52 protein-coding genes and 1 pseudogene (1 of these 53 cut by a window edge) are annotated in these 55966 nt (G+C 71.9%); 29 read left to right on the top strand and 24 right to left on the bottom strand.

The genetic code is table 11. The annotated features are described in order from the left end of the window. The 4 genes from ACIRRS_RS26690 to ACIRRS_RS26675 all read left to right on the top strand — a co-directional run. Window positions 1-1159, top strand: the 3' portion of a protein-coding gene (locus tag ACIRRS_RS26690; RefSeq protein WP_402975656.1) for a phosphoglycerate kinase. The gene continues 44 nt to the left of window position 1, outside the view; only the last 1159 of its 1203 coding nucleotides appear in the window; its start codon lies off the left edge, out of view; the stop codon is at window positions 1157-1159. A gap of 4 nt (window positions 1160-1163) precedes the next feature. Further along, window positions 1164-1949 carry a triose-phosphate isomerase gene (gene tpiA, locus ACIRRS_RS26685; RefSeq protein WP_402975654.1) on the top strand — a complete coding sequence of 262 codons (786 nt, stop codon included), beginning with the start codon at window positions 1164-1166 and terminating at the stop codon, window positions 1947-1949. A gap of 88 nt (window positions 1950-2037) precedes the next feature. Then, window positions 2038-2274, top strand: a complete 237-nt coding sequence (gene secG / locus ACIRRS_RS26680; protein WP_402975652.1) for a preprotein translocase subunit SecG — start codon at window positions 2038-2040, stop codon at window positions 2272-2274. A gap of 215 nt (window positions 2275-2489) precedes the next feature. Then, window positions 2490-2777 (top strand): RNA polymerase-binding protein RbpA, encoded by a 288-nt coding sequence (locus ACIRRS_RS26675; protein ID WP_031065345.1) that lies wholly within the window; start codon window positions 2490-2492, stop codon window positions 2775-2777. A 60-nt stretch (window positions 2778-2837) separates the two neighbouring features. On the opposite strand, the gene pgl is transcribed toward ACIRRS_RS26675, so the two are convergent. From pgl to tkt, 5 genes are all read right to left on the bottom strand, one after another. Then, window positions 2838-3626, bottom strand: a complete 789-nt coding sequence (gene pgl, locus ACIRRS_RS26670) for a 6-phosphogluconolactonase (protein ID WP_402975650.1) — start codon at window positions 3624-3626, stop codon at window positions 2838-2840. After that, window positions 3623-4711 carry a glucose-6-phosphate dehydrogenase assembly protein OpcA gene (gene opcA, locus ACIRRS_RS26665; protein WP_402975648.1) on the bottom strand — a complete coding sequence of 363 codons (1089 nt, stop codon included), beginning with the start codon at window positions 4709-4711 and terminating at the stop codon, window positions 3623-3625. Before opcA ends, pgl begins: the two co-directional genes overlap by 4 nt. Next, window positions 4708-6264 carry a glucose-6-phosphate dehydrogenase gene (gene zwf / locus ACIRRS_RS26660; protein ID WP_402975794.1) on the bottom strand — a complete coding sequence of 519 codons (1557 nt, stop codon included), beginning with the start codon at window positions 6262-6264 and terminating at the stop codon, window positions 4708-4710. Before zwf ends, opcA begins: the two co-directional genes overlap by 4 nt. Before the next feature lie 63 nt (window positions 6265-6327). Then, window positions 6328-7470 carry a transaldolase gene (gene tal / locus ACIRRS_RS26655; protein WP_402975646.1) on the bottom strand — a complete coding sequence of 381 codons (1143 nt, stop codon included), beginning with the start codon at window positions 7468-7470 and terminating at the stop codon, window positions 6328-6330. A gap of 93 nt (window positions 7471-7563) precedes the next feature. After that, window positions 7564-9663: a transketolase gene (gene tkt / locus ACIRRS_RS26650; RefSeq protein WP_402975644.1), complete on the bottom strand. Its 2100-nt coding sequence runs from the start codon at window positions 9661-9663 to the stop codon at window positions 7564-7566. Window positions 9664-10178: 515 nt separating this feature from the next. On the opposite strand from tkt, the gene ACIRRS_RS26645 reads away from it, so the two are divergent. After that, complete coding sequence (locus ACIRRS_RS26645) at window positions 10179-11120, top strand: heme o synthase (RefSeq protein ID WP_402975643.1); 942 nt, start codon at window positions 10179-10181, stop codon at window positions 11118-11120. Between the two features lie 68 nt (window positions 11121-11188). On the opposite strand, the gene ACIRRS_RS26640 is transcribed toward ACIRRS_RS26645, so the two are convergent. Both ACIRRS_RS26640 and ACIRRS_RS26635 read right to left on the bottom strand, forming a co-directional pair. Then, entirely contained in the window at window positions 11189-11446 is a 258-nt protein-coding gene (locus ACIRRS_RS26640; RefSeq protein WP_402975641.1) for a hypothetical protein, read from the bottom strand. Window positions 11447-11543: 97 nt separating this feature from the next. Then, on the bottom strand, window positions 11544-12185 hold the full coding sequence (locus ACIRRS_RS26635; protein ID WP_402975640.1) for a DUF2461 domain-containing protein: 642 nt from the start codon (window positions 12183-12185) through the stop codon (window positions 11544-11546). Window positions 12186-12257: 72 nt separating this feature from the next. On the opposite strand from ACIRRS_RS26635, the gene ACIRRS_RS26630 reads away from it, so the two are divergent. Further along, window positions 12258-12587, top strand: coding sequence for a hypothetical protein (locus tag ACIRRS_RS26630; RefSeq protein WP_402975638.1), 330 nt, complete (start codon window positions 12258-12260; stop codon window positions 12585-12587). Window positions 12588-12677: 90 nt separating this feature from the next. On the opposite strand, the gene aspS is transcribed toward ACIRRS_RS26630, so the two are convergent. Next, complete coding sequence (gene aspS, locus ACIRRS_RS26625) at window positions 12678-13985, bottom strand: aspartate--tRNA(Asn) ligase (protein WP_402975637.1); 1308 nt, start codon at window positions 13983-13985, stop codon at window positions 12678-12680. 494 nt (window positions 13986-14479) lie between these two features. Then, entirely contained in the window at window positions 14480-15061 is a 582-nt protein-coding gene (locus ACIRRS_RS26620; protein WP_402975635.1) for a hypothetical protein, read from the bottom strand. 269 nt (window positions 15062-15330) lie between these two features. Between ACIRRS_RS26620 and ACIRRS_RS26615 the strand changes: the two genes are divergently transcribed. After that, window positions 15331-15609, top strand: coding sequence for a DUF6879 family protein (locus ACIRRS_RS26615; protein ID WP_402975633.1), 279 nt, complete (start codon window positions 15331-15333; stop codon window positions 15607-15609). 225 nt (window positions 15610-15834) lie between these two features. On the opposite strand, the gene ACIRRS_RS26610 is transcribed toward ACIRRS_RS26615, so the two are convergent. After that, a complete protein-coding gene (locus ACIRRS_RS26610; protein WP_402975792.1) occupies window positions 15835-16794 on the bottom strand; it encodes a heme A synthase in 960 nt (319 codons plus the stop codon). Between the two features lie 234 nt (window positions 16795-17028). Here ACIRRS_RS26610 and ACIRRS_RS26605 point away from each other — a divergent pair, with 234 nt between their 5' ends. Both ACIRRS_RS26605 and ACIRRS_RS26600 read left to right on the top strand, forming a co-directional pair. Continuing rightward, window positions 17029-18318, top strand: coding sequence for a choice-of-anchor A family protein (locus ACIRRS_RS26605; RefSeq protein WP_402975631.1), 1290 nt, complete (start codon window positions 17029-17031; stop codon window positions 18316-18318). Between the two features lie 311 nt (window positions 18319-18629). After that, on the top strand, window positions 18630-19271 hold the full coding sequence (locus tag ACIRRS_RS26600) for an LAETG motif-containing sortase-dependent surface protein (RefSeq protein WP_402975629.1): 642 nt from the start codon (window positions 18630-18632) through the stop codon (window positions 19269-19271). A gap of 88 nt (window positions 19272-19359) precedes the next feature. Here ACIRRS_RS26600 and ACIRRS_RS26595 read toward each other — a convergent pair whose 3' ends face one another. Further along, window positions 19360-20079, bottom strand: a complete 720-nt coding sequence (locus tag ACIRRS_RS26595) for an ABC transporter permease (protein WP_402975790.1) — start codon at window positions 20077-20079, stop codon at window positions 19360-19362. 44 nt (window positions 20080-20123) lie between these two features. Continuing rightward, window positions 20124-21050: an ABC transporter ATP-binding protein gene (locus ACIRRS_RS26590; protein WP_402975627.1), complete on the bottom strand. Its 927-nt coding sequence runs from the start codon at window positions 21048-21050 to the stop codon at window positions 20124-20126. Window positions 21051-21213: 163 nt separating this feature from the next. Between ACIRRS_RS26590 and ACIRRS_RS26585 the strand changes: the two genes are divergently transcribed. The 10 genes from ACIRRS_RS26585 (at window position 21214) to ACIRRS_RS26540 (ending at window position 29485) form a co-directional block, all read left to right on the top strand. Next, a complete protein-coding gene (locus ACIRRS_RS26585; protein ID WP_402975625.1) occupies window positions 21214-22068 on the top strand; it encodes a helix-turn-helix transcriptional regulator in 855 nt (284 codons plus the stop codon). 9 nt (window positions 22069-22077) lie between these two features. Continuing rightward, window positions 22078-23493 (top strand): Fe-S cluster assembly protein SufB, encoded by a 1416-nt coding sequence (sufB, locus tag ACIRRS_RS26580; protein ID WP_402975623.1) that lies wholly within the window; start codon window positions 22078-22080, stop codon window positions 23491-23493. Between the two features lie 57 nt (window positions 23494-23550). Beyond that, window positions 23551-24780 carry a Fe-S cluster assembly protein SufD gene (sufD, locus tag ACIRRS_RS26575; protein ID WP_402975621.1) on the top strand — a complete coding sequence of 410 codons (1230 nt, stop codon included), beginning with the start codon at window positions 23551-23553 and terminating at the stop codon, window positions 24778-24780. 4 nt (window positions 24781-24784) lie between these two features. Further along, entirely contained in the window at window positions 24785-25102 is a 318-nt protein-coding gene (locus tag ACIRRS_RS26570; protein ID WP_402975788.1) for a non-heme iron oxygenase ferredoxin subunit, read from the top strand. 6 nt (window positions 25103-25108) lie between these two features. Beyond that, window positions 25109-25873, top strand: coding sequence for a Fe-S cluster assembly ATPase SufC (gene sufC, locus ACIRRS_RS26565; RefSeq protein ID WP_402975619.1), 765 nt, complete (start codon window positions 25109-25111; stop codon window positions 25871-25873). Beyond that, window positions 25870-27129 carry a cysteine desulfurase gene (locus tag ACIRRS_RS26560; protein ID WP_402975617.1) on the top strand — a complete coding sequence of 420 codons (1260 nt, stop codon included), beginning with the start codon at window positions 25870-25872 and terminating at the stop codon, window positions 27127-27129. Before sufC ends, ACIRRS_RS26560 begins: the two co-directional genes overlap by 4 nt. A 19-nt stretch (window positions 27130-27148) precedes the next feature. Beyond that, window positions 27149-27607 (top strand): Fe-S cluster assembly sulfur transfer protein SufU, encoded by a 459-nt coding sequence (sufU, locus tag ACIRRS_RS26555; protein ID WP_402975610.1) that lies wholly within the window; start codon window positions 27149-27151, stop codon window positions 27605-27607. 77 nt (window positions 27608-27684) lie between these two features. Continuing rightward, a complete protein-coding gene (locus tag ACIRRS_RS26550) occupies window positions 27685-28014 on the top strand; it encodes a metal-sulfur cluster assembly factor (protein ID WP_402975786.1) in 330 nt (109 codons plus the stop codon). Window positions 28015-28411: 397 nt separating this feature from the next. After that, a complete protein-coding gene (locus tag ACIRRS_RS26545) occupies window positions 28412-29071 on the top strand; it encodes a Uma2 family endonuclease (RefSeq protein ID WP_402975608.1) in 660 nt (219 codons plus the stop codon). A 36-nt stretch (window positions 29072-29107) separates the two neighbouring features. Further along, entirely contained in the window at window positions 29108-29485 is a 378-nt protein-coding gene (locus tag ACIRRS_RS26540) for a nuclear transport factor 2 family protein (RefSeq protein WP_402975606.1), read from the top strand. Window positions 29486-29638: 153 nt separating this feature from the next. Here ACIRRS_RS26540 and ACIRRS_RS26535 read toward each other — a convergent pair whose 3' ends face one another. Together ACIRRS_RS26535 and ACIRRS_RS26530 are read right to left on the bottom strand one after the other, a co-directional pair. Next, window positions 29639-30481 (bottom strand): hypothetical protein, encoded by an 843-nt coding sequence (locus ACIRRS_RS26535; protein ID WP_402975604.1) that lies wholly within the window; start codon window positions 30479-30481, stop codon window positions 29639-29641. Between the two features lie 122 nt (window positions 30482-30603). Beyond that, complete coding sequence (locus ACIRRS_RS26530; RefSeq protein ID WP_402975602.1) at window positions 30604-31770, bottom strand: damage-control phosphatase ARMT1 family protein; 1167 nt, start codon at window positions 31768-31770, stop codon at window positions 30604-30606. Window positions 31771-31915: 145 nt separating this feature from the next. On the opposite strand from ACIRRS_RS26530, the pseudogene ACIRRS_RS26525 reads away from it, so the two are divergent. The 3 genes and pseudogenes from ACIRRS_RS26525 to ACIRRS_RS26515 all read left to right on the top strand — a co-directional run bounded on the left by ACIRRS_RS26525 (window position 31916) and on the right by ACIRRS_RS26515 (window position 36283). Next, window positions 31916-32484 (top strand): annotated as a pseudogene (locus tag ACIRRS_RS26525) (DinB family protein). A 384-nt stretch (window positions 32485-32868) separates the two neighbouring features. Beyond that, the gene (alaS, locus tag ACIRRS_RS26520; protein WP_402975600.1) at window positions 32869-35514 is read left to right on the top strand and encodes an alanine--tRNA ligase; all 2646 of its coding nucleotides are present in this window, start codon (window positions 32869-32871) and stop codon (window positions 35512-35514) included. Window positions 35515-35668: 154 nt separating this feature from the next. Continuing rightward, window positions 35669-36283, top strand: a complete 615-nt coding sequence (locus ACIRRS_RS26515; RefSeq protein ID WP_402975598.1) for a YdeI family protein — start codon at window positions 35669-35671, stop codon at window positions 36281-36283. Window positions 36284-36430: 147 nt separating this feature from the next. On the opposite strand, the gene ACIRRS_RS26510 is transcribed toward ACIRRS_RS26515, so the two are convergent. Continuing rightward, a complete protein-coding gene (locus tag ACIRRS_RS26510; protein ID WP_402975597.1) occupies window positions 36431-37762 on the bottom strand; it encodes an MFS transporter in 1332 nt (443 codons plus the stop codon). A gap of 317 nt (window positions 37763-38079) precedes the next feature. Between ACIRRS_RS26510 and ACIRRS_RS26505 the strand changes: the two genes are divergently transcribed. Beyond that, a complete protein-coding gene (locus tag ACIRRS_RS26505; protein WP_402975595.1) occupies window positions 38080-39675 on the top strand; it encodes a hypothetical protein in 1596 nt (531 codons plus the stop codon). A gap of 21 nt (window positions 39676-39696) precedes the next feature. On the opposite strand, the gene ACIRRS_RS26500 is transcribed toward ACIRRS_RS26505, so the two are convergent. Continuing rightward, window positions 39697-40146, bottom strand: coding sequence for a VOC family protein (locus ACIRRS_RS26500; protein WP_402975593.1), 450 nt, complete (start codon window positions 40144-40146; stop codon window positions 39697-39699). 168 nt (window positions 40147-40314) lie between these two features. Here ACIRRS_RS26500 and ACIRRS_RS26495 point away from each other — a divergent pair, with 168 nt between their 5' ends. Then, entirely contained in the window at window positions 40315-41493 is a 1179-nt protein-coding gene (locus ACIRRS_RS26495) for a hypothetical protein (protein ID WP_402975591.1), read from the top strand. 5 nt (window positions 41494-41498) lie between these two features. Here the strand turns inward: ACIRRS_RS26495 and ACIRRS_RS26490 are convergent, their stop codons facing one another. Further along, on the bottom strand, window positions 41499-43100 hold the full coding sequence (locus ACIRRS_RS26490; RefSeq protein WP_402975588.1) for a PucR family transcriptional regulator: 1602 nt from the start codon (window positions 43098-43100) through the stop codon (window positions 41499-41501). A gap of 152 nt (window positions 43101-43252) precedes the next feature. Here ACIRRS_RS26490 and ACIRRS_RS26485 point away from each other — a divergent pair, with 152 nt between their 5' ends. The 4 genes from ACIRRS_RS26485 to ACIRRS_RS26470 all read left to right on the top strand — a co-directional run bounded on the left by ACIRRS_RS26485 (window position 43253) and on the right by ACIRRS_RS26470 (window position 48005). Next, window positions 43253-43849: a PadR family transcriptional regulator gene (locus tag ACIRRS_RS26485; RefSeq protein WP_402975585.1), complete on the top strand. Its 597-nt coding sequence runs from the start codon at window positions 43253-43255 to the stop codon at window positions 43847-43849. Then, window positions 43846-45129 (top strand): FAD-dependent oxidoreductase, encoded by a 1284-nt coding sequence (locus ACIRRS_RS26480; RefSeq protein ID WP_402975582.1) that lies wholly within the window; start codon window positions 43846-43848, stop codon window positions 45127-45129. The genes ACIRRS_RS26485 and ACIRRS_RS26480 overlap by 4 nt, the downstream gene beginning before the upstream one ends. Window positions 45130-45305: 176 nt before the next feature. Then, window positions 45306-46934: an L-glutamate gamma-semialdehyde dehydrogenase gene (gene pruA / locus ACIRRS_RS26475; RefSeq protein ID WP_402975579.1), complete on the top strand. Its 1629-nt coding sequence runs from the start codon at window positions 45306-45308 to the stop codon at window positions 46932-46934. A 141-nt stretch (window positions 46935-47075) separates the two neighbouring features. Then, window positions 47076-48005, top strand: a complete 930-nt coding sequence (locus ACIRRS_RS26470) for a proline dehydrogenase family protein (protein ID WP_402975576.1) — start codon at window positions 47076-47078, stop codon at window positions 48003-48005. 62 nt (window positions 48006-48067) lie between these two features. Here the strand turns inward: ACIRRS_RS26470 and ACIRRS_RS26465 are convergent, their stop codons facing one another. From ACIRRS_RS26465 to ACIRRS_RS26440, 6 genes are all read right to left on the bottom strand, one after another. Continuing rightward, complete coding sequence (locus tag ACIRRS_RS26465; RefSeq protein WP_402975573.1) at window positions 48068-48661, bottom strand: Uma2 family endonuclease; 594 nt, start codon at window positions 48659-48661, stop codon at window positions 48068-48070. 70 nt (window positions 48662-48731) lie between these two features. Beyond that, window positions 48732-49235, bottom strand: coding sequence for a GNAT family N-acetyltransferase (locus tag ACIRRS_RS26460; RefSeq protein ID WP_402975570.1), 504 nt, complete (start codon window positions 49233-49235; stop codon window positions 48732-48734). Between the two features lie 4 nt (window positions 49236-49239). Continuing rightward, a complete protein-coding gene (locus tag ACIRRS_RS26455; protein ID WP_402975567.1) occupies window positions 49240-49833 on the bottom strand; it encodes a GNAT family N-acetyltransferase in 594 nt (197 codons plus the stop codon). Window positions 49834-49899: 66 nt separating this feature from the next. Then, window positions 49900-50862, bottom strand: a complete 963-nt coding sequence (locus ACIRRS_RS26450; protein WP_402975564.1) for an SGNH/GDSL hydrolase family protein — start codon at window positions 50860-50862, stop codon at window positions 49900-49902. 127 nt (window positions 50863-50989) lie between these two features. Further along, window positions 50990-52243: a TerD family protein gene (locus ACIRRS_RS26445; protein WP_402975784.1), complete on the bottom strand. Its 1254-nt coding sequence runs from the start codon at window positions 52241-52243 to the stop codon at window positions 50990-50992. A gap of 161 nt (window positions 52244-52404) precedes the next feature. Further along, window positions 52405-53526: a hypothetical protein gene (locus ACIRRS_RS26440; RefSeq protein ID WP_402975561.1), complete on the bottom strand. Its 1122-nt coding sequence runs from the start codon at window positions 53524-53526 to the stop codon at window positions 52405-52407. Between the two features lie 301 nt (window positions 53527-53827). Here ACIRRS_RS26440 and ACIRRS_RS26435 point away from each other — a divergent pair, with 301 nt between their 5' ends. Next, window positions 53828-54328 (top strand): SsgA family sporulation/cell division regulator, encoded by a 501-nt coding sequence (locus tag ACIRRS_RS26435; protein WP_402975559.1) that lies wholly within the window; start codon window positions 53828-53830, stop codon window positions 54326-54328. On the opposite strand, the gene ACIRRS_RS26430 is transcribed toward ACIRRS_RS26435, so the two are convergent. Then, window positions 54244-55743: a GAF domain-containing protein gene (locus tag ACIRRS_RS26430; protein WP_402975556.1), complete on the bottom strand. Its 1500-nt coding sequence runs from the start codon at window positions 55741-55743 to the stop codon at window positions 54244-54246. The genes ACIRRS_RS26435 and ACIRRS_RS26430 overlap by 85 nt on opposite strands. Window positions 55744-55966: the final 223 nt, after the last annotated feature.

Raw genomic sequence — 55966 nt, 5'->3', positions numbered from 1 at the left:
CGTCCGCGCCGACCTGAACGTCCCGCTGGACGGCAGCACGATCACCGACGACGGCCGCATCCGCGCCGTCGCGCCGACCATCGCCAAGCTCGTCGAGCGCGGCGCCAGGGTCGTCGTCGCCTCGCACCTCGGCCGCCCCAAGGGCGCGCCGGACCCGCAGTTCTCGCTCGCCCCGGTCGCGGCGCGGCTCGGCGAGATCCTCGGCCGTCCGGTCGCCTTCGCCACCGACACCGTCGGTGAGAGCGCCGCGGCCACCGTCGCCGCGCTGGGCGACGGCGAGGTCGCGCTGCTGGAGAACCTCCGCTTCAACGCCGGCGAGACCAGCAAGGACGACGCCGAGCGCAAGGCCTTCGCCGAGCAGCTGGCCGCCCTCGCGGACCTGTACGTCGGCGACGGCTTCGGCGCCGTGCACCGCAAGCACGCCTCGGTGTTCGACCTGCCCGCCCTGCTGCCGCACGCCGCCGGCGACCTCATCGCCACCGAGGTCGGCGTCCTCAAGAAGCTCACCGAGGACGTCGCCCGCCCGTACGTCGTCGTGCTCGGCGGGGCCAAGGTCTCCGACAAGCTCGGCGTGATCGACAACCTGCTGAAGAAGGCCGACCGCATCCTGATCGGCGGCGGCATGGCGTACACCTTCCTCAAGGCCCAGGGCCACGAGGTCGGCATCTCGCTGCTGCAGGCGGACCAGATCCCGACCGTGCTGGACTACCTCAAGCGCGCCGAGGAGACCGGCGTCGAGTTCGTCCTGCCGGTGGACGTCCTGGTCTCCTCCGAGTTCCCGGACCTCAAGACCAAGGCCCCGGCGACCTTCTCCACCGTCGACGCGGACAAGATCCCCGCCGACGAGGAGGGCCTGGACATCGGCCCGAGGACCCGCGAGCTGTACGCGTCCAAGCTGGCCGACGCCGGCACGGTGTTCTGGAACGGCCCGATGGGCGTCTTCGAGCACCCGGACTACGCCGGTGGCACCGCCGCCGTCGCGCGGGCCCTGGTCGACAGCGACGCGTTCTCCGTGGTCGGCGGCGGTGACTCCGCCGCGGCCGTCCGCATCCTGGGCTTCGACGAGACGAAGTTCGGGCACATCTCGACCGGCGGTGGCGCGAGCCTGGAGTACCTGGAGGGCAAGCAGCTCCCCGGTCTCACCGCCCTGGAAGGCTGAAAGCATGACTGAGCGTCTCCCGCTGATGGCGGGCAACTGGAAGATGAACCTCAACCACCTCGAGGCCATCCAGCACACCCAGAAGCTGGCGTTCGCGCTGGCCGACAAGGACTACCAGGCCGTCGAGGTCGCCGTCCTGGTGCCCTTCACCGACCTGCGCTCGGTGCAGACCCTGGTCGACGGCGACAAGCTGAAGATCAAGTACGGCTCGCAGGACATCTCCCAGCACGACTCGGGCGCCTACACCGGCGAGGTCTCGGGCCCGATGCTGGCGCGCCTGAAGTGCACCTACGCGGTGATCGGCCACTCCGAGCGCCGCCAGTACCACGGCGAGAACGAGGAGATCGTCAACGCCAAGGTCAAGGCCGCCTACCGCGCCGGGGTCACCCCGATCCTGTGCATCGGCGAGCCGCTGGAGATCCGCAAGGCCGGCACGCACGTCGAGCACACGCTGGCCCAGCTGGACGGCGCCCTGGAGGGCGTCCCGGCGGACCAGGCCGAGTCGATCGTCGTCGCGTACGAGCCGGTCTGGGCGATCGGCACCGGCGAGGTGGCCACCCCGGAGGACGCGCAGGAGGTCTGCGCCGCCATCCGCGCGCGCCTGGCCGAGCTGTACGACGCCGAGCTGGCCGGCAAGGTCCGTGTCCTGTACGGCGGTTCGGTCAAGTCGTCGAGCGCGGCCGGCCTGATGGCCAAGCCCGACATCGACGGCGGCCTGATCGGCGGCGCTTCCCTGGACGCCGACGAGTTCGTCAAGATCGTGCGCTACCGCGACCAGGCAGTAGGCTAACGCCGCCGCAGCAACGTAGGCTTTGGGGCCGGACCGCCGTACGCGGGCCCGGCCCCTTCGCCGAAGATACGAGAGAGTTGGTCCCGTCGTGGTTCTCGGGTTCTCGATTGCCCTGATCGTCCTGAGCATGCTGATGATCCTGCTGGTGCTGCTGCACAAGGGGAAGGGCGGCGGCCTGTCGGACATGTTCGGCGGCGGCGCGATGTCCACCGGCGGCGGCTCGGCCGTCGCGGAGCGCAACCTGGACCGCATCACCATCGTGATCGGGCTCGGCTGGTTCGCGTGCATCCTCGTTCTCGGCCTGGTGCTCAAGTACAAGAGCTGACGCCGTACTGACGCCGGTCTGACGCCCCGTATCCCGAGCGCTTATCCTTGTGACGGTCGGGGCGTAGGCGATGGTGGCTGATGCTTAACTCCTGCTTACACTAGGACGACTTTCGCCACCGACGCGCACGCGGCGGGTCGGCGCACCAGCACGCAGGGAGTCAGACCGTGGCAAGTGGCAACGCCATCCGTGGCAGCAGGGTCGGAGCCGGCCCGATGGGCGAGGCGGAGCGCGGCGAGTCCGCCCCCCGCAACCGGATCAGCTTCTGGTGTGCCAACAAGCACGAGACCAAGCCCAGCTTCGCCGCCGAAGCGGTCATCCCGGAGACCTGGGACTGCCCGCGCTGCGGATTCCCGGCCGGGCAGGACGAGGACAACCCGCCCGCGCCGTCGCGCAACGAGCCGTACAAGACCCACCTCGCCTACGTCCGTGAGCGTCGCACCGACGCCGACGGCGAGGCGATCCTCGCCGAGGCGCTGGCCAAGCTGCGCGGCGAGATCTGAGCGTTCGCACCGAAGGGCGCCACCGTCAACGACGGTGGCGCCCTTCGGCGTTGGCGACCGCTACGCGGAGGCCGGGGGGTACAGCTGCGGCGGGATCCGCTCCGCGGCGGCGCGGTCCAGCAGCCACAGGGTGCGGCTGCGCCCGTACGCGCCGGAGGCCGGGGCCTGGAGCTCGCCGGGGCCGGACAGGGCCAGCGCCACGGCGCCCGCCTTGTCCTCGCCGGCGGCCAGCAGCCAGACCTCGCGGGCCGCGCGGATCGCCGGGAGGGTGAGCGAGACCCGGGTCGGCGGGGGCTTGGGGGCCCCGCGCACGCCGACCACCGTCAGCTCCGTCTCCCGCACGCCCGGGTGCTCGGGGAAGAGCGAGGCGACGTGGGTGTCCGGGCCGACGCCGAGCAGCAGCACGTCGAAGGACGGGACGCCGATCCGGTCGCCCGGGCCGGCCGCCTTGGCCAGCTCCTCGGCGTAGCGGGCGGCCGCGGACTCCACGTCCGAGCCGTCCACCCCGTCCGAGGCGGGCATCTCGTGCACCCGCGCCGGGTCCAGCGGGACGGAGTCCAGCAGCTCGGCGCGGGCCTGGACGGCGTTGCGGTCCGGGTCGGCGGCGGGCACGAAGCGCTCGTCGCCCCACCAGAGGTCCAGGTGCGCCCAGTCGACCGCGTCGCGCGCCGGGGAGGCGGCGATCGCGGCCAGCAGGGCGTTGCCGTTGCGGCCGCCGGTGAGCACCACCGAGGCGGTGCCGCGGGCGGCCTGGGCGTCCACGATCCGGGTGATCAGCCGGGCCGCGGCCGCCTGGGCCATCAGCTCCTTGTCCCGGTGGACGACCAGCTGCGGGGTCGCGTTGGTCATGCGCTCCCCTTGGCGGCGCGCTTGCCGGCGGCCTTCTTGGCCGTCGCCTTCGCGGGTGCCTCCGGTGCCTCGGGGGCGACGGCGGCCGACTCGGCGGCCTCGACGGCCTCCGCGACGGCGTGGGCGACCTCCTGGGCGGCGACGGTCTCGGCGTTGGCCGGTTCGCGCAGCCGCTCGACGGGCGTGCGCACGGCCGTCGCGTAGATGTCGTCCGGGTCCAGGCGGCGCAGCTCCTCGGCGATCAGCTCCGAGGTCTCGCGGCGCTTGAGCGCCACCTGGCGGTCCGGCGAGCCGGGCATGGAGAGCGTGCCCAGCAGGCCGTCCGGGCGGTCCAGGGTGATGTCCCCGTCCTTGGTGCGCAGGTGCACCGCGGTGATGCCGGGGCCGCCGGTGACGACCCGCTCGACCGGCACGTGCAGCCGGTTGGTGAGCCAGAGGCCGAGCAGCTCGACGCTGGGGTTGTACGACTCGCCCTCGACCGCGGCGGAGACGATCTCGGCCGGGCGCTGGTCCAGCGCGGCGGCCAGCATCGAGCGCCAGCCGGTGACGCGGGTCCAGGCCAGGTCGGTGTCGCCCGGGGTGTAGCTCTGGGCCCGCTGCGCGAGCTGGCCCACCGGGGACTCCGCGGTGACGGCGTCGGTGATGCGGCGCTGCGCGAGCGAGCCCAGGGGGTCCTGGGCCGGGTGCAGCGGCGCGTTCTCCGGCCACCAGACGACGGTCGGGGCGTCCGGCAGCAGCAGCGGCAGGACCACCGACTGGGCATGCGCGACGAGTTCGCCGTGCATGCGCAGGATGACCGTTTCGCCGGAGCCGGCGTCGGAGCCGACGAGGATCTCCGCGTCCAGGCGGGTCTCGGCGCGGGCCCGGGGCGAGCGGCCGGCGCGCTTGATCACCGCGAGGGTGCGCATCGGGTGCTCGCGGGAGGCGTCGTTGGCGGCCTTGAGGGCGTCGTAGGCGCTGCCCTCGTCCGTCACGATCACCAGGGTGAGCACCATGCCGGCGGCGGTGGAGCCGCTGGTCCGGCGCGCCTCCATGAGCGCGGCGTTGATCTTGCTGGACGTGGTGTCGGTGAGGTCGATCTTCATGGCCGGCGCCAGCTCCTGCCGTCTCGTGCGAGCATCTCGTCCGCCTCGGAGGGGCCCCAGGTCCCCGCCGCGTACTGGGCGGGCTTGCCGTGGGTGTCCCAGTACCGCTCGATCGGGTCGAGGATCTGCCAGGACAGCTCGACCTCCTGGTGGCGGGGGAAGAGGTTGGCGTCGCCGAGCAGCACGTCGAGGATGAGCCGCTCGTACGCCTCCGGGCTGGACTCGGTGAAGGACTCGCCGTAGGCGAAGTCCATCGTGACGTCGCGGACCTCGAAGGAGGTGCCCGGCACCTTGGAACCGAAGCGCACCGTCACGCCCTCGTCCGGCTGGACCCGGATGACCAGGGCGTTCTGCCCGAGCTCCTCGGTCGCGTAGGAGTCGAAGGGCAGGTACGGGGCGCGCTGGAAGACGACCGCGATCTCGGTGACGCGGCGGCCGAGGCGCTTGCCGGTGCGCAGGTAGAACGGGACGCCCGCCCAGCGGCGGTTGTTGATCTCCAGCTTGATGGCCGCGAAGGTGTCGGTCTTGGACCCGGGGTCGATGCCGTCCTCGTCCAGGTAGCCCGGCACCTCCTCGCCGCCCTGCCAGCCGGCCGCGTACTGGCCGCGCACGGTGTGCCGGCCGAGGTCCGCCGGGAGCTTGACGGCGCTGAGCACCTTGAGCTTCTCGGCGACCAGCGCCTTCGGGTGGAAGGAGGCCGGCTCCTCGATGGCGGTGAGGGCCATCAGCTGGAGCAGGTGGTTCTGGATGACGTCGCGGGCCGAGCCGATGCCGTCGTAGTAGCCGGCGCGGCCGCCGATGCCGATGTCCTCGGCCATCGTGATCTGCACGTGGTCGACGTAGCTGCGGTTCCAGATCGGCTCGAACATCTGGTTGGCGAAGCGCAGCGCCAGGATGTTCTGGACCGTCTCCTTGCCCAGGTAGTGGTCGATCCGGAAGACCTCGTCACGCGGGAAGACCTCGTGGACGACCTTGTTGAGCTCCTGCGCGCTCTCCAGGTCGTGGCCGAAGGGCTTCTCGATGACCGCGCGGCGCCAGGAGCCCTGCGGAGGGTCGGCCAGGCCGTGCTTCTTGAGCTGCTGGACGACGGTGGGGAAGAACTTCGGCGGGACGGACAGGTAGAAGGCGAAGTTGCCGCCCGTGCCCTGGGCCTTGTCCAGCTCCTCGATGGTCTCGCGGAGCTTGTCGAAGGCCTCGTCGTCGTCGAAGGTTCCGTGGACGAACCGCATGCCCTTGGCGAGCTGCTGCCAGACCTCCTCCCGGAACGGCGTCCGGGCGTGGTCGCGGACGGCGTCGTGGACCTCCTTGGCGAAGTCCTCGTCGTCCCACTCGCGGCGGGCGAAGCCGACGAGGGAGAAGCCCGGCGGCAGCAGGCCGCGGTTGGCCAGGTCGTAGACGGCCGGCATGAGCTTCTTGCGGGAGAGGTCGCCGGTGACGCCGAAGATCACCAGACCGGACGGCCCCGCGATGCGCGGGAGCCGGCGGTCGGTGGGGTCGCGCAGGGGGTTGGCGGGCGCCGGCGGGGAGTCGCCCGCATCCGACTCGGCCGTCAACTCGGGGAAGTCAGTGCTCACTTGGTGTGCTCCACTTTCGTGCGGCGGATGTGTGAGCGGGAGTCACTTCGCGTCGGCGAAGGCGGCGAGCGAGGCGGTGACGGTGTCCAGCAGCTCCTGCCAGGACTGCTCGAACTTCTGGACGCCCTCGTCCTCCAGGACCTGGACGACGTCGTCGTAGTCCACGCCCGCGGCGGCCACGGCCTCCAACACGGCCTTGGCGTCGGCGTAGTTGGGGACGATGGTGTTGCCGGTGATCACGCCGTGGTCGCCGGTGGCCTCCAGGGTGGCCTCGGGCATGGTGTTCACGGTGCCGGGGGCGACCAGCTCGGTGACGTACAGGGTGTCCGGCAGGGCCGGGTCCTTGACGCCGGTCGAGGCCCACAGCGGGCGCTGCGGCTTGGCGCCGGCGGCCTCCAGGGCAGTCCAGCGGGCGCTGCCGGCCTTCTGGCCGTCCACGCTGCCGAAGACCGCCTCGTACGCCTCGTACGCCAGGCGGGCGTTGGCGAGGGCGGCCTTGCCGCGCAGCTCCTTGGCCTCGCCGCCGACGGCGTCCAGGCGCTTGTCGATCTCGGAGTCGACGCGGGAGACGAAGAAGGAGGCGACCGACTCGATCTGGGAGAGGTCGAGGCCCTTGGCCTTGGCGGCCTCCAGGCCGGTCAGGTAGGCGTCGATGACGGCCTTGTAGCGCTCCAGCGAGAAGATCAGCGTGACGTTGACGCTGATGCCCTTGCCGATGACCTCGCTGATGGCGGGCAGGCCGGCCTTGGTGGCGGGGATCTTGATGAAGACGTTGGGGCGGTCGACGAGCCACCACAGCTGCTTGGCCTCGGCCACGGTCGGGGCGGTCTCGTGGGCCAGGCGCGGGTCGACCTCGATGGAGACGCGGCCGTCGCGGCCGTTGGAGGCGTCGTAGACCGGGCGCAGCACGTCGGCGGCGTCGCGCACGTCCGAGGTGGTGATCATGCGGATCGCCTCGTCGGTGGTGACCTTGCGGACGGCGAGGTCGCGCAGCTGGCCGTCGTAGGAGTTGTCGCCGCTGCCGGCGATGGCCTTCTGGAAGATGGTCGGGTTGGTGGTGACGCCCACCACGTGCTTGTTCTGCACCAGCTCGGCCAGGTTGCCGGAGTTGAGCCGGGTGCGGCTCAGGTCGTCCAGCCAGATCGCAACGCCTTCGTCGCTGAGGCGCTTCAGTGCGTCAGTCATGGTGCTCAGTCCTTCTTCTTCTGCTGCAGTGTGGGGTGGTCCAGAGGGGGCCGGGCCCTCGACGTGCGGGTCGCGGGCCCGGCCGGGGGCACGTCAGCGGTTGACGGCTTCCAGGGAGCGCAGGGCGTTGTGGGCCTCGGCCACGACGCGCTCGGCGGTGATGCCGAACTCCTCGAACAGCACCTTGTAGTCGGCGGAGGCGCCGAAGTGCTCCAGGGAGACGATGCGGCCGTGGTCGCCGACCAGCTCGCGCCAGCCCTGGGCGATGCCGGCCTCGACGGAGACGCGGGCCTTCACCGACGGTGGCAGGACGCTGTCGCGGTAGGCCTGGTCCTGCTCCTGGAACCACTCGAAGGACGGGACGGAGACGACGCGGGTCGCGATGCCCTCGGCCTCCAGCACCTCGCGGGCCTGGACGGCCAGCTGCACCTCGGAGCCGGTGCCCAGCAGGATGACCTGCGGGTCCCCGGTGGAGGCCTCGGCCAGGACGTACGCGCCCTTGGCGGTGCCCTCGGCGGAGCCGAAGACCTCGCGGTCGAAGGTCGGGACGTTCTGGCGGGTCAGCGCCAGGCCGACCGGGCCCGGGTGGGTGGTCTGGCGCTCGACGACGGTGCGCCAGGCGACGGCCGTCTCGTTGGCGTCGGCCGGGCGGACCATGGACAGGCCCGGGATGGCGCGCAGCGAGGCCATGTGCTCGACCGGCTGGTGCGTCGGGCCGTCCTCGCCGAGGCCGATGGAGTCGTGCGTCCACACGTAGGTGACCGGCAGCTTCATCAGCGCGGCCAGGCGCACGGCCGGGCGCATGTAGTCGGCGAAGACCAGGAAGGTGCCGCCGTACACGCGGGTCTTCCCGTGCAGGGCGATGCCGTTCATCGTCGAGCCCATGGCGTGCTCGCGGATGCCGAAGTGGATCGTCCGGCCGTACGGGCTCGCCGACTTGAGCGGGTTGCCCTCGGGGAGGAAGGAGCTGCCCTCGTCGATCGTGGTGAGGTTGGACTCCGCGAGGTCGGCCGAGCCGCCCCACAGCTCCGGGATCACCGCGCCGAGCGCCTTGAGGGTCTCGCCGGAGGCCTTGCGGGTGGCGACGTCCTTGCCGGCGGGGAACGCCGGGACGGCCTTCTTCCAGCCCTCGGGCAGCTCGCCGGCCGAGATGCGGACGAACTCGGCGGCGCGCTGCGGGTTCGCGGCGCGCCAGGCGTCGAAGCCCTGCTGCCACTGGTCGCGGACGGCCTTGCCGCGGGTGATGACCTGGCGGGCGTGCTCGATGACCTGGTCGGAGACCTCGAAGGTCTTCTCCGGGTCGAAGCCGAGGACCTTCTTGGTGGCGGCGATCTCGGCGGCGCCGAGCGCGGAGCCGTGGGCCTTGGCGGTGTTCTGCGCGTCCGGGGCCGGCCAGGCGATGATCGTCCGCATCGCGATGATCGACGGGCGGGAGGTCTCGGCCTTGGCGGCGTCGAGCGCGGCGGCCAGGGCGGCCACGTCGATGTCGCCGTTGTCCTTCGGGGTGACGCGCTGGACGTGCCAGCCGTACGCCTCGTAGCGCTTGAGGACGTCCTCGGAGAAGGCGGTCTCGGTGTCGCCCTCGATGGAGATGTGGTTGTCGTCGTAGACGGCGACCAGGTTGCCCAGCTTCTGGTGACCGGCCAGCGAGGAGGCCTCGGCGGAGATGCCCTCCTCCAGGTCGCCGTCGGAGACGATCGCCCAGATGGTGTGGTCGAACGGGGACTCGCCGGCCGGGGCCTGCGGGTCGAAGAGACCGCGCTCGTAGCGGGCGGCCATCGCCATGCCGACCGCGTTGGCGATGCCCTGGCCGAGCGGGCCGGTGGTGGTCTCCACACCGGCGGTGTGGCCGTGCTCGGGGTGGCCCGGGGTGCGGCTGCCCGCGACGCGGAAGGCCTTCAGGTCGTCCAGCTCCAGGCCGTAGCCCGAGAGGTACAGCTGGGTGTACAGCGTCAGGCTGGTGTGCCCGGGGGAGAGGACGAAACGGTCGCGGCCGGCCCAGGAGGGGTCGGTCGGGTCGTGGCGCAGGAACCGCTGGAAGATCAGGTACGCGGCCGGGGCCAGCGACATGGCCGTCCCGGGGTGTCCGTTGCCGACCTTCTGAACCGCGTCCATGGCCAGGACACGGGCCGTGTCAACCGTGCGGTCATCCAGATCGGTCCACTCGAATGCGTTCGTCGGCGCAGTGCTCACCCTGTCTCAGGGCTCCTTCCATTGTGAAGAGTGACCCCGTGAATGGGGACCGGGTCGGCCACGGCGCTGTGGTCCCGACGCTGGGTGGTGCCGGTCACGGAGGGTAGATCCCGCTTCTGCCTGGGAGCCTACCGTCCGGGCCGCACTCACCCTCCGTGCTGAGACAACCGGGCTTTTCGCACCGCCATTCCCACTGGGGCGGTCTGTCCGATTCTGTCCCAGGCGCTCCCGGTTCGCCGGTCATCGGCGTCCCGCTGGGCGGGACGCGTCCGCGGGGCCCGGGTGGGGCCCGGGTGGTGCCCCGGAAGGGGCCCTGGGCGGGGCCCCGGCGGTGGGGTGGCAGGGCCTTCACCCGGACGGTTCACGGGCGGGTGATCGTCGCGCCTCGCCGGGGACCCCGGGGCCGGAAGGGATATATGGAGCGTCTAAGGTGGCGTGGTACGCGCAGAGCGGACGATTCGGGACCCATCGTTCCTGTGGACGCCTGCGAAGATTCATCTTCAGTTGGGGTGTTAGTGACCGCCGTCGAAACCCGTCCCGCCGGGGTCACCGGGGCGACTCCTGGACACCGGCCGATCGGGGCCCGTGTCGGCGCCTTCGTCGCACTGACCAAGCCGCGGATCATCGAGCTGCTCCTGATGAGCACCGTGCCGGTCATGTTCCTCGCCCAGCAGGGCGTCCCGGACATGTGGCTGGTCGCCAAGGTCGTGATCGGCGGCTACCTCTCGGCGGGCGGCGCCAACGCCCTCAACATGTACATCGACCGGGACATCGACGCGCTGATGACCCGCACCGAGCGGCGGCCGATCGTCACCGGGATGGTCTCGCCGCGCGAGGCCCTGGTGTTCGGCGTGACGCTCGCCGTCGTCTCGACCCTGATCCTGGGCTACGGCGTCAACTGGCTCTCGTCCGGGCTGGCGCTGGGCGCGCTGCTGTTCTACGTGTTCGTCTACACGCTGGGCCTCAAGCGGCGCACCTCGCAGAACATCGTCTGGGGCGGCATCGCGGGCTGCATGCCGGTGCTGATCGGCTGGTCCTCCGTCACCAACTCGATGTCCTGGGCGGCGGTGGCGCTGTTCCTCGTCGTCTTCTTCTGGACGCCGCCGCACACCTGGGTGCTCTCGATGAAGGTCCGCGAGGACTACGAGCGCGCCGGCGTGCCGATGCTGCCGGTCGTCAAGGGCAACGTCGCGGTCGGCAAGCAGGTCGTCGCGTACTCCTGGGTGATGGTCGCGACCTCGCTGGCGGTCTGGCCGCTGGGCCACATGAGCTGGCTCTACCCGGTCGTCGCGGTCGTCCTCGGCGCGGCCTGGCTGCGCGAGGCGCACGCCCTGTACGGGCGGGCGAAGGCCGGGGTCGTGGGCGCCAAGCTCAAGGAGATGCGGCTGTTCCACTGGTCGATCACGTACCTGTCGCTGCTGTTCGTGGCGTGCGCGGTCGACCCGTTCCTGAAGTAGAGCCTGCCGTTCGTAGCTTGTGGAAGGAGCCCCGGTCCTGGCGGACCGGGGCTCCTTCGTTGTTGCGTTCAGCGACTGGGCAGGTCTCCGCCCCGCTCCCGGCGCAGGCGGAAGACGTCGGCCATGGTGCCGGTGGGCATGGTGCCGGCGCGGGCCGAGGCGATGACGCGGTCCTGCTCGGGGTCGGCGTCCATCTCCGCCTCGCACCACCAGCGGTTCAGGACCTGCTCGACCCGGTCGATCGGGGCCTGGCCGAGCTCGCGGTAGAAGGCCATGCGGTGAGCGCCGGTGAGCGCCTCGGCGATGCCGTCCGGCGTTCGGGGCACGCGCGGTTGCTGTTCCGGATGGTGTGCGGGTTGGACGCTCATCAGATCCTCCTGCTGCTCGGCACCACCGTAGCGGCTGGGGACGCCCCTTCCGCCCTCACCAGCCGGGCAGTTCGGACGGGCCGACGTGGCCGTCGAGCCAGTCCCGGAGCGGTTGGGAGGCGTGCAGGAAGGTGGTGATCCGGGTGGACGCGGCGGGGGTGCCCAGCCACTTGGCGGGCTCCCACTCCTGCCAGGCGACCAGGCCCTTGTGGCGGAGCAGCGCGATGCGGGGGTGGTCCTTGGAGTAGCCGCGCGGGGCGGACTTGAGGGAGTCGCGGCCGTGGACGGTCGGGCCCTGCTCCTCCAGTGCCGCGATCACCCGCTCCAGCTCGGCCCCGCTCACGTCCTCGGCGACGGCGGCGCGGTAGCGGTCCAGCTGGTCGGCGGCGAGGTGGTAGAAGCCGTTGGCGCAGGCGAGGCCGTCGGCGGAGAACTGGATGTAGCCGCCGGACTCCAGGGTCGCGCCGATCTGCGTCTTGTACGGGGCCTTGTCGGCGCTGAAGCGGACGTCGCGGTTGGGGCGGAAGACCTTCCCCGGCCCGAACTCCGGCTCCAGCTCGGCGAGCAGCGCCTCCATCGGGGCCCGTACGAGGTCGTCGTACTGCCCCTTGTGGGCGTGCCAGAACGTCTTTGAGTTGTCGGCCTCCAGACGCTCGTAGAAGTCGAGCGCCTCGGTCGGCCAGCCTTTGAAGGTCACCCCTCCAGTATGTGTCCCGGTGCACAGGGCGCTCCCGTCGCCAGCTCGACTACCGCTCGGTAGCATGCGGGCATGAGCAGCGCAGAGACCGCCACCGCCGCCGCGTCGGACGCCCGCACCGAGCGCCGTGCCAAGCGCATCGCCAAGCACCTGACCGCCTTCGCTCGCGAGCACGGCGGCGGCGACGCCGTCGTCGAGTACGTCGGGAGCGTGGCCACCCGCATCGTCGTCGTCGGCGCCGACGGCGCCTGGGGCGACCAGGTCGCCCCCAGCTACGCCGTCGGCAAGCGCGCCGCCGAACTCGCCGGGCTGACCCTGCACGACAACTTCGAGGGCGAGCTGGGGCTCAAGGTCAAGACCGGGCCGTACGAGTGGAAGCGCATGGCGGGCATCCAGATCTGAGCCCGTTACGCGCTGTCCGGCCCGGTTCCCTCAAGCGGGGGAACCGGGCCGTTCACGTTCTCCGGGCCGCCGGGCCGGCGGAACCCGTGCCTAGGGTTCGAGGCGGTGCGGGCCCCGGAAGAGGAAGGTGGCCTCGCGGATCGAGGGCAGGCCGAGGGCGAGCATGAGGAGTCGGCCCAGCCCGAGGCCGAAGCCGCCGTGCGGCGGGGTGCCGTAGCGGAAGCAGTCGAGGTAGCCGGCCAGGGGCCCGGTGTCCATGCCCTTCTCCCGGGCCTGCCCGACCAGGTGGTCGTAGCGGTGCTCGCGCTGGGCGCCCGTGGTGATCTCCACGCCCTTCCACAGCAGGTCGAAGGACTCGGTGACGGTCGGGTCGCCCTCCGGCCGCAGGTGGTAGAACGGCCGGACGGAGGCCGGGAACCGGGTGACGAAGACGAACTCGTGCCCGGTCCGTTCGGCGACCAGCGTGCACAGAGCTCGCTCGCCCTCGGGGTCGAGGTCGTCCTTGACGCCCTCCGGGTCCCACCCGGTGGCTCGGAGCGCGGTCAGGGCGTCGGCCATTGTGATCCGGGGGAACGGCAGCTCAGGGACGACGACCCGGGTGCCGAAGTGCTCGGTGATCGCGCCGCCGTGGCGCTCTGCCACGGCGGAGAGGACGCGGTGGAGCATCCGTTCCTCGAAAGCCATCACGTCTTCGACGCCGTCGATCCACGCGATCTCGACATCGACGCCGGTGAACTCGGTGGCGTGCCGGGAGGTGAAGGACGGCTCGGCGCGGAACACCGGCCCGATCTCGAAGACCTTGTCGATGCCGCCGGCGATGGCCATCTGCTTGTAGAACTGGGGGGATTGGGCGAGGTAGGCGGTCCGGTCGAAGTAGCCGACCTCGAAGACCTCGGAGCCCGACTCGGAGGCGGTGCCCATGAGCTTGGGGGTGTGCAGTTCGGTGAACCCCTCCTCGGCCGCGACCTCGCGCATCGCCTGCTCGACGGTCGTCTGGACGTCGAAGACGAGGTGCTGGGAGGGGCGTCGGATGTCGAGGAAGCGCCAGTCCAGGCGCTGGTCGAGCCCGGTGTTCTCGTCGATCGGCAGCTTGGGCTCGGCGGGTGAGACGATCTCGACGTGCTCCGGGAGGATCTCCAGACCACCGAGCTTCACCTGCGCGTTCTCGACCACCTTGCCGGTGATCTTCACGGCGGACTCGACCGTCACCCGCTCGAAGGCGGCCTCGATGACGTCGTCCTCGCCGCCGCGCAGGTGGGTCACCTGGGCGAGGCCGGTGTGGTCCCGGACCAGAACGAACTGGATGCGCCGCTGCAGTCGGAGCGTGTTCACCCAGCCGTAGACGGTGACCGTCTCGTCGAGGTGGGATCGGAGGTCTCCGACGAGGGTGCGCGTCATGGCTGGCAACTCCCTGGTTGCGGGCGCGTTGGTCGCGCCAAGTACGACGAGCGGTAGACGGCCGCCCGGGGGACGCGCTCACCCTAGCGGGTCGGGTCGCTCCGGGTCGCCGCGATTTCTCCCCACGTGACCAGGCCAGGCTGAAGGCGCCGGGGGAGACCGGGAGTTGGTTCCTACGTTGACACTGCTCGGGTGGCGTTGAGGCGGCATTGGGTGAGGGCGTGGGTGAGGCGGGGGTCGGGGTTGGGTGTGGTGAGGAGGAGTTCGCCGGCGTGGGTGAGGGCGGTCCAGTAGTGGTGGGGGTTGGTGGTGGTGAGGTGTGAGCCCAGCCGCTCCCGCCATTCGATGGCTCCACCCAGGGGGCGGAGCCATCGAATGGCCTGCGCAGGAAGTCGGTTGGGCCGATTTCCTGCGCCTATGGGGCGGCCGCTCGTGCTGCTTTGAGGCGGATTCCTCGCAGCGGACCTGCACCCCCTGGGCCGCTCGCCGATGGGTCAGAAAGGGGGTACGAGATTGCCGCGGCCGTCGCTGCGCGGCCCGTAGTCCTGGGGCTCTTCCTGGAAGGGTTCGACGCCGGTGACGTCGTACCCCCATGCTTCGAGGGCTCTCCGGGCAACGCGCCGGTTGAAGGTGTCGCCGTCGGCGTCCAGGATGCGGCGCGCGTGCACGGCGAGGTGGTCGCGATGCCGGGCGAGTGCGGAGTGTTCGGCGAGGACGAGCGCGGCGACGCCGGCGGCTTCGCGGACGTCCTCGTGGCCGTTGTGGAGGAAGGGCGCGACGGACCGGTAGAGCATCGGACGCAGGCCCCGGAAGGCTGCCACCGTGGTGCCGTGGGCGAAGCCCGGGGCGTACGGCTCGATACGGTCGACGACCTCGGCGGAGGCGTTGTACGCCGTGGACGCCAGCCAGGCCAACAGCGTCGCGCGGACGGGGACGTTGCGGTACGGCCGGAGGGTCATGGCCGCCGGGTGGGCGAGGATCCCGGCGACGTACAGGGCGACGGGGGCGGTGGCCTCGTAGACGGTGCCCTGGTGGCGGACCAGCTCCGTCAGTTGCGACAGAGCGGCGACCTGCACCGTGGGATCAGGCTCCAGCAACCGCGCCAGGACATCGGGAAGGCGTTCACCAGTCCCGAACGCCGTCTGGAGCGAACCCCAGTCGGTCTCCGCCAGGACCACTTGGTAGGGCGGCAAGTCAGGCTCGTGGTTCACAGGCCGAACCTAGACGAGACTTCTGACACGGTTCCTGCCAGGTCGGTTCGAAGCCGTTGTCATTCCGAGGGTGATGGCTGCGTTTGCGTTGGTCAGGCAGAGGGCTGGTGTTTCGGTGGCGGGGACGAGGTGTTGTGTCGTCTCTGTGGTGGAGGTGCCGGTTCACCAAAGTGGCCGGCGGCGAGGAGGTGCGGGGGCTGCCTCGCGGGGGAGCCTCTGACCTTCTACTGCCCGGAAACGACTTCTGGCTGTTCGACGGCAGGATCGTCCAGTTCAACGTCTTCGACGGCGACGGCCGGTGGGTGCACACGGACGAGAGTGACGATCCCGATGTGGCAAGGAGTTGCGCGGCAGCCTTCGACGCCGTGTGGGAGCGGGCTGTGCCTCACGAGGCGTACAGCATCGCCGAGTAGTCACCGCTGTCGGCCAGTAGGGAGTTCTGCCGATCAGTGCCGCATGCCGCTCGGTCGGCCGCGCGGTGCGCGGCCGACCCCGGGGCGGGCACCCGCCGATAGGCGGGTGGGGGGCGGATGGTGGGGAACGGTGGGGGAACTGTTCCACGGAGCGGTTGATGCGCGGGTGTTCACAACATGGCGAAGGCCCCCGCACCGGGTGGGATGCGGGGGCCTTCGGGGTGGTCAGGCTGCGGCGGGTTCGAGGGTGCGTGCGGCCGGGACGTCGACGATGGCGCGGGTGCGGAGCGCCAGGGGGATGCGGAGGGCGGCGATCCAGGTGAGGGAGGCCAGGAGCATGTGGAGGCCGACCATCAGCTCGGGGGCGTCGGTGAAGTACTGGATGAAGCCGAGGACGCCCTGGAGGAGGAGGACGACGAGGAGTTCCTTGGCGCGGGCCTTGGCCGGTTCGGGGGCCTTGACGGCGGCGAGGACGAAGAGGACGGCGATCGACAGGCCGACGGCGATGAAGGCGAAGTCGGCGTGGAACTGCGCGAGGCGGTCGTAGTCGATCGGGATGCGCGGGACGATCTTGTTGTCCTTGGGGGTGCCCGGGTGGTGGCCGGCGCCGGTGACGAGGGTGCCGGCGGCGACGAGGAGGCCGATCACGGTGACCAGGACGTAGGAGAGCTGGTGGATCGGGCGGGCCACGGCGAGCTTCGCGGGGCCGTCACCTTCCTTCGAGCGCTCCCACATGAGGAGGGCGACCCAGACCAGGCCCATCGCGGCGATCATGTGCAGCGCGACGGTGTACGGGTTGAGGCCGGTCAGGACGGTGATGCCGCCGAGGACGGCGTTGCTCATCACCAGCCAGAACTGGGCCCAGCCGAGCTTCGTCAGGCTGCGGCGCCAGGGGCGGTGGGAGCGGGCGGCGAGGATGGCCCAGCCGACGGCCGCGCTCAGCACGTAGGTGAGCATCCGGTTGGTGAACTCGACGATGCCGTGGAAGCCCATTTCGGCGGTCGGGGTCAGGCTGTCGTCGGTGCAGCGCGGCCAGGTGGTGCAGCCGAGGCCGGAGGCGGTGAGGCGGACGGCGCCGCCGGTGACGACGATGACCACGCTCATCACCAGTGCGGCGAACGCGGCGCGCCGGACCATCTCGGCGGAGGGCTGCCAGCGCTCGGCGAGCAGGGAGAAGGGGTTCATCACGGGGTCAATCGTAGGTGGCCTTACAGCCGATCTCGGCGCGGGGCACGGCCGCGAGAGAGCGGGAGGAGGGTCGAAGACGTTACCCAGGGGTACGGGAAACTAAACAGGACTCTTCGGACAAGCCGGTCATTGGTCTTGACCAATCACTCGTTTGGCCGAAAGAGTGCGGCTTGGTCCATACCTTTTTCGGACCGCTCCCACTCCTCCCGCACAAAAGCGGAGATCCTGCACATGCGCATACCCACTTCCGCCGCCGCGCTCGCGGTCGGCGGCTCTCTCGCACTGGCCGGGCTCGTCGCCCCGGCCGCCTACGCTGCCGACCCCGGTCAGGAGTGCCGCAGCCTCGGGGTCGCCAACCTCTACGGCGAGTTCATCGAGGGTGACGACACGCACACCCCCGACGCCGAGGGTGCCGTCGCCGTCGGCGGCAACGCCAACTTCACCGGCGGGTTCTCGGTCGGCCAGGAGTTGACCGCGGACCAGGTCAACGCCCTGCCGGGCAAGAACGCGCTCGTCGTGGCCGGGAAGATCACCGGGAACAACACCCAGGTGATGAAGGGCAGCGGCGTCTACGGCTCCAAGGCCGAGGGCGCCGTCATCCAGGCTCACGCCGGCACCGTCGGCCAGGGCTCCTCGCCGATCGACTTCAAGGCCGAGTTCGCCAAGCTGCGCGCCGCCTCGACCTCGCTGGCCGCCGTCCCGCAGACCGCCGGCGCCACCGTCCAGGCCGACGGCGCCAAGCTGACCTTCACCGGCGGCGACGCGAAGTACAACAGCTTCACCGTCGACGCGGCGAAGCTGCAGGGCGCCAAGGACGTCTTCCTCAAGGTGCCGGCCGGCTCCGTCACGGTGATCAACGTGACCGGCGGCTCGTACGACATGGCCGCGGCCGGGACCACCGGCTTCAACATCTGGGACGCGGGCAAGAACACCTTCCTCCTGGACGACAAGCTGCAGAGCGCCTCGGCCGGTGCGATCCGCGCCAAGCTGCTCTGGAACTTCCCGACCGCCACCAAGGTCGTGAAGAACAGCGCCGCCGCCTGGGCCGGGACGGTGCTCGCCCCGAACGCCGCCTTCGACCTCGGCAGCGGCGGTCCGGTCAACGGCTCGGTGATCGCCGCCTCGCTGACCGGCAAGGGCGGTGCGGAGACGCACCACTACCCGTTCACCGGCTGCCTGCCCGGCACCAGCGTCCCGACGCCGACCGGCGGGCCGAGCACCCCGGCCACGTCGTCGCCGTCCGCGCCGACCCCGGGCACCTCCGTCACGCCGGGCCCGTCCGGTAGCGCGAGCCCGTCGGCGAGCGGTTCGCCGAGTGCGAGCGGTTCGGCGAGCCCGTCCTCCTCCACCGCTCCGGCGGTCCCGGGCTCGCCGAGCCCGACGGCCAAGGACAACGGCGGGGACCTGGCGCACACGGGCTCCGGCCCGGTCGTGCCGCTGGCGATCGGCGGTGCCGTCGTGATCGCGGCCGGTGGCGCGATGGTGGTCGTGGCCCGTCGTCGGGCGGCCAAGAAGGCCTGAAGGAAGGCCTGAGCAACTCGTACCTGAACAGCGCGGCGTCCCTGGTGATTGAACCTGATCACCTGGGGCGCCGTTCTGTCTGGAGGTGACGAAGTTCATTCAGGTTTGCCGAAAACGCGTTCTGCGAGGTGGCGGCTGTGATGGGCTGGTCATGCACATCCAAGAGCGGACCGACAGACGAAATCCGGTCGCACGGCGGGGTGTGGCGAGGTGCGGGAGTGCCGGTAGAGTCCCCCGGACAGTCGTAGCGGGCCCACCGCGAACCTACTCAACACGCCTGCTGCGCAAGACCGTTCGGAGGGGAACAAGGTATGGCGCGACAGCAGCGGACATTCAGGATGGGCGCGGCGGCCCTCGCCGGTACGGCGGCGGCCGTGTTCGCACTGCCCCTGGCGCTGGCCACCAACGCCTCGGCACACACGCCGAGTTGGTCGGTGACCTGCGACAAGGTCCAGATCGATCTGATCAACTACAGCGGCAACGAGACCGTGAAGAACACCGTTTCGCTCACCATCGACGGTGAGAAGGTGCTCGACGGCAAGATCTTCCCCAAGGAGTTCCACGGCTCCTTCCCGGTGAAGGACCACAACGCCCCCATCACGGCGCACCTGGTGGTCAAGACCACGGAGACGCCGAACGAGCAGGGCTGGAACATCGACGAGTCGAAGACGATAGCCCCCTGCCACACGCAGACTCCGACTCCGACCCCGACCACCCCGAGCCAGACCCCCAGCCAGACGCCGACTCCGACGCCGACCACGGCTTCGCCGTCCGCGTCGAAGACGCCGACCCACACGCCGTCGCCGTCTCCGAGCACTGCCGGGCCGGTGCTCGCGCAGACCGGTGGCAGCAGCAACACCCCGATCATCGCGGCGGCCGGTGCCGGCGTCCTGGTGGTCGGCGGCGCGCTGGTGATGGTCGCCCGCAAGCGCCGTGGCGGTGCCGAGAGCTGATGCTCGGCCCGTAGCGCCCGTAGCAACGGCGAACGCCCCCGACCCGGTGAGGTCGGGGGCGTTCGTGCGTCCTGAACGCGCGAGCGGGCTACTCCCAGCGGAAGAACCGGGCCGCCGCCCCCAGGCCGAGGACGGACCAGACGGCCAGGACGCCGAGGTCCGACCAGGGCACGCCGGCGCCGTGCTGGAGCACCGACCGCAGGCCGTCCGAGAGCGCGGAGATCGGCAGCAGCTCCAGCACCGACCGTACGGCGTCGGGGAACTTGCTCAGCGGCACGATCACCCCGCCGGCCAGCAGCAGCAGGATGAACACCAGGTTGGCGGCGGCCAGCGTGGCCTCGGCCTTGAGGGTGCCGGCCATCAGCAGGCCGAGGCCGGAGAAGGCGGCGGTGCCGAGGACGAGCAGGGCGGCGACGGCCAGGGGGTTGCCGTGCGGGGACCAGCCGAGGGCGAGCGCGATCACGGAGAGCAGGGCGACCTGGAGGACCTCCGTCACGAGGACGCAGCCGGTCTTGGCCGTCAGCAGCGTCCAGCGCGGCAACGGGCTGGCGCCGAGGCGCTTGAGCACGCCGTAGCGGCGCTCGAAGCCGGTGGCGATGGCCTGGCCGGTGAAGGCGGTGGACATCACGGCGAGCGCGAGCAGGCCGGGGGCGAGGAAGTCGACGCGCTTGCCGGGGCCGTCCACGGCGACGATGTCGACGGCGGAGAACAGCACCAGCAGCACGGTCGGGATGACCACGGTGAGCAGCAGCTGCTCGCCGTTGCGCAGCAGCATCTTCGTCTCGAAGGCCGTCTGGGCGAGGAGCATCCGGCCGACGGGGGCCGCACCCGGCTTGGGGGAGTAGTCGGTGGTCACGAGCGGAGTTCCCGTCCGGTCAGGTCGAGGAAGACGTCTTCGAGGCTGCGGCGCTGGACGGACAGCCGCTCGGGCAGGACGCCGGAGGCCGCGCACCAGGCGGTGACGGCGGCGACCAGGGCGGGGTCGACGGGCGCCTGGACGCGGTAGCTGCCGGGGGCGGTCTCGGCGGCCGCGGCGCCGGCGGGCAGCTCCTTGAGCAGCGGGCCGAGGTCGAGGCCGGGCGGGCCGTCGAAGCGCAGGGCGTCCTCGGAGCCGTCGCGGCAGAGTTCCTCGGTGGTGCCGTGGGCGATGACCCGCCCGCCGTCGACGATGGCGACGTGGTCGGCGAGCTGTTCGGCCTCGTCCATGTGGTGGGTGGTGACGACGACGGTGACGCCGTCGCGGTGCAGGTCGCGGACGAGGTCCCAGGTGGCGCGACGGGCCTGTGGGTCGAGGCCGGCGGTGGGCTCGTCCAGGAAGACCAGCTCGGGGCGGCCGACCACGGCCATGGCGAGGGCGAGGCGCTGCTGCTGGCCGCCGGAGAGGCGGCGGTAGGTCGTACGGCCGCAGGAGCCGAGGCCGAGGCGCTCGACGAGGGCGTCCACGTCCAGGGGGTGGGCGTGCAGCTCGGCGGTGTGGCGGAGCATCTCGACGGCGCGCGCGCCCGCGTACACGCCCCCCGATTGGAGCATCACGCCGATCCGGGGCCGCAGGGCCGCGCTCTGGCCGACCGGGTCGAGGCCGAGGACGCGGACGGTGCCGGCGTCGGGGCGGCGGTAGCCCTCGCAGGTCTCGATGGTGGTGGTCTTGCCGGCGCCGTTGGGGCCGAGGACTGCGGTGATCGTGCCGGAGGCGATGGTCAGGTCCAGGCCGTCGACCGCGACCTTCTCGCCGTAGCGCTTGACCAGCCCGGCGATCTGGACCGCGGGTACGGGGTTCATACCGGCGAGTCTAAGAGGGCCTCACGCAGGGGCCCGAAGGCGCCCGCATGATCGAACTCGCAGGTCAGGTAAGGCTTACCTGCGTGACAGATGCCACGGGTGCGGCGTGCGTCACGGCTTGTCCGGGCGGAAGCATTTACGCAACACTGGTGTTGTGAAAAACATGCGCGAGCACCCCACGCAGCAGGAGGCCGAGTCGGCCCCCGGGTGGGACGTGCCCGCGACGGCGGCCGAGGTGCTGCTGGAGGGCCACCGCGCCACCCGCGACAGGGTCGCCCACTCGATCCTGGACCACGGCCCGTCCTCCGCCGCCGACCTGGCCAGCCGGCTCGGCCTCACGGCCGCCGCCGTGCGCCGCCACCTGGACTCGCTGGCCGCCTCCGGCCTGGTCGAGGCCCGCGAACAGCGGGTCTACGGCAGCCGCGGCCGCGGCCGCCCGGCCAAGGTCTTCGGCCTCACCGACGCCGGCCGGGACGCCTTCTACCAGGCCTACGACCAGCTCGCCGCCGACGCGCTGCGCTGGATCGCGGACTCGGTGGGCGGCGGCAAGGCCGGTGAGGAGGCCGTCGCCGCCTTCGCCCGCGCCCGCTTCGGCAAGCAGGCCGAGAAGTACCTGGAAGCCCTGGGGCGGGCCGACGTCCAGGAGCGTCCGGAGGCCCTCGCCCAAGCCTTGAGCGCGGACGGGTACGCTGCCACGGTGCGGCGTGTCCCGCCGGCCGCGGCCAAGGCCCCGGCGGGAGCCCAGCTCTGCCAGCACCACTGCCCGGTCGCGCACATCGCCGAGCAGTTCCCGCAGCTCTGCGAGGCGGAGACCGAGGTCTTCTCCCAGCTCCTGGGCACCCATGTGCAACGGCTGGCCACCATCGCCCACGGCGACGGGGTCTGCACCACCTATGTGCCGGCAACCGGTGCCGCATCGTCGCCCTCCGCGCGCAGCGCGCGCACGGGCTCCGGTGCAGTGCCGACTGCCGGTACGTCCACCGAGGATTCGTCCGAAGATTCTGCGTCCGCGCGTTAGGAAGCTCGCATGACTGACACCGTTTCGCACCCGGAGCTCGAGGGCCTGGGCAACTACGAGTACGGCTGGGCCGACCCGGACGCCGCGGGCGCCGTCGCCAAGCGCGGGCTCAGCGAGGAGGTCGTCCGCGACATCTCCGCGAAGAAGAGCGAGTCCGAGTGGATGCTCAACCTGCGTCTCAAGGGCCTCAAGCTGTTCGGCAAGAAGCCCATGCCGACCTGGGGCTCCGACCTCACCGGCATCGACTTCGACAACATCAAGTACTTCGTCCGCTCCACCGAGAAGCAGGCCGAGTCCTGGGAGGACCTGCCCGCCGACATCAAGGCGACGTACGACAAGCTGGGTATCCCGGAGGCGGAGAAGCAGCGCCTGGTCGCCGGTGTCGCCGCGCAGTACGAGTCCGAGGTCGTCTACCACCAGATCCGTGAGGACCTGGAGGAGCAGGGCGTCATCTTCCTGGACACCGACACCGCGCTGCGCGAGCACCCGGAGATGTTCAAGGAGTACTTCGGCACCGTCATCCCGGCCGGCGACAACAAGTTCGCCGCGCTGAACACGGCCGTGTGGTCCGGCGGCTCCTTCATCTACGTGCCGAAGGGCGTGCACGTGGACATCCCGCTCCAGGCCTACTTCCGGATCAACACCGAGAACATGGGCCAGTTCGAGCGGACGCTGATCATCGTCGACGAGGACGCGTACGTCCACTACGTCGAGGGCTGCACCGCGCCGATCTACTCCTCCGACTCGCTGCACTCGGCGGTCGTGGAGATCATCGTCAAGAAGGGCGGCCGCTGCCGCTACACGACCATCCAGAACTGGTCGAACAACGTCTACAACCTGGTCACCAAGCGCGCCGTGGCGTACGAGGGCGCGACCATGGAGTGGGTCGACGGCAACATCGGCTCCAAGGTCACCATGAAGTACCCGGCCGTCTACCTGATGGGCGAGCACGCCAAGGGCGAGACGCTGTCGATCGCGTTCGCCGGCGAGGGCCAGCACCAGGACGCCGGCGCCAAGATGGTGCACATGGCGCCGAACACCTCGTCCAACATCGTCTCCAAGTCGGTGGCGCGAGGCGGCGGCCGCACCTCCTACCGCGGTCTGATCGAGATCGGCGAGGGCTCCAAGGGCGCCAAGTCCAACGTGCTCTGCGACGCGCTGCTGGTCGACACCATCTCCCGCTCCGACACGTACCCGTACGTGGACGTCCGCGAGGACGACGTGTCCATGGGCCACGAGGCGACCGTCTCCAAGGTCAGCGAGGACCAGCTGTTCTACCTGATGAGCCGCGGTCTGACCGAGTTCGAGGCCATGGCGATGATCGTGCGCGGCTTCGTCGAGCCGATCGCGCGCGAGCTGCCGATGGAGTACGCGCTGGAGCTCAACCGGCTGATCGAGCTGCAGATGGAGGGCGCGGTCGGCTGACGCCGCCCCGCTCCCGCCGTCCACTGATTTCCGAGGAAGAGAGCACTACGAACAGCCATGGCTGAGCAGAACACCACCGGCTCCACCACCGCCGGTTCGATCGAGGTCGGAACCGCCGGCGCGGGCGCGCAGCTCGCCGGCCCCGGCACCGGCCGGACCACGGTCCAGCAGCCGATCGACGCGCGCGTCGCGGTCAAGCCCTCCTTCGACGTGAACGACTTCCCGGTGCCGCACGGCCGCGAGGAGGACTGGCGGTTCACGCCGCTGCACCGCCTCGGCGGTCTGCACGACGGCACGGCCGCCTCCGCCGAACGCGGCGAGGACAAGGTCGAGCTCGCGCTGCCGGACGGCGTCACCGCCGAGACCGTCGGCCGCGACGACGCGCGCCTGGGCAAGGCCGGTACGCCCGTCGACCGCGTCGCCGCGCAGGCGTTCAGCGCCTTCGACCAGGCGCTCGTCGTCACCGTCCCCCAGGACGCGGTGCTCACCGAGCCGGTCAAGATCGACGTGCGCGGCGAGGGCGGCGTCCGCTTCGCCCACGTGGTGATCGACGTCAAGCCGTTCGCCGAGGCCGTCGTGGTCCTCAACCACGAGGGCACCGGCACCCGGGCCGCCAACGTGGAGCTGCTGGTCGGCGACGGCGCGAAGCTCACCTTCGTCTCCGTCCAGGACTGGGACCGCGACGCCGTGCACGTCGCCCAGCACAACGCGCTGATCGGCCGCGACGCCTCGTACAAGTCCGTGGTCGTCACCTTCGGCGGCGACCTCGTCCGCCTGCACCCGCGCGTCAACTACGCGGGCCCCGGCGGCGAGGCCGAGCTGTTCGGCCTGTACTTCGCCGACGCCGGCCAGCACCTGGAGCACCGTCTGGTCGTCGACCACGACACCCCGCACTGCCGCTCCAACGTCGCGTACAAGGGCGCCCTCCAGGGCCAGGACGCGCACGCCGTCTGGGTCGGCGACGTGCTGATCCGCGCCGCCGCGCTGGGCACCGACACGTACGAGCTCAACCGGAACCTGGTGCTGACCGACGGCGCCCGGGTCGACTCCATCCCGAACCTGGAGATCGAGACCGGCGAGATCGTCGGCGCCGGCCACGCCTCCGCGACCGGCCGCTTCGACGACGAGCAGCTGTTCTACCTGATGGCGCGCGGCATCCCGGCCGACGAGGCCCGCCGCCTGGTGGTGCGCGGCTTCTTCGCCGAGCTGCTGCAGCAGATCGGTGTGGCCGAGGTGCAGGAGCAGCTCATGGTCAAGATCGATGCCGAGCTCGAAGCGGCGGTCTGATCCGATGAGCTTCCTGCGCGCCTGCGCGCTCAGCGACCTCCAGGAGGACGTGCCCAAGCGCGTGGACCTCAACGGCGTCCCGGTCGCCGTCGTCCGCACCGACGAGGGGGTGTTCGCGATCAACGACGTCTGCTCGCACGCGAACGTCTCGCTCTCCGAGGGCGAGGTCGAGGACTGCATGATCGAGTGCTGGCTGCACGGCTCCAGCTTCGACCTGCGCTCCGGCAAGCCCTCCGGCCTGCCCGCCACCAAGCCGGTCGCCGTCTACCCCGTAAAGATCGAAGGGGACGATGTGCTCGTCTCCGTCAACCAGGAGTCCTGAGTACACATGGCAACCCTTGAAATCCGCGACCTGCACGTCTCCGTGGACGCCGAGAACGGCCCGCGCGAGATCCTGAAGGGCGTCGACCTCACCGTCAAGCAGGGCGAGACCCACGCCATCATGGGCCCCAACGGCTCCGGCAAGTCCACCCTCGCCTACTCGCTGGCCGGCCACCCCAAGTACACCGTCACCGGCGGCACCGTGCTGCTCGACGGCGAGGACGTCCTGGAGATGTCCGTCGACGAGCGCGCCAAGGCCGGCGTCTTCCTGGCCATGCAGTACCCGGTCGAGGTCCCCGGCGTCTCGGTCTCCAACTTCCTGCGCACCGCCGCCACCGCCGTCCGCGGCGAGGCCCCCAAGCTGCGGCTGTGGGTCAAGGAGGTCAAGGAGGCCATGGCCGCCCTGCAGATGGACCCGGCCTTCGCCGAGCGCAACGTCAACGAGGGCTTCTCCGGCGGCGAGAAGAAGCGCCACGAGATCCTCCAGCTGGAGCTGCTCAAGCCGAAGATCGCGATCCTCGACGAGACCGACTCCGGCCTGGACGTCGACGCGCTGCGCGTCGTCTCCGAGGGCATCAACCGGGTCCGCTCGACCGGCGAGGTCGGCACGCTGCTGGTCACCCACTACACCCGCATCCTGCGGTACATCAAGCCCGACCACGTCCACGTGTTCGCGGGCGGCCGCATCGTCGAGTCCGGCGGTGCGGAGCTCGCCGACAAGCTGGAGAACGAGGGCTACGAGGCGTATGTGAAGGGGGGCGCGTCCGCGTGACGCACGCCTTTACCGGACTCCTGGACACGGACGCGATCCGCAAGGACTTCCCCGTCCTGCAGCGGGTCCTGCACGAGGACAAGCCGCTCGTCTACCTGGACAACGCGGCCACCTCGCAGAAGCCGCGCCAGGTGCTCGACGCGCTGACCGGCTACTACGAGCGGCACAACGCCAACGTCCACCGCGGCGTGCACGTGCTCGCCGAGGAGGCCACGGCGATGTACGAGGGCGCCCGCGACAAGGTCGCGGCCTTCGTCAACGCCCCGAGCCGCAACGAGGTGATCTTCACCAAGAACGCCTCGGAGTCGCTCAACCTCGTTGCCAACATGCTGGCCTGGGCCGAGGAGCCGTACCGGGTCGACGCCGACTCCGAGATCGTGATCACGGAGATGGAGCACCACTCCAACATCGTGCCGTGGCAGCTGCTCTCGCAGCGCTCCGGCGCGAAGCTGAAGTGGTTCGGGCTGACCGACGAGGGCCGGCTCGACCTGTCCAACATCGACGAGCTGATCACCGAGAAGACGAAGGTCGTCTCGTTCACCCTCGTCTCCAACCTGCTGGGCACCGTCAACCCGGTCGAGACGATCGTGCGCAAGGCGCAGTCCGTCGGCGCGCTCGTCGTGATCGACGCCTCGCAGGCCGCCCCGCACATGGTGCTGGACGTGCAGGCGCTGGAGGCCGACTTCGTCGCCTTCACCGGGCACAAGATGCTGGCCCCGACCGGCATCGGCGTGCTCTGGGGCCGCCAGGAGCTGCTGGAGGACCTCCCGCCGTTCCTCGGCGGCGGCGAGATGATCGAGACCGTCACCATGGGCTCGTCCACCTACGCCCCGGCGCCGCACAAGTTCGAGGCCGGCACCCCGCCGATCGCCCAGGCGGTCGGGCTGGGCGCGGCCATCGACTACCTGTCGGCCATCGGCATGGAGAAGATCGCCGCGCACGAGCACGCCATCACCGAGTACGCGGTGGAGCGCCTGCTGGAGGTCCCGGATCTTCGGATCATCGGCCCGCGCACGGCCGTGGACCGCGGTGCCGCGATCTCCTTCACGCTGGGTGACATCCACCCGCACGACGTCGGCCAGGTGCTGGACGAGCAGGGCATCGCCGTTCGCGTCGGCCACCACTGCGCGCGGCCCGTCTGCCTGCGGTACGGAATTCCGGCGACCACGCGGGCGTCGTTCTACCTGTACTCGACGCCGGGCGAGGTCGACGCGCTGATCGACGGCCTGCACCACGTCCGGAACTTCTTCGGCTGACGGGCAGGAGCAGGATCAGATGAAGCTCGACTCGATGTACCAGGACATCATCCTGGACCACTACCGCAACCCCCACGGCAAGGGGCTGCGGGACGGCGACGCCGAGGTCCACCACGTCAACCCGACGTGCGGCGACGAGATCACCCTGCGGGTGAAGCTCGACGGCGCGACGGTCGCCGACGTCTCGTACGAGTCCCAGGGCTGCTCGATCAGCCAGGCCAGCGCCTCGGTGCTGAACGACCTGGTCGTCGGCAAGACCGTCGGCGAGGCGCAGGCCGTCCAGGAGGCGTTCCTGGAGCTGATGCAGAGCAAGGGGCAGGGCGAGGGCGACGAGGAGGTGCTGGAGGACGCGGTCGCGTTCGCCGGCGTCTCCAAGTACCCGGCGCGGGTCAAGTGCGCGCTGCTCAGCTGGATGGCCTGGAAGGACGCCACCGCCCAGGCGCTGGCGCAGCACCCCGTTACCGACCTCAACGACTGATCCGCAGAGGAGGATTGATCACTGTGACTGACGAAACCACCTCCGCTGCGGAGGACCAGACGGCCGGTACGGGCCTGATCGTCGGCACCACCGCCGGCACCGTTTCGGTGGAGGACCTGACCGAGGCCCTGATGGACGTCGTCGACCCCGAACTGGGCATCGACGTCGTCAACCTGGGCCTGATCTACGGGATCCACATCGACGAGTCCGACGTGGCCACCATCGACATGACGCTGACCTCGGCGGCCTGCCCGCTGACGGACGTCATCGAGGACCAGGCCAGGACGGCGACGGACGGGCTGGTGCAGGACCTGCGCATCAACTGGGTCTGGATGCCGCCGTGGGGCCCGGACAAGATCACGGACGACGGGCGCGACCAGCTGCGGGCGTTGGGGTTCAACGTCTGAGCGGTGTTGTGCTTCTGCTGCCGCGCGAACCTTCGGGTTCGCGCGGCAGTGTCGTTTCTGCGGCCTGAACACCCGCGCATCACCTGCTTCGCTGAGCAGCTCTACCGCCGTTCCCCACCATCCACCCCCACCCGCCTATCGGCGGGGTGCCCGCCCCCGGCCTCGCCCCGCGCCGCCGGGTGGGGCGGCGCGGGGCTGATGGAGCAGGCCTCGGCGGGCCGAAGTGGCGTGTGTCGGCAAGATCGAACGCTTGGGCGGCCTGGGGTGGGAGTCAGCGGGCTGAGACGTCAACCTGTTGCCGCGCAAACCTCTCCTTCGAGGGAAGGATTTGTGTGGCAGTGGTATATCTGCCAGAGGGCGGCCAGGCTGGTGCCGCGACCACGGAGGGAGCGACGTGATGGCTGTGGAAGCTATCGGTCATTGGACCTTGCCCGACTCGCCGTACGCCATGTGGACCCGGGGCGAACTCGACGAGTACCTGCGGATCCCGAACGACGGCACGCGAGTCGAGGTGATCGGAGGGGAGTTCGTCGTGTCACCGGCGCCGGTGTATGCCTACGGAGGAATCCTTTCGGACATCCAGCGAGGCTTTGAGTGTGCCTGGTTCGCAGATGCTGCGTATCCGTGGCGCGTTGTTCAGACCATCAATCTGGATCTGGTCGAGATCGGGGACGGCTACATTCCCGACATGGTGGTGGTGACCAAGGAGACCGATGCGGAGAGGCGTGCGGCAGACGTTCTGAGCCTGCACCCGCATGATGTGGAGTTGGTGGTGGAGGTAACCTCCTCGTCCAACGCTCATCATGACCGGCGGCCGATCTTCGGTCGACAGGTCAAGCCCACCAAGTGGAGCGGCTACGCGAGGGCCGGAGTTCCGTACTACTTGCTGGTGGATCGCGACCCACGGCGATCTGGTGTCACGCTCTTCGGCGGACCGAACCGTGGCGAGGCGACGTACGAGGTGCTCGGCGAATGGAAGTTCGGTGACCCCGTCCGATTGCCGGAGCCGTTCGACGTCGAGATCAGCACCGAGGCGTGGAAGGCCTGGAGCGCGTAGCCCTCGTGTGCGCGGAAGTGCTGGTATGACTGGGGGATGCAGGAAGAGACCGCAGGATCCGCGATCGACACGTTCATCTCCGCGTTCAACGCCTCGGACGACGACTATGTGACCGCCCTGCTCTCCCAGGCACTGACCTCGGATGTGGTCTTCTGGGGGCCGTTGGGCCGTAGCGAAGGCATCGAGGCGGTCGAGCAGTTCGTGCTGGACCTCCGACGCCATCCGGCGGGGGCCGGCACGATGGTGCGCTGCTCGGCGGTGGACATGCCTGGTGAATGGGCCCGGTATCAGTGGGTCTTCACCACGCCTGGCGGAGGGCCCCGTCTGGCGGGGACGGATGTCGTTCATCTGCGACGGAGCCTCATCGACCAGATCATCGTCTTCGCAGGGGAGATCGAGCCGGTCGCCGGGTGAACACCCGTGCTTGAGCGGCTGCGTTGATCAGCTCTGCCGCCGTTCCCCACCATCCGCCCCCCGCCCGCCCATCTTGGCGGCGCGCGGAGTTGGCGGAGCAGGGTGGAGCACTCGCCGGAAGCGTGGGGCAGGCCGGCGTGGCGGGGGCGTGCTTCAGGCAGTGAGGTGTGTGGGTCGGCTGCCGGTGAGTGCGGTGCGTAGGGCGGTTCGGGCTCGGGCGGCTCCTGTGGCCGCCACGTTCGAGCCCTGGCTGACCATGGGGGTTCGGGTTGTGAGGCCGGCGCAGGGGCGGCAGATGCCTGGGTTGGGCACGGGGTCGTGGCATTTGGGGCACTCGGAGTAGCGGGCTGCGGTTTCAGGCCGGGTGGGTGGCATTTTGTGCTCCAGGCGGTGGCGAAGCACGGCGGCTGCCGAGTGCATGGGGACGGGCAGGCCCGGAAGGAGCGCCTGGGCGAGGTCGGCGGAGGTGCTGCCGCGTGCCAGCCACTGGGCGACGAGGGGTGCCAACTTCCGTGCCTCGGCCTCGCCGAGGCGCAGGCGCGGTTCGGGCCGGATGGCCCGGAACAGGGTGGCCACCGCTTCGCGTTCGGCGTCCGAGGGTGGGGGGAGGGTGGGTTCTTGCTGCCGGTTCTTTGTTACGGACCCGGCAGCGCGGCCGGTGGCCCCTGCACCGGAGGCCGGAGGGGTGGCACTCGGTGGCCCGAGTTGTGGGGTGTCGTAGACGTGGGTCTCGGTGACGATCCTGCCGTCCGGGAGTCGGATCTTCTCGACGCGGTAGTACCCGGCTTCGGTCAGTTCCTTGAGCGCTTTGCGGATCGCGCCGCGTCCCTGGGGGCTGGTGTCGGCCATGTGCCGTCCGTCCTCGCGCCAGCCGTCGGGGCGGGAGAGGAAGTCGGCGAGCAGGCCGCGGGCGGTGTAGGACAGCCGCCGGTACTGCAGCATGCAGTTGGGCAGCACGGTGAAGTCGCGCACATGGGCGCTACGATGGACACGCATTGGGAGGGTTTGCTCCTGGTGCCGGACCCCGGGGTGTTCCAGCACCGCCGGGGTCGCTCGTTATTCGGTTTGCATGCGGAACGTAACACGGCATTTGACACTGCGTCAGACGATTCCCGCAACTACACCCGCACGTGGACCTGGACGAGGCCGTACGTGCCGCTGGTGCGCCAGGGCTCGCCCGTTCCGTCCAACTCGGCGACCACCGGCCCCTTGAGGCCGACGACGACGTCCGACTTCAACGTGCGCAGCGCCGCCACCGGGGACGGAAAGTGGTCGACCCGCTCGGCGAAGGGGCTTGTGGCGTCCCAGAGTTGGTCCCCGACCAGGCGGCGGTAGTTGAGGTCGCCCTTGAGGATCGTCATCGTGGCGTCGGAGAGCTCGGCCCGGAGATCGGCGGGCATGGCGTGGAACGGCAGCGGCGCGCAGAAGAAGGAGTGTGTGCGGATCGCGAGCGTGCCGCTGGTCATCGCGTCCCAGAGTCGGCGTCCGATCCGTTGGGCCTCCTGCTCGGGTGCGCTGCGAAGGCGCTCGACGGTGGCGAGGGCGTCTGTGGTGGTCGCGTCCGACACGAAGTATGGGCAGGGCTTGACGTACAGGGCGGCCTCGGCGGCCAACCCGCTCGTGAGGAGGTGGTCGACGAGTACGAGGTCCGGCAGCAACTCCCGTCCGGCGTTGTCCGCGATGACGCAGACCTTCGGGCTGCTCGCGGCCGCGAGGGCGCGCCAGAGGAGCGGGCTGTCGTCCGCGATCACGCCGGAGGACTGGGGGTTGCTCGCCGACGCGGTGATCTGGAAGCTGAGGTCCGCCCGGTTGCCCCAGAGTGCTGACGAGAGCAGCACGTCGGATCGCTTCTCGGCGGACAGGGAGGGCAGTTCGCCGAGGGTCGCCAGTTCGGCGTCGACGGCCGGGCCGGTCAGTTCGGCGGTCTTGAACGGCGCGAACAGGTCGATGCCCTGCCAGGCCCCGGGCCGGAAGTAGCCGGTGGCTTCGAGCAGCCTGCGGTAGAAGTAGCTCTCGGCCCACAGGAACGGCGCGTCGCCCCACGGCCGCCCGAACAGGCCCTCGCCCCACTCCGTCCACTGCTGGTGATCGTGGGCGTCCTCGCCGAGCGGCTCCAGCAGGCCGCCGATGCTCTCGGCGAGGAGGTCCTCGACCGCCGCACGCTCGGCGGGCCCGTACGGCAGGGCGGCGAGCACCTGCTGGACGAGCTTCGGGTGCCGGTCGTGGAAGACGCTCCGGGCGAAGGTACCGGGGGTACCACTCAGGATCACGGGTGCGCTGGGCATGCTCGGGGTTCGTCCTTCTCCTCGTCGGCCGTCACCGGGCTTCCGGACCCGGGACAGCACCAGTGTGACCGGCCTCGGCTGCGGGTCGCGTTGGACGCGGGTGGGCAAGGGCGTAGAAGGACTCCGCTGTAGGTAGCGTGCGGAGATGACAAGAAGTGAGCGACTCGCGGCGCAACTGGACTGGTACTGGCACAAGAACCTCGGCCGCGGCTGGAGGGCCTGACCGACGAGGAGTACTTCTGGGAGCCGGTGCGCGGCTGCTGGAGCATTCGCCCGGAGGGCACGTCGGCCGCGCCGACGCCGATGGGTTCGGGGGGATGGACGATGGACTCCGCGCCTTCGGACGCGGTACCGGATCCGGCGCCGGTGACCACGATCGCCTGGCGGCTGGCACACATCGTCGTGTCCTGCCTGGGCTATCGGGTCTGTTGGTACTTCGGCGGTCCGGAGGTCGACTCGCGGACCTTCGCCTACGCGGGGAGCGCCGACGGGGCGCTGAAGCAGCTCGACGAGCTGTACGGGAGGTGGCATGCCGGGGTTCTCGGGCTCGCGGACGCCGACCTGGACAGTCTCCCCGTGGCGGGCCCCGAGCGGTTCCCCATGGAGAACCGGATCCTGCACGTCAACAGGGAGTTGATCCACCACGGCGGTGAGATCGCCCTGCTGCGTGACCTCTACCGCGCGCAGGACGGAGTCGCGTCGCGCCGGATGTGAGGCTCCGGTCCGTCCGTAGGGCTGGGTGCGGTGGGCGAGGACTTCGAGAAGGCCCTGATGCGGGAGACCGGGGAGGAGGCCGGCCTCGGGGTCGACCACGTCGTCTCCTGTTCCTGGTGGGCATCGGCCACGAGGGGGACAATTCCGAGCGGGCTCGAGGGCGGACCGGTTACTGTTGGTGGCGCAGTCGCACTGGACCGTCGGGTCGCCGGCGGCTGCGCCATCTCAGAGCGACGGATACCGGAGTCATGGTCCACACCGTGGGGGCGCGAGCTATCTGCGCCGAGCTGGAGAACTGAGAACCACTCAGTCCTCGTTCTCGGCCCGGCTCGGCGTGTGATCACCCCCCACCTCTCCGCGACTCTTCCGTGAGGGCCTACCGCCATGCGCTCGACGCAGATCCGTTCCACCTTCCTGGACTTCTTCACCTCGCGCGGCCACCGCCACGTCCCGTCCAGCCCGCTGATCCCCTCCGATCCGACGCTGCTGCTGGCCAACGCCGGCATGAACCAGTTCAAGCCCTACTTCCTGGGCGAGGTCACCCCGGAGTACCCGCGCGCCACCACGATCCAGAAGTGCGCCCGCACCTCCGACATCGAGAACGTCGGCCGCACCAACCGGCACGCCACGTTCTTCGAGATGATGGGCAACTTCTCCTTCGGCGACTACTTCAAGGCCGATGCCATCGCCTACGCCTGGGAACTCCTCACCCAGGGCTACCAGTTGGAGAAGGACCGCCTCTGGATCACCGTCCACCGGGACGACGACGAGGCCGAGCAGCTCTGGCGCAGGATCGGCGTCCCCGCCGAGCGCATCCAGCGCCTCGGCGCGGACAACTTCTGGGACATGGGCGTCCCCGGCCCCTGCGGCCCCTCCTCGGAACTCAACTACGACCGGGGCCCGGCCTTCGGCCGCGAGGGCGGACCGGCCGTCGACGGCGAACGCTACGTCGAGATCTGGAACCTCGTCTTCATGCAGTCCCTGCGCGGCGCGGACGACGACAACGGCGGCTTCCCGATCCTCGGCGACCTCGCCCGCCGGAGCATCGACACCGGACTCGGCCTCGACCGCCTCGCCGCGATCCTCCAGGACGTCGAGAACGTCTGCAGCACCGACCTGCTCTCACCCACCCTCACCACCGTCCAGGAGCTGGCCGGCCGCGAGTACCCCGGCAGCGGTGAGGAGAAGGTCTCCTTCCAGGTCGTCGCCGAGCACGCCCGCTCCATCGCCTACCTCATCGCGGACGGCGTCCTTCCCGCCAAGGACGGGCGCGGCTACGTCCTGCGCCGCCTGATGCGCCGCGCCGTCCGCCACGCCCGCCTGCTCGGCATCGACCGGCCCGTCCTCGCCCCGACGACCGCCAGCGTCATCGCCAACCTGGGCGACGTCTGGCCCGAACTCGTCGGCCAGGCCGCCCTCGTCGAGCAGGTCGTCAACGCCGAGGAGGAGTCCTTCACCCGCACCCTCACCCAGGGCACCCGGCTGCTCAACGCCGCCATCACCCGCAGCCGCGAAGGCCGTTCCACCACGCTCACCGGCGAGACCGCCTTCGAACTGCACGACACCTACGGCTTCCCCGTCGAGCTGACCGTCGAGGCCGCCCGCGACGCGGGGTTGAGCGTCGACGAGGACCGCTTCGCCGCCCTGCTCGCCGAACAGCAGAAGCGCGCCAAGACCGGCGGCAAGGCCAGGACCGCCGAGGCCCTGCGCCGCCAGGACGCCTACCGCGAACTGTCCTCCCGCCACGGCCGTACCGACTTCGTGGGCTACGACCGGCTCGACACCGAGGCCACCGTCCTCGGCCTCATCGCGGACGGCACCGTCGTGCCCGGGGCCGACCAGGGTCGCACGCTCGAACTCGTCCTGGACCGCAGCCCGTTCTACGCCGAGTCCGGCGGCCAGGTCGGCGACACCGGCACCATCCGCACGTCCTCCGGCGCGCTCCTGGACGTCCTCGACACCAGGCTCGGCCTGGAGGGCTTCCACGTCCACACCGTCCGCGTCCGCGAAGGCGGGATCCGCACCGGCGAACAGGCCGAAGCCCTCGTCGACGGCCCGCGCCGAGACGCCGTCGCCCGCTCCCACTCCGCCACCCACGTCCTGCACGCCATGCTCCGCCGCACCCTCGGCGACCACGCCCGCCAGCACGGCTCCCTCGTCGACGCCGGGCGCCTGCGCTTCGACTTCGCCCACTTCTCCGCCCTCGACCGCACCCAGCTCGCCGCCATCGAGACCCTCGTCAACGACCACCTCCTCGCCGACCCCGAAGTCCGCGTCTGGCACGCCGGCCGCTCCGAGGCCGAGGCCGCCGGAGCCACCGCCCTGTTCGGCGAGAAGTACGGGGACCACGTCCGCATCGTCGACATCGGCGACTTCTCCCGTGAACTCTGCGGCGGCACCCACGCCCCCCACGGCGCGGGCGCCGGCCCCGTCCGCATCCTCGGCGAATCCTCCGTCGGCTCCAACCTGCGCCGCATCGAGGCCCTCACCGGCCGAGACGCCCTCACCCACTACGACACCGAACGCCGCCTCCTCGACGAGCTCTCCACCCTCCTCGGCACCCGCCCCCAGGACGCCCCCGACGCCCTCCGCAGGCGCCTCGACGCCCTCGCCACCGCCCACCACGAACTCGCCCGCCTCCGGGAGGCCGAACTCGGTGTCCAGGCCCGCCGACTCGCCGCCTCCGCCCGGGCCGTCCCCGGCGGCCGGATCGTCACGGAGAACGTCAGCGGCCTCGGCCCGGACGACCTCCGCACCCTGGCCGCCGGCACGGCCGATGTCCTGGGCAACCGGGCCGTCGTCGTCCTCGGCACCGAACACGACGGCAAGGCCCTGCTCACCGCCGCCATCACCCACGACCTGCACACCATCGGCACCCAGGCCGGCCGACTCCTCACCGCCGCCGCCCGCGCGGTCGGCGGCGGAGCCGGCGGGAAGGGCCCCATCGCCAACGCCGGCGGACGCCGACCCGAGGCCTTGGACGAGGCCCTCGTCCTCGCCGCCCGGGACGCGGCCCGCATCCTCGGATAGCGATCCGGTACGGGCCGTCGAACTCCCTTGCAGGTGAGGGAGTTCGACGGCCCGTACCGTCTCCTCACCGGGTCGGCAGGTTCTGGACGTGTCTCACGATCACGACCGACAGTCTCGCTCCCACGCGACCGGACGGCCCCGGTACTAGCCTGCGGTGGTGACCGGAATCGAACTGGATGAGTTGATCGTCGCTGACGGCGCGGCGCTGCGCGCGTGGCTGCTGGACAACCACACCGCCTCTCCCGGCGTGTGGCTCGCCCTGACCAGGAAGGGTGGCTCCGTCACCACGCTGACCTGGCAGCAGGCGGTCGACGAGGGACTGTGCTTCGGCTGGATCGACGGGCAGGCCCGCAAACGCGACGAGGGGAGTTCCTGGAGGCGGTTCACCCCGCGCCGGCCCCGCAGCGTCTGGTCCCAACGCAACGTCGCCAACGTGGCCCGGCTGGAGGCGGCCGGCCTGATGCTGCCCGCCGGCCGCGCCGAGGTGGACGCCGCGAAGGCCGACGGGCGGTGGGCGGCCGCCTATGCGCCGTCCTCGGAAGCGGAGGTGCCGGCCGACCTGCGAGCCGCGATCGCCGCGGACCCGGTGGCGCAGGCGATGTTCGAGGTGCTCACCAAGACCAACCGCTTCGCCCTCATCAACCGGGTCAATGCCGTCAAGCGGGCCGAGACGCGCACCCGGAAGATCGCCGAGTGCGTGGCGATGCTGGTCCGGCACGAGACGATCCACCCGCAGCGAGCCAAGCCGACGGACCCGCCGACGTCCTGACCGGGCGCGGCGCAGGGCGGGGGGTGGATGGTGGGGAACGGTGGTGGAGCCGATCAACGCAGCTGATGGCGCGCCGGGGTTCACCGGGAACGGCGCTGCCCCGGGGCTTCGGGGGAAGGCCCGGGGCAGCGGCGGTGCAGGGTGGTGTCAGGCCCGCCTGGGGGTGCGGGCGACGGTGAGGGCGAGGGTGGCGCAGAGGAGGGCGGCGAGGGTGGCGAAGCCGCTGATGGCGGGGAGGAGGCCGTAGCGCTGGACGAGGGCGCCGACGATGACGATGGGGAGGGAGCTGCCGAGGTAGACGATGATCCAGAGGGCGCTGAGTTCGGAGCCTCGGCGTTCGGGGTTCATGGCGGCGACGGCGCTGGTGAAGAGGGACCGGAAGGCGACGCCCTGGCAGGCACCGCCGAGGACGCTGCCGATGAACAGCAGCGCCGGGGTGCCGGTGTAGCCCGCGGCGACGACGAGGGCGAGCCCGGCGGCCAGGCCGGTCATGCCGAGGGCGATCACCGTACGGTCGGAGGTCGGCGGGACGGTCAGCTGGGCGAGGGCCGAGGAGCCGAGGAGGAGGGCCGCGACCACGGCGCCGACCAGGTGGGACGGGGTGTGGAGGAGCTTGGCGGCGAAGGCCGGGGCCAGGCTGAGGTAGACGCCGAAGACCGCGTACGAGATGAACCCGGCGGAGGCGGCGAGGAGGAACTCGCGGCGGCCGGTGCGGGGCAGGCGCAGGCGCTGCGGGCGCAGGTGGGCCGGGGTGGTGATGCGGGGCGGCGAGGCCGGGGGGCGGTTGCGGCCGGGCATGCGGGGGTGGACGAGGGCCAGGGGGATGCAGAGGGCGGCCAGGGCCACCGCGTGCAGCAGGAAGGGGGTGAGGAGGGGGTCCGAGCCTCCGGCGAGGAGGGCGCCGACCACCGGGCCGAGGGCGACGCCGCCCGCGGAGCAGGCCAGGGTGAGCTTGGCGGCCAGGGTGGGGTGGTCGGGCAGGAGGTCGCCGAGGGCGGCTCCGGCGGCGCCGGTGGACAGGCCGACGGCTATGCCCTGGATCGCGCGGCCCGCGGCGAGCTGCCAGAAGCTGCCGGAGGTGGCGAACACCACGTCGCCGGCGGCGGCCAGGCCGACGGCGGGCAGGATCAGGGCGCGGCGGCCGAGGTGGTCGGACCAGTGGCCGACCACGGCGAGGACGGGGACGAGCGCGAACACGTAGATCGTGAAGAGGATCGTGGTGTCGAGCGGGCTCAGGCCGAGGCTCTGCTGGAGGAGCGGGTAGATCGGCGTCGCCAGGTTGGCGCCGATGAGCATCAGCAGAAGGGCGACCGAGACGAGGCCGACGCGGACTCCGCGCAGCGCGTTCCAGCGGCTGATCGCGGAGAGCTGGAGCTGGGGCCGGGGCGCGAGCTCCAGGGGAAGCAGGGCCTCCGACAGTCGGCGGCCGGTCAGTTGCGCGGTGCGCAGGCCGGGGCCGGCGGGGGAGAGGTCCGCCATGTAAGGGATCTCCTGTGGCAGGGCACCACCTGGTCGGCATGGATGTGCCGGCGCGCCCGTCCTGAGGCGCTGTGGTGGTGGCCGCGGTGCGGGGCTCCCCGGTGGAGCGGATGAGCTGAGAGCGTGGGCTTCGTTGCCCGGTGGGTTCGCGCGGGGTGTGCGCGGTACCTCCGCGAAGGATAAACGGTGGGCGCACGGCTGCGGCGCGCGCCCCCTCGGGGCCGGGCGTCGGGGGTGCCCGGCCTATACGCTGAGCTGGTAGACGTGTACGCGGCGCTCATGGGCGGGCCGCGCTGGCTGAGGGAGAACTCGCGACGATGGCCGGACGACGTCGGAAGAACTCAGGGCCTGCGGAGGGCGAGGGGGCGTCGGAGGCCGTACTGCCCGCCGACCTGGACCTCCAGGACCTGTACGGGGCGTTCGCCGCCCACGGGCTGGACGAGGAGGACCTGGACGACGCGGCGGTGCTCGTCCCGCCGGTGAGGCTGCCGGCGGACGCGGAGCTGGCCGTGCTGGCCAAGGCCGTCCCGATGTTCGGCTACGCCCTGGCGATGGCCCGCTGGGCCGCCCCGCACCGCGTGGTGGACGAGTTCGGGGACCTCGTGCAGGAGGACCGGGCGCCCGCCGCGCGGCTGCTGGGCCTGGCCCCGGACGGGGGCGAGGTGCCGGAGGAGGCGGAGATCGAGGCGCTGCGCGCCTGGTCGCTGGCCTGCGACCTGGACCTGGTGGCGCTCGGCACGACGGAGGACGGCCGGCACGTGGCCGTCCCCGGGGAGGACCTGGAGCCCGCCGAGGAGGGGGACCCGGACACCGTCCTGGAGCTGTGGCTCACGGCCGCGGGGATCGTCCGGGAGCTGGCGGTGGAGGCCGACGCGCTGCCCGAGGAGGAGGAAGCGGCCGAGGAGGACGAGGACGGCCTGAGCGAGGTCGAGGACTCCCGGCAGGCCGCCGCAGAGCTGCTCGACGAGGCGCTCCAGGTCCTGTACGAGACCACCGCCTTCGCCGAGCCCGGCAACGAGACCGTGCCGCTGGGCGTGCTGGCCGCCCTGCTGGTGGTGCCCGAGGGCGAGGAGCCGAGCGAGGAACTGCTCGGCGAGATCACCGATGTGATGGTCGCGCTGGACCCGATGCTCGCCGACCTCGCCGAGCTGGGCCTGCTGGAGTACCACCCGATCGACCCGGAGCTGTTCGACGAGGACGAGGGCGAGGAGCCCCTCGTCGTCGGCGAGGAGCCGCTGGACGAGGAGGAGTCGGCCCGGTTCGGCCTCGTCCGGCTGACGCCGCTGGGCCAGTACGGCGTGCGGCAGTGGCTGCTGGAGGACGGCTACGACGCGCCGCTGGTCGGCGACCTCGCCCAGGGCGACGCCGCCGACATGCTGCGCGCCGTCTGCGAGTCGGTCAACGTGCTGCCGGAGGAGGAGCTCAAGTTCTGGCTGGTCGGCAAGGAGCCGGTGGCGGCCGCCCGGGAGCTGCTGGCGGCGGCGCGCGGCGAGGACGCGTACGGGCCGGTGCGCCGGGTGCTGGCGATCGAGGGGCTGCGGGAACTGGGGGAGGCGGCGGAGCCGGCCGCCCGGGAGGTCATGGACGATCCGGAGCTGGGCGGGGCGGTCCGGGCCTGGCTGGCCGGGCTCGGGCGGACGGACGTGCCCGCGCCGGGGCGGGCGATGGCGCTGTGGACGGTGGTCGACACCTTCGCCGCCCAGCTGCTCGGCGGCGGCGGGGAGACCGAGCTGCGGGAGCTGATCGCCGACCTGCCGGTGCGGGACGAGCCGGCGGGGTGGTTCGCCGAGGTGTGGCGGGTCGAGCACCCGTACACGGCCGACGTCCTGGAGGCGATCGGGGAGCTGCACCCGGACCGGGCGGTGGCCAAGGAGGCGCGCAAGGCGGCCTTCAAGGCGCGGTCGCAGCAGTAGCGGGTGGCGGCCGGTGGCCGGTCACGGCAGGTCGAGGGAGCCGTCCTCCGTGAAGGGGAAGAACGGGTTGTGGGCGAGCTCCCACAGGTGCCCGTCCGGGTCCTCGAAGTAGCCGGAGTAGCCGCCCCAGCTCGTCGGCTGCGGCGGCTTGACCACCACGGCTCCGGCCTCGACGGCGGTGAGCAGTGCGGCGTCCACCAGGGCGGGGGACTCCAGGTTCACCGCGAGGGTGACGCCGCGGAAGGACGGCTCCCCGGCGGCGGGTACGCCCGCGTCGGCGGCGAGTTCGTCGTCGGGGAAGAGGCCGAGGACGGAGTCGGCGGTGCGGAACCAGACGATCTCGGGGCTGGAGGCGCTGGAGCGCTTCCAGCCGAGGCCCTCGTAGAAGCGGGCGCTGCGGTCGAGGTCGGAGACGCCGAGGGTGACGATGCTGATGCGGGCGGGGAACGGCTCGCTGCTCTGTGGGGTCATGCGGCCCAGGGTAGGGACGGCGGCTGACAACCGGGCGTCCTGACACGGCCCTGGCAGGGCCCCGACACCCGTACGGCCAGCAGGTGCGTGCCGCAACCGAGCTGATGACCCGGCAGGTGCCGGGCACGTATGGTGTCGTCACTGGTGCGGAGAGCGAGGGAACCGGGGGTGCGGCACAGGATGGCGCGGGAGATCGGCGGCAGGCCCCAGGAGTGGAACGCCCGGCGGGAGGCGACCGGGACCGGCGCCGGCCCGGCGGGCCAGGGCGACCGGCTCGCCGAGCAGGAGGAGTTCTCCCGCCGCGTCCTGGAGCGGGTCGGCTTCCCGGTGTACGGGGTGGTCGGCGGGGCCGCCGACGGCCGTGAGGCGCTCACCGCCTTCGAGACCTGCGGCGGCGAGCCCTGCTGGGTCGAGGTGCAGTGCGGTGACTGGACGAGCGCCGCCGGGCCGTACGTGACGGTGCGCACCTACCGGCCGGGCGCGGACGGCTGCGAGCGGATGCCCGAGCTGGAGGACGTCGTCGAGGACGAGCGGGACCGGCTGTACGAGCAGGCCGGGATCGACGAGGGCGAGGGGCCCGGCCGGGTGCGGGCGCTGCGCGAGTGGATCACGGTGGACGGTGAGCCGCGCGCGGCCGAGGTGCACGAGGACCGGCCGGTGCTGTGGCCGGGGACGAGCGCCGGGCCGGTGTGGGCCGGGCGGCTGCGCGTCGGCGGGCTGACGGTGACGGTGTGCGGGCGCGGGGTGCCCTCCGGCGGGGTGGAGCTCGCCGGCATCCGGGACTTCGAGCGCTACCTGCGCGGGCGCACCGGGCTGCTGGGGGACCTCGCCTCGCGGCGGGCCCGCCGGCTGCCGGTCGAGGAGCGCGAACTGCCGCCCGTCACCGGGCTGGAGGCGCACCGGGCGCTGATCGCGCAGTCCGTCGCGGAGACCGCCGCCGTCGAGGCTCAGCTACGGGCCGGGCGCACGCCGAGGCTGCCGCGGAGGCTGCGCGGGGACGCGGGCGCGGTGCGCTGGGAGGCGGCGGTGCGCCAGCAGATGCGGCTGGCGACGGAGAGCCGGGAGGAGGCGGTGGCGGCGGTGACGGGGATGGTCGAGCAGCTCAACCGGCTGTCACGGCAGACGCATTGGCTGGTCGGGACGGTCGAGGGGGAGGCGGCCGTCGAGGAGGTCGTGCGGTACACCGTCTTCGCCAGCGAGGTCGCGAGCCTGCCGGCGCAGCGGGCCTGGGCGCAGCTGGACCGGGACCGGCCGGCGGACGGCGGGCCCGGGGTGTGGGCGGAGCAGCGGATGGCGGAGCAGCTGTGGCTGTCGGCCTGGGAGCAGTGGCGGGCCGGGAGGCGCTAGATCCTCTAGTCCTCGGCGGGCAGGCGCAGTTGGAGCATGGCGAGGAGGCGCTGCTGCGGCTGGGCGAGGTCGATGCCGGTCAACTGCTCGGCGCGGCGCACCCGGTAGCGCAGGGTGTTGGGATGGATGTGCAGGGCGTCGGCCGCCACCCGGACCTCGCCGAGGGCGTCGAGCCAGGCGAGGACGGACTCGGCGAGCCGGGTGCCGTGGCGGCGGTCGTACGCGGTGAGGGCGGTCAGGCGCGGGTCGCGCAGGCCCGTACGGTCCTGGAGGAGCGCGAGCATCTCGCTGACCAGCACCTCGGCCTGGACGTCGATCAGCGCGGCCACGTCGAGGTCCACCCCGCCGCGGTTCATCGCGTCGAGGATGCGGTCGGCCTGGGCGCGGGAGTCGGGCACCTGGGCGAGGGCGTCGACGGTGGAGCCGATGGCGGCGCGCAAGGGGACGCCGAGGTGGTCGCGGGCGGCCTGGACGACCTCGGCGGCCCAGGCCCGTACGGTGCTCATCGGCAGGCCGGAGGGCAGTTCGGGCAGCAGGACGTAGACCCGGGAGTCGATGGGGGCGAGCAGGGCGGCGCGGTGGCGGGCGGCGGTGTGCACCGAGATCAGGCCGGTGACGTCCGAGCGGTGCAGCGCCTCGGTGGTGTGGGCGCCGTAGGCGAGGACGGTGGCGGGGCGGCGCAGGTCCAGGCCGAGGTGGGTGGCGAGGGACTGCGGGCCGGTGGAGCCCTCCAGCAGGCCGGTGAGGAGGGTCTGGGTGAGTCGGACGTCGGCGGACAACTCCCGGCGGCGGCGCACGAGTTGGGCGGCTGCCACGCGGGCGGCGCCGACCAGGGCCTGTTCGGCGAGCGGGGCGAGCGGCTGGGCGCCCTCCTGGACCCAGATGGTGCCGAGCGGCTGCGCCCCGGCCCGGATGCCGACGGCGAGGCGGCGGCGCAGGCCGAGTTCGGGGTGCGGCTCGACGGCGATGGGGGCGTCGGAGGTGCGCAGGTGCTGGAAGATGCCCCACTCGCGGAGCTTGGAGAGGTACGGCTCCGGGCCCTGCCAGCCGAGGATGGAGAGCCGGCGCAGGTCGTCGACCTCGTCGGAGTCGGAGGAGCGGGAGTAGGCGAGGACGCGGCTGGAGGTGTCCTCGATGGAGACGATGCCGTTGGTGAGGACGGCGACGGTCTGGGCGAGGGAGAAGAGGTCCCCCGCGTTGGGCTCGGAGGCGCCCGGCGTGTCCGGGGCGTCGGGCCCGGCGATGATCGCGCGGGCGAGGGAGTCGAGGTGCTCCCAGCGGGTCTCGCGGCGTACGGACAGCAGGGCGACGCCCGCGTCGGTGGCGGCCTCGCGCAGGGCGTCGGCCTGGCCGGGGGCGTCCAGCTTGACGGCGACGGCGGCGGCCCCGGCGCGGCCGGCGGCGCGCAGGGCGGGGAGGGCGGCGCGGCCCCGGGCGCCGATGGCGAGGACGAGCTCGCCGGGGGCGGCGGTCGGGGGGTCCTCGGGGTCGAGGATCACGACGTCGCGAACGGGGACGTCCAACCCCTGTGGGGCGGCCTGGAGTTCGACGAGGGGTTCGCCCAGGGACATCAGCAGTTGGCGGAGCGGGAGGCCGGGGGTGGTCACGCGGGGCTCCCTTCATCCGCTCATCCGCTCGGACAACGGTGTGTGGTTGATTTTAGCCGGACGGACAGAGTTGGGGTCCGGCATTCGTAATTAGTTGACTCTGACTATTCAGGAGCGGATAGTCAGTCCTGACCAAGAGATGAGGATGTCTCGTGGCGAAGCGACGCAAGGTGTCGAACCCGTTGGCCCTCGCGGTCCTGGCGGAGCTCATGGCCGAACCGATGCACCCGTACGAGATGGGGCGCCGGCTCAAGGAGCACGCCAAGGACCGCAACATCAAGTACAACCGGGGCTCGCTCTACATGGTCGTGGAGCAGCTGCGGAAGGCCGGGTTCGTCTCCGAGCAGGAAACCGTCCGCGACACCCAGCGACCGGAGCGCACCGTCTACGCCCTCACCGCGGAGGGCAGGGCGGAGCTCTTCGACTGGATGCGCGAACTCGTCGCCGAACCGCAGCACGAGTACCCCGCGTTCGGGGTCTCGCTGTCGCTGATCATGGTGCTCCCGCCGGCCGAGTCGGTGGAGCTCCTGGAGAAGCGGCGGGCCGCCCTGACCGCCCAGGTGGCGGGGATCAGGGAGGCGATGCGCAAGGCGACCGAGGAGGGCGTCGGCTGGCTCTTCCTGATCGAGGAGGACTACCGCGTGCGCGGACTGGAGACCGAGATCGACTTCGTCGGGCAGCTCGTCACCCAGCTCCAGGAGCCGGACTTCATCCGGACCTGGGACGAGTACTTCGGGAGAATGCAATGACCGCACGACGCACGTCCGAGAACCCGTCCGAGAGCCCTTCCAGGAAGGCTCTGGTCATCGGCGGCGGCATCGCCGGCCCGGTGATGGCGCTGGCGCTGCACAGGGCCGGCATCGAGGCGGAGGTCTTCGAGGCCTACGGCACCTCCGCCGACGGCATCGGGGGGTTCTTCATGATCGCCCCCAACGGCCTCGGCGCCCTCGCCGCCGTCGGCCTCGACGCGGAGATCGGCCGGATCGGGCAGCCCGCCGGGCCGATGCTGATCGAGGACGGCAAGGGCGGCGTCCTCGCCCAGTTCGCGGGCCTCGCCGACCTGCCGCCCGGGCGCCTGATGCGCCGCGCCGAGATGTACGAGGTGCTGCAGCGGCGGCTGGACGAGGCCGGGCTCCACGTCCGGTACGGCAAACGGCTGGTCGGCGTCGACGAGCACGCGGACGGGATCACCGCGCACTTCGCCGACGGCACCAGCGCCACCGGCGACCTGCTGATCGGCGCCGACGGCACCGCGTCGACGGTGCGCACCCTGATCGACCCGGCCGCGCCCGCCGCCCAGTACACCGGCCTGTTCGGCGTCGGCGGCCACAGCGCGCACCGGCTGCCCGGCCGGAGCGGGCGGGGCGAGCGCGGCGCCGCCGTGCACTTCGCCAACGGCGCCAAGGCCTTCTTCGGGTACTGGCCCACGGCCGACGGCAGCGGCACCGTCTGGTTCAGCAACATCCCGCAGCCCGAGCAGCTCACCACCGAGCAGGCCCGCGCCGTCAGCCGGGAGGAGTGGCTGCGCCGCTGCCGCGACCTGCACGCCGAGGACGTCCCCGCCCGCGAGGTGCTGCGCGCGGCCGACGCCGGGACGATCGAGACCTTCCCCCGGCTGGAGATCATGCCCTCCGTCCCGCACTGGTACCGCGGGCGGATGGTGCTGGTCGGGGACTCGGTGCACGCGCCGTCCAACAGCTCCGGGCAGGGCGTCTCCCTGGCCGTCGAGAGCGCCGTCGAACTCGCCCGCTGCCTGCGGGACCTGCCCGACCACACGGCGGCCTTCGCCGCGTACGAGGCGATGCGCCGGCCCCGGGTGGAGAAGGTCGCGGCCGACGCGGCGCGCACCAACAGCCAGAAGACCTCCGGGTCCGTCGCGCGGATGATGTTCCGGCTGGCCGCGCCCGTCCTCGTGCGGACCGTCATGAGCCCGGAGAAGATGCTCCGGCCCGTGCACGGGTACCGGATCGACTGGGAGCGCCGGGTGGTGCCCGTGGGGCCGGAGGGGCGTTCCGGCCGGGCCGCCTGAGGGGGTGTCGTGACCCCGGCGTGACCGTGTTCGTCGGGGTGGACAACGCCGTACGGGGGAATTTAGCCGCCCGGCCAATCAAGTGGGCCCACAGGCAGGAATAGCGTTCGTGCTGTGGCCCGTGCGCGATCCGTACGGGCTTCCCCCCGCATTGAACGAAGGAGAGCGTGCGCCCTATGGACGCTGTGACCCAGGTCCCCGCGCCGGTGAACGAGCCGGTCCACAGCTACGCCCCCGGCAGCCCCGAACGGGCTCGCCTGGAGGCCAAGCTGAAGGAGCTGGGCGGCCAGGAGCCGGTCCAGCTGACCATGACGATCAACGGTGAGCGCCGCATGGGCGCCGGCACCGAGATCCACGTCGTCCAGCCGCACAACCACGCGGCTCGGCTCGGCACCCTGCGCAACGCCACCCAGGCCGACGCGCAGGACGCCATCGACGCTGCCCTGGCCGCCGCCCCGGCCTGGCAGGCGCTCTCCTTCGACTCCCGCGCCGCGATCTTCCTGCGGGCCGCCGACCTGCTGGCCGGCCCCTGGCGCGAGACCCTGGCCGCCGCCACCATGCTCGGCCAGTCCAAGACCGCGCAGCAGGCGGAGATCGACACCCCCTGCGAGCTGGTCGACTTCCTGCGCTTCAACGTGCACTTCGCCCGCCAGATCATCGCCGAGCAGCCGGTCTCCTCGGAGGGCGTCTGGAACCGCAGCGACCACCGCCCGCTCGAGGGCTTCGTCTACGCGATCACCCCGTTCAACTTCACCGCGATCGCCGGCAACCTGCCGACCGCGCCCGCGCTGATGGGCAACGTGGTGCTCTGGAAGCCGTCCCCGACCCAGCAGTTCTCCGCGCACCTGCTCATGCAGCTGCTGGAGGCCGCGGGCCTGCCCAAGGGCGTCATCAACATGGTGACCGGCGACGGCCTGGACGTCTCCGCCGTCGCGCTCAAGCACCCCGCGCTGGCCGGCATCCACTTCACCGGCTCCACCGCCACCTTCCAGCACCTGTGGCGCGAGGTCGGCACCAACATCTCCGGCTACCGCACCTACCCGCGGATCGTCGGCGAGACCGGCGGCAAGGACTTCCTCGTCGCCCACCCGTCCGCCGACCCGGCCGTGCTCAAGACCGCCATGACCCGCGGCGCCTTCGAGTTCCAGGGCCAGAAGTGCTCGGCGCTGTCGCGCGCCTACGTCCCGGCCTCGCTCTGGGCCGTCATCAAGGACGAGTTCGCCGCCGAGGTCGACGGCCTCACCATGGGCGACGTCTCCGACCTGTCGAACTTCATGTCGGCCGTCATCGACGAGCGCGCCTTCGCCAAGAACAAGGCCGCCATCGACCGGGCCCAGGCCGACTCCGCGGTCGAGGTGCTGGCCGGCGGCACGTACGACGACTCGGTGGGCTACTTCGTCCGCCCGACCGTGCTGGTCTGCCAGGACCCGGCGAGCGAGTACTTCCGTGACGAGTACTTCGGCCCGATCCTCGCCGTGCACGTCTACGAGGACGAGAACTACGACGCCATGCTGGCGCAGATGGAGTCCGTCTCCGCCTACGGCCTGACCGGCGCGATCATCGCCCAGGACCGCGAGGCCGTGGAGCACGCGATGGAGAAGCTGCGCTACGCCGCCGGCAACTTCTACATCAACGACAAGCCCACCGGCGCCGTCGTCGGCCAGCAGCCCTTCGGCGGCGGCCGGGCCTCCGGGACCAACGACAAGGCCGGCGCCAAGCAGAACCTGGCGCGCTGGACCTCGACCCGCTCGGTCAAGGAGACGTTCGTCCCGCCGACGGACTACCGCTACCCGCACATGGGCTGACCAGCCCCACCGCGGCCCCCGGGCCGCCCGCCGCGTCCGGTCCCGCAGCCGGGCGCGGCCCCAGCCGGGGCGGCGGCCCACCCCCGTACCGCCGCCCCGGTCCTTCTGCCACCCTTGGAACCACCAGCTCCTGGAGTCACGATGCTCCGTACCGCCCTTCTCGCGGCCTCCCGGTCCTCCCAGGTCCGCACCGTGGTCGAGAAGTTCCCCCTCACCCATGCGATAGTCGACCGCTTCGTCGCGGGCGACTCCGTGGAGCCGGCCCTCGCCGCGTACCGGGAGCTGATCGCCACCGGCCGCACCGTCACCTTCGACCACCTCGGCGAGGACACGGTCGACGCCTCGCAGGCGACCGCCACCGTCGACGCCTACCTGGCGCTGCTGAAGGCCCTGGAGGAGAACGGGATCGCCGCCGGCGCCGACGTCTCCATCAAGCTGACGGCCGTCGGCCAGTCGCTGCCCGTCGACGGCGAGAAGATCGCGCTGGAGAACGCCCAGCGCATCTGCGAGGCCGCGGCGAAGATCGGCATCACGGCGAGCCTCGACGCCGAGGACCACACCATGACCGACGGGCAGCTCTCCATCGCCCGTGACCTGCGGGTGGACTTCCCGTCCGTCGCCGTCGTGGTCCAGGCCTACCTGCGCCGCGCCGAGGGCGACTGCCGCGACCTCGCCCACGCCGGCTCGCGCGTGCGCCTGTGCAAGGGCGCCTACAAGGAGCCCGAGTCCGTCGCCTTCCAGGGCAAGCACGAGGTCGACCTCGCGTACGTCCGCGCGCTCAAGGTCCTGATGGCCGGCGAGGGCTACCCGCAGGTGGCCTCGCACGACCCCAACATGATCAAGATCGCCGGCCAGCTGGCCGAGTGGAACAACCGCAAGCGGGACTCCTTCGAGTACCAGATGCTGTACGGCATCCGCCCCGAGGAGCAGCTGCGCCTCGCCTCCGAGGGCAACACCGTGCGCATCTACCTCGCGTACGGGCAGGAGTGGTACGGCTACTTCATGCGCCGCCTCGCGGAGCGCCCCGCCAACCTGACCTTCTTCCTGCGCGCCATGGCCTCCCGCGGCTGAGGCGCGCCCACGGTCTGACGGCCCGCACCCTTGACGGAGGGTGCGGGCCGTTTTCCGTGCGTTTAGAGGAAGTCCTTGGTGTCCAGCTCCAGTTCGAAGGGCGCCGGGATGGTGAGCGGCTCGCCGAAGGCGGCCAGGTGAACCTCGGTGTACTCCTCGCGATGCGGCATGCCGAAGAGGCTGATCTGCGACTTCTCGCGGTCGATGAGGAGGTAGAGCGGGATACCGGCCCGGGCGTAGCAGTGGCGCTTGGCGATGCGGTCGAGATCGGGCTTGCTCGATGTGACCTCGGCGACCATGGCGACGCCGTCCGGCTCCATCCACGGCGGGGCTCCCCGGAACAGACGGAGTTCCCGCGGCGCGAACGTCGCATCCGGGATGACGTGGTTCTTCGGGCAGAGACCGCCGCTCACCAGGCGGAGGCCCTTTCCGCCGGACACTTGCATGTGGACCTTGGACTTCGCCTTGACCTGGTCGATCAGCAGGTCGATGTAGTCCTCGTGATCGCCGTCCGGCGGTGGTGCCACGATGATCTCTCCCTCGATGAGCTCGGCTCGGAAGCCTTCGGGGGAGTGCAGGCTCAGGAAGCTCTCCAGCAGGATGTCGGCCTGCGATGGGGAGTCCGTGATCGGTTGCTCATGCGCCACAGCACTCATGATGCCCCTCCTTCAGATGGGCGTCACGCTATTCACCGATGGGGTCGGCTCTGTCGTGTACGGCGGACTTTCACCCAATGGTGTGGTTTAGAGGTAGATACATGACGTGGAGGCCGACGTAGCCCTCGGTGGGGTGGAGGAAGGCTTCGGGGACGGTGCCGACGATGGTGAAGCCGAGGGACTCGTAGAGCTTCACGGCGTGGTGGTTGGAGGCGGCGACGGCGTTGAACTGCATGGCGCGGTAGCCCTGGGCGCGGGCCCAGTCGAGGGTGTACTCGACGAGGGCGCGGCCGATGCCGCGCTTGTGGTGGGCCGGGTCGACCATGTAGCTGGCGCTGGCGACGTGGGAGCCGTTGCCGGGGCGGTTGCGGTTCATGGTGGCGGTGCCGACGATCGTGCCGTCCTCGTCCACGGCCACCACGGTGCGGTTGGGGGCGGAGAGCATCCACCACTCGCGGCCCAGCTCGGAGGGCATGTCGAGGGGGTAGGGGAAGGTCTCGCCGGCGGTGACGATCTTCTGGAAGAACGGCCAGATGGAGGGCCAGTCCTCGGGGGTGGCTTCGCGGATCAGCATCCGTTCAGGATGGTTGCCGAGGTGTGGGGGCGCCAGTGGTTTTCCACTGCTCCAGGGTGAGGGCGTACTCGACCTCGCCCTCCTCGGCGCCGGGCAGCGGGTCGTCCCACGCGCCGTGGAAGGTGCGGACGTAGCGCAGGCCGGCCTTCTCCATCACCCGGCGGGAGCCGGTGTTGACGGCCATGGTGGTGGCGACGATCCGTTCGGCGCCGAGGGTGGTGAAGGCGTGGCGGACGAGGGCGAGGGCGCCCTCGGTGGCGTAGCCGTGGCCCCAGGCGGCGGGGGTGAGGCGGTAGCCGAGTTCGAGGACGCCGGGGCCGGGGGTGAGGCCCTGGCTCGTCACCGGGAGGATGGAGACCCAGCCGAGGAAGCGGCCGTCCGTGCGGGTGAAGGTGGCGAACTGGCCCTGTCCGTCGGGGAGTTCGTCGTAGTCGCCGATGATCTCGGGGAGCGTCTCGGCGAGGGTCGTGGCGGGCGGCACCGGGGCGTCGAGGTAGCGCATCACGGCCGGGTCGGCGTCGAGGGCGGCGATGTCGGGGCCGTCCGCCGGGGTGAAGCGGCGCAGCAGGAGGCGCTCGGTGGTGAGGAGTGGGTCCACGGGGCGATTGGAGCACCCGGGGGCGGGCCGGGCAACGGGGTTTCCCGGCCCGCCCCCGTACGGGCGTCAGCCGAGCAGGGCGTGGCCGACGCGGTCGGCGATCTCGGCCTGGCCGGTGGCGTTGGGGTGCACCACGGCGTACTTGAGGGGGAGGACGCTGGTGAGCACGCCGTCCAGCCAGTGGTCGGCGTCGCAGACGCTGTGGCCGGCGGAGGCGGGGTAGAGGTCGACGAAGGTGTCGTGGTGGCGGGCGGTCTGCGCGGCGACGACCCCGTTGAGCGGTTCGAGGACGGCGGTGCGGGCCCAGTCGAGGTCGCCGGGGGTGAAGGTGGCGAACTGCAGAGGGTCCCCGTAGCGGCAGAGCGAGACGTCCTCGGGCATGAGGTGCGGGTAGCCGACGGTGATCACCCGGGCGAACTGGGCCTTGGAGTGAAGGGAGTTGAGCATGTTGCCGTAGTCGCCGCTCAGCTGGTGGAAGCGGTCGGACAGGCTCGCGTCGTACTTGTCCCTGCAGGGCGTGCCCTGGCCGAGGGCGGCGGCGCCGAGTTCGATGCAGTCCTTCAGGATGCCGCCGAAACCGAGGTCGTTGCCGCCGACGCCGACGGTGACGACGTTCGCGTCCGTGGGGACGGCGTCGATCTGCGGCGGGACGGGCGGGTAGGGGGCGCCCGGGTCGGTGCCGAGCGGCGGGAGGGGGCGGCCGCCGGGGTTCTGGGCGGTCGCGTAGACGTTCAGGCTGGTGGCGCCGCTGCAGCTGACGTTGCGCAGGTCGACGAGGGAGCCGAGGTCGCGGCGGAGGACCTCGGGGTAGGAGAGCGTGGTGCGGGCGCAGCCGTCCACGGGGGCGGTCAGGTCGCCGGTGGCCTCGATGACGCCGGCGGTGTACGAGTCGCCGAGGGCGGCCCACCGGAGGGTGGCGGGGCGCGGGGTGGGCTTGGCGGCCGCCTGGGCGCCGGTGGGCGAGAGCAGGCCGGCGGCGAGCGCGGTGGCGGAGCCGGCGACGGCGAGGCGGGACAGGAAGCGTGGCACGGTCTCTCCTCAACGGGGGCGGGGGAGAGTGCGGTTCACCCCCCTGGGAGTCAGATCGAGCCGGTCGGTGGACGACTTGAGACCCCGGGAGGGTGAAATCGCGTGCGTGGGTGTGACGTTGCGGGGTCTACAGGAGCGCGGCGGCGGGTTCGATCATGCCGCGGGCGGTCTTGGCGTCGACGAACTCGCCGAGGGCCGTCATCTCCCACTCGCCGGAGGGGCGGCGGACGAGCTTGCACATCACCACGCCGGTGTACGCCTCGGAGTGGGTGAGGTCGAAGCGGACGAGCTCCTCCTCGGTGCGGACGTCGACCAGGCGGCAGTAGGCGTTGCGGACCTCGGTGAAGCGCTGGCCGGAGAAGGAGTTCACGACGAACACCAGGGCGTGGGCCTCGGCGGGCAGGCCCTCCAGGTGGACGGTGATCGACTCGTCGTCGCCGCCGTCACCGCCGACCAGGTTGTCGCCGGAGTGGGCGATCGAGCCGTTGAAGATGCTCAGCTTCATGAACCACGCCGTCTCCAGCCGCTTGTGGCGGGCGTCGAAGGCGAGGCAGGAGGCGTCGAGGTCGATGTCGCGGCCCCGGGCGGAGGACTCCCAGCCGAGGGCCATGCGGACGGAGGAGAGGTAGGGGCGGCCGTTCTTCACCAGGGAGACGGAGCCGCCCTTGACCAGGCTGACGCGGCCCTTGTCGAGGGTGACTTTGGGGCGCTCGGCGGGTGCGGGGGCCGGTGCCGGTGCGGTGGCCGCGTAGGTCACGCGGGGGTCGTACGCGGGCGGGGCCGGTATGGAGGACGGCGGCGGCGGGGCGAGGGGGAGGTGGACGGTGGGCGCCGCGGGGGAGGGCATGTGGAGGGTGGGGGCGCTGTGAGGTTCGGGGGCCTCGGGAGACTCGTCGACGGTGACGCCGAAGTCGGTGGCGATGCCCGCCAGGCCGTCCGCGTAGCCCTGGCCGACGGCGCGCACCTTCCAGGCGCCGGCCCGGCGGTAGACCTCGACCACGATCAGCGCCGTCTCCAGGCCGAGCCGCGACGGGGTGAAGGTGACCAGGACGGCGCCGGTGTCGGCGTCGCGGACGGTCGCGGTGGGCTCGATCCCGGCGAAGGTGGAGGACTGGTCGGCCGGGCTGGCGGTGACCACGATCTTCTCGATGCCCGCCGGGACGGCCGGGGTGTCCACGGTGATCGCGTCCGGCGCGCCGCCGCCCGCCGGGCGCAGGCTCACGCCGGGGCCGTGCGGGGCGTTGAAGAAGACGAAGTCCTGGTCGGAGCGGACCTTGCCGTTGTCGGCCAGCAGCAGGGCCGAGACGTCCAGCGCCTTCGGCGCGGTGACCTCGACGGTCACCCGCGGGGCCGTCAGCGGGGCGTTGCCGCCCGGGGACAGGACGGTGGGCACGGACTCCTCCTCGGATGCGGAACGGCGGCCCGGCCGGGGGGCGGTCGGGGCGCCGGGCCGGGTGCTGCCCACAGTAACGAACGGGTGCGGCGGGACGAGCCCGGGCGGGTGGCGGGGCCTCAGCGGGGCCCCGGTGGAGTTCTGCGGCGTCAGCGGGTGGCGGGCCGGGGCGCGGTGTCGGCGGGCCGGGGCGCGGCGGCCGTCGGGAAGGTGCCGAGGGAGGCGACGGCGCGGGGGCGCTGGATGCCGAAGGCGGCGGCGTTCCAGCTCTCCGCCGGGACGGCGCCGGCCGGGCGGGCGCCGTGCACGCCGAAGCTGTAGCGGCCGGGCGGGACGTCGGTGCCGGGCGGGGTGGTGAAGCGGTAGACCAGGGAGCCGCGCTCCTGCTGGGCGGTGACGAGGGCGCCGGGAAGGTCCGTCCAGGCGGAGCCGCTGCCGGGGGCGGTGGCGGTGGCGCCGGGGGCGAGGCGGAACTCGGTCTGCAGGGCGGTGACGGGCTCGGCGACGGTGAGGTCGAGGCGGTGGCGGAGGCCGTCGGGGCCGAGGGGGGTGCGCAGGGCGACGCCGGAGAGGGGTGGGGCCTCGGCCTCGACCTCGTCGGTGGTGCCGTCGGTGCCGTCGGTTTCGTCGGGGGCGTCCGGGGCCGCGTCGTCCGGGACGGGCGGGGGCAGCGGGACGGGCAGCGGGCGGCCGGGGGTGAGCGGGCGCAGGCCGGTGACGTGCGGGGACGGGTTCGGCCCTGGGCGGGCGGCGGCCGCGTCGGGGGTTCCGGGGGCGGTGGGCACGGGGCTTGCGGAGGGGGAGGGAGCGCCGGTGGGCTCGTGGTCGCCGGTCTGGCCGCCGTTCGCGGGGACGTACGGCGGGACGTACGGGGCCGGGCGCTCGGGCAGGTGGGGGCCGGTCGCCGCAGTCTCGCCGCCGCGCCTGCGGCCGGGGCCGTGTCCGTGCTGGTGGGAGGGGAGGGCGGAGGGCCGGTCCGTCTCCGGGCCCTGCTCGCCGGCGGCGGCCTCGGTGCGGTCGTCGGCGGTGGGCGTGGGCGGGGTGGTGCCGACCCGGGCGACCCCGGCGCGGCGGCCGACGCCCTGCTGCTCGTTCAGGAGCAGGGTGGTCGCGATGCTGATGCCGACCACGGTGGACATCGCCATCGCGGCGCCGGAGAAGCGGAGCGTCGGCAGCCGGAACCGGCCGCCGAACGGGCGCGGACGGCCGTGCCGACCGTGCCACCCGGGCTCGTGCCGCACGTCCCGCGCGGTGTCCTCGCGTACCGCCACCGGACCCCTCCCTCCCCGAAGCCGCCGTCGCGTCGCCGTATTCTCCCACGCACCACGAGGCACCCCGGCCCGTGCCCGCGCGGGGAGGGGGTGAGCCTACCAGCGGGCGGTCGAACGGTGGACGTTTTCCATCCACTTCGTGGACACTCGTTCGACGCACGGCAGTTGACGGGCCGTCCGGTGTTCCGGGTAAGGGGCGGAGGTGGCCGGCGGGGATTATTGCAACCTTCTTGCAACCCTTGCCGCCCGGCGACCGGTGTCGCAGGCTGGGGGCATCCCGAGCCGTCCCGGAGAGTTCGTCATGCCGCCCGACCCGCTGTCCGCAGCCTCCAGTGCGCCCCTCGCCGCCACCCCCACGGGCGGCGATGGGGACTCCACCGCCGCTCCGGCGGCGGTGGAGGAGGAGCTGATGCTGCGGATCTCGCTCGGCGACGAGCTCGTGGGCGAGGTGCGCACCCGGTTCCGGTTCGACGCCGCCCGCCCGTACGAGGTGCTGCTGACCTTCCACCTCGGGCGCCCCGACGAGGCCGACTGGGTGTTCTCCCGCGACCTGCTGCGCGACGGCCTGCACACCCTCAGCGGCCAGGGCGACGTCAAGCTGTGGCCCGCCTACTGCCCCTGCCACGGCCCGACGCTGCACCTGGCACTCGAATCCCCGCACGGCAGCGCCCTGTTGGAGGCGCCCAAGCCCACCGTCCAGGCCTGGCTGGACCGCACCTACGCGCTCGTCCCCGCAGACCAGGAACACGACTGCGGCCCCACCGACGCCCAACTCGCCGAACTGCTCTCGGGAGGCTGCTGATTCGGGCCGCCCCCGGGCGGGCGCGGCTGTGGGACGGCTGCCGGGACCGCGCCCGGCAGCCGGGCCGTGCCCGCGGCGAGGGCGGCCCGCAGATGCCGCACCGCCGGAGCGGTGGAGGCGGGCAGGAGGTCGTACGGGTCCTCCGGTCCGTCCACCGTGACCAGCACCGAATCGGCGAACCGGTACGGACGGTGGGCCAGCAGCCCGCCCAGGTAGCGGCGCAGGCGCGAGAGTTCGGCGCGCACGGTGACCGTGCGCGCCCCGTCGTCGAAGAGCGCCTCGGCGAGCTGCGCCGCGGTGCTTCCGTCACGGGCCGTGGCCAGCAGGAGCAGCAGCTCGGCGTGGCGCGGGCTCAGAGGGTGCGACCAGCTGTCCGCCGCGCCCCGGACGTGCAGCTCGGGGCGGTCCGGGCGGCGCAGATCCAGGCGTAGACGGGCGCCCTCGGCTCGATCCCGGGTCAGCTCGTCCTCCCCCGGGGCGCCCACCGGGCGCACCAGCCAGCCGTCCGCGAGCGGCTCCAGCACGCACTCGCCCAGGCCCGGCACCCAGTGCAAGGCGGCCGGGGACCACCCTCCCGTGGGCACCCGCAGGCGCTCGGGCGCGGGCAGGCCGGCCGCGGCGGCCGTCCAGCCGGCCGAATCCACGACCAGGGCCGGGCCGCCGACCCTCGCCAGGAGCGGGGCCGCGAGGGTACGGAGCTGGTGCAGGGACTCCAGGCGGGCGGCGCGCAGCTCCGTCTCGGCGAGGCGGGCGGCGGTGGCCGTCAGCTGCAACAGGTACGGGCGGACGGCGTGGGCGGGGCCGCTCAGGTTGACGGCGCCGACGAGACGGCCCGAGGCCGGATCGTGGACCGGGGCGGCGACGCAGGTCCAGGCGTGGTGGCTGCGGAGGTAGTGCTCGGCGGAATGGACCTGCATGGGGCGGCGGACGCGCAGGGTCACGGCGATGCCGTTCGTGCCGACGCTCTCCTCCGTCCAGCGGGCGCCCGTCAGGAAACCGATGCGCTCGGCGCTGCGGCGCAGGGAGCGCTCGCCCTCCTGCCAGAGGACGTGGCCCTCGGCGTCGGCGATCGTCAGGAGGAGGGGGGCCTGGGCGACCGGGGCGAGGAGGGTGTCGCGCAGGACGGGCATGACGGGGTCGAGGCCGCTGGTGCGGCGGCGGTGCTCCAGCTCGGCGGGGCCGAGGAGGACCGTGGGGGCTCCGGTGTCGGGGTCGAGGCCCAGGCGGCGGAGGCGGGCCCAGGAGTCGCCGATTTCGGGGCGGGGGGCCTGGGGGGTGGTGTCCGGGGCGGTTTGGGGGGTGGGGTTGGTGAGGGTGCGGTCGTGGAGCTTGGCCAGCTCGGTGGGGGAGGTGGTCGACGCCGTGGGTGGGGGGCGGTGCTCGGGGCGTCGGGGGTGGGGTCCGGGTTGCCGCACTCGCATCGCTCCTCGTTGGGGTCGAGGGGGCGCGTCGGGGGTGGCGCGCTGACGAAAGAGTACGGGGGGAGGGGGGATCTGGGGCGGGTTTGGGGGGTGGTCGTTGGGGGGTGGGCTCTCGGGAGGGTGGGTGGCCGGGGGCGGCTCCGGGGGTGGGCGCGCCGGGGGGGTGGATTAATTTAAGAAAACCCACCCAGTGGGCATGTGGTGCGGGCCCGTGGGC

Source organism: Kitasatospora sp. NPDC101183 (assembly GCF_044767945.1).
GTDB lineage: Bacteria > Actinomycetota > Actinomycetes > Streptomycetales > Streptomycetaceae > Kitasatospora.
This window is presented reverse-complemented; position numbering and strand designations above follow the sequence as displayed.

Excerpts from the sequence above, each read along its gene's own strand:
- tpiA (WP_402975654.1), top strand. The coding sequence starts at position 1,164 with ATGACTGAGCGTCTCCCGCTGATGGCGGGCAACTGGAAGATGAACCTC.
- ACIRRS_RS26675 (WP_031065345.1), top strand. The coding sequence starts at position 2,490 with ATGGGCGAGGCGGAGCGCGGCGAGTCCGCCCCCCGCAACCGGATCAGC.
- pgl (WP_402975650.1), bottom strand. The coding sequence starts at position 3,626 with ATGACCAACGCGACCCCGCAGCTGGTCGTCCACCGGGACAAGGAGCTG.
- opcA (WP_402975648.1), bottom strand. The coding sequence starts at position 4,711 with ATGAAGATCGACCTCACCGACACCACGTCCAGCAAGATCAACGCCGCG.
- tal (WP_402975646.1), bottom strand. The coding sequence starts at position 7,470 with ATGACTGACGCACTGAAGCGCCTCAGCGACGAAGGCGTTGCGATCTGG.
- ACIRRS_RS26630 (WP_402975638.1), top strand. The coding sequence starts at position 12,258 with ATGAGCAGCGCAGAGACCGCCACCGCCGCCGCGTCGGACGCCCGCACC.
- aspS (WP_402975637.1), bottom strand. The coding sequence starts at position 13,985 with ATGACGCGCACCCTCGTCGGAGACCTCCGATCCCACCTCGACGAGACG.
- ACIRRS_RS26610 (WP_402975792.1), bottom strand. The coding sequence starts at position 16,794 with ATGAACCCCTTCTCCCTGCTCGCCGAGCGCTGGCAGCCCTCCGCCGAG.
- ACIRRS_RS26605 (WP_402975631.1), top strand. The coding sequence starts at position 17,029 with ATGCGCATACCCACTTCCGCCGCCGCGCTCGCGGTCGGCGGCTCTCTC.
- ACIRRS_RS26600 (WP_402975629.1), top strand. The coding sequence starts at position 18,630 with ATGGCGCGACAGCAGCGGACATTCAGGATGGGCGCGGCGGCCCTCGCC.
- ACIRRS_RS26595 (WP_402975790.1), bottom strand. The coding sequence starts at position 20,079 with ATGCTCCTCGCCCAGACGGCCTTCGAGACGAAGATGCTGCTGCGCAAC.
- ACIRRS_RS26590 (WP_402975627.1), bottom strand. The coding sequence starts at position 21,050 with ATGAACCCCGTACCCGCGGTCCAGATCGCCGGGCTGGTCAAGCGCTAC.
- ACIRRS_RS26585 (WP_402975625.1), top strand. The coding sequence starts at position 21,214 with ATGCGCGAGCACCCCACGCAGCAGGAGGCCGAGTCGGCCCCCGGGTGG.
- sufB (WP_402975623.1), top strand. The coding sequence starts at position 22,078 with ATGACTGACACCGTTTCGCACCCGGAGCTCGAGGGCCTGGGCAACTAC.
- sufD (WP_402975621.1), top strand. The coding sequence starts at position 23,551 with ATGGCTGAGCAGAACACCACCGGCTCCACCACCGCCGGTTCGATCGAG.
- ACIRRS_RS26570 (WP_402975788.1), top strand. The coding sequence starts at position 24,785 with ATGAGCTTCCTGCGCGCCTGCGCGCTCAGCGACCTCCAGGAGGACGTG.
- sufC (WP_402975619.1), top strand. The coding sequence starts at position 25,109 with ATGGCAACCCTTGAAATCCGCGACCTGCACGTCTCCGTGGACGCCGAG.
- sufU (WP_402975610.1), top strand. The coding sequence starts at position 27,149 with ATGAAGCTCGACTCGATGTACCAGGACATCATCCTGGACCACTACCGC.
- ACIRRS_RS26545 (WP_402975608.1), top strand. The coding sequence starts at position 28,412 with ATGGCTGTGGAAGCTATCGGTCATTGGACCTTGCCCGACTCGCCGTAC.
- ACIRRS_RS26540 (WP_402975606.1), top strand. The coding sequence starts at position 29,108 with ATGCAGGAAGAGACCGCAGGATCCGCGATCGACACGTTCATCTCCGCG.
- ACIRRS_RS26535 (WP_402975604.1), bottom strand. The coding sequence starts at position 30,481 with ATGCGTGTCCATCGTAGCGCCCATGTGCGCGACTTCACCGTGCTGCCC.
- ACIRRS_RS26530 (WP_402975602.1), bottom strand. The coding sequence starts at position 31,770 with ATGCCCAGCGCACCCGTGATCCTGAGTGGTACCCCCGGTACCTTCGCC.
- alaS (WP_402975600.1), top strand. The coding sequence starts at position 32,869 with ATGCGCTCGACGCAGATCCGTTCCACCTTCCTGGACTTCTTCACCTCG.
- ACIRRS_RS26510 (WP_402975597.1), bottom strand. The coding sequence starts at position 37,762 with ATGGCGGACCTCTCCCCCGCCGGCCCCGGCCTGCGCACCGCGCAACTG.
- ACIRRS_RS26505 (WP_402975595.1), top strand. The coding sequence starts at position 38,080 with ATGGCCGGACGACGTCGGAAGAACTCAGGGCCTGCGGAGGGCGAGGGG.
- ACIRRS_RS26500 (WP_402975593.1), bottom strand. The coding sequence starts at position 40,146 with ATGACCCCACAGAGCAGCGAGCCGTTCCCCGCCCGCATCAGCATCGTC.
- ACIRRS_RS26480 (WP_402975582.1), top strand. The coding sequence starts at position 43,846 with ATGACCGCACGACGCACGTCCGAGAACCCGTCCGAGAGCCCTTCCAGG.
- pruA (WP_402975579.1), top strand. The coding sequence starts at position 45,306 with ATGGACGCTGTGACCCAGGTCCCCGCGCCGGTGAACGAGCCGGTCCAC.
- ACIRRS_RS26470 (WP_402975576.1), top strand. The coding sequence starts at position 47,076 with ATGCTCCGTACCGCCCTTCTCGCGGCCTCCCGGTCCTCCCAGGTCCGC.
- ACIRRS_RS26465 (WP_402975573.1), bottom strand. The coding sequence starts at position 48,661 with ATGAGTGCTGTGGCGCATGAGCAACCGATCACGGACTCCCCATCGCAG.
- ACIRRS_RS26460 (WP_402975570.1), bottom strand. The coding sequence starts at position 49,235 with ATGCTGATCCGCGAAGCCACCCCCGAGGACTGGCCCTCCATCTGGCCG.
- ACIRRS_RS26435 (WP_402975559.1), top strand. The coding sequence starts at position 53,828 with ATGCCGCCCGACCCGCTGTCCGCAGCCTCCAGTGCGCCCCTCGCCGCC.